Genomic DNA, 57,671 nt, shown 5'->3' on the forward strand with positions numbered 1-57,671 from the left:
CTGCCACACCTGGAAGATAAACCCGATGCCCATCATAAATCCGCCGATGGTGGATACCATATTGAGCGGTCCCCAGCCCATGTCGAAATCATAGACGTACACCCGGCGCGTCATCCCCATCAGACCCAGGAAATACTGCGGCATGAAGCAAACGTAGAAGCCGATGTTCCATGTCCAGAAGGCCCATTTGCCCAGATGCTCGTTGAGCTTGAAGCCGAACATCTTCGGCCACCAGTAGTACAGACCTGCGAAGAAGCCGAATACGACCCCGCCGATCAAGACCTGATGGAAGTGAGCGATCAGGAAGTAGCTGTTATGGAACTGGAAGTCTGCTGGAGCTACGGACAGCAGCACTCCGGTCATCCCGCCTATAACGAAGCACGGAATGAATGCTATCGTCCACATCATCGGGGTGGTAAAGCGTATTCGCCCCCTGAACATCGTGAACAGCCAGTTAAATACTTTAACCCCGGTGGGTATGGCTATCGCCATCGTGGTTATGGCAAAGAAGGCGTTAACGTTGGCCCCCGATCCCATCGTGAAGAAGTGATGCGCCCAAGTGAAGAAGGACAGGACGCTGATGATCAGCATGGCGAAAACCATGGATTTGTAACCGAACAGCTTTTTCTTGGAGAAGGTCGCGACGATCTCCGAGAAAATCCCGAAAGCGGGAAGAACCACGATATAAACCTCCGGGTGTCCCCACATCCAGATCAGGTTGATATACATCATCGGGTTGCCCCCGCCGTCGAGCGTGAAGAAGTGAGCTCCCATAAACCGGTCCAGGAACAGCAATGCCAGTGTAACCGTCAGGATCGGGAATGCGAAGATGATGATGATACAGCTGGAGAATACCGACCAGGTGAACATCGGCATTTTCATCAGGTTCATGCCAGGCGCACGCATCTTCAGGATCGTGACGATAAAGTTAATCCCGGTCGCCAAGCTCCCGATCCCTGACACCTGAATGCCCCAGATATAGAAGTTCTGACCGACGCCCGGACTGTGTGAAACCTCGGATAACGGCGGGTAGGCCAGCCAGCCTGCATCAGGCGATCCTCCGATGACGAAGGATACGTTGAACAGCATTGCCCCGAAGAAAAACATCCAGAAGCTGAGCGAGTTCAGGAACGGATACGCGACGTCGCGCGCCCCGATCTGCAGCGGCACCACGATGTTGAACAATCCGAACATCAGCGGCATCGCCATAAACAAAATCATAATGACGCCATGCGTCGTGAATATCTGATTATAATGCTCCGCCTGCAAAAACTCGGTGTTCGGCATAGCGAGCTGCAGTCGCATTAGCAGCGCATCCACACCGCCGCGGAACAGCATCAGGATGGAACAGATGATATACATAATACCGATTTTCTTGTGATCGACGCTTGTCAGCCATTCGCGCCAAAGCCAGCTCCACTTCTTGAAGTAGGTGAGCACGAAGACGATGGCCACCATGGCGATGCCGATACTGACCTGAGCCCCTAGAATCAGGGGATCGCCCGTCACGAAGAATTCGGACGAGAACTCTTTGATCTTATCCCACATGTGCGGACTTCCTTTCTATCGTTTAGTGTCCGAAGCGTTCGTCGTTGCCGGAGCTGGCTCAGCCTGCTTAGTGCCGCCACCATGCCCGCTATGTCCGCCGCCGACCGCATATTTGTTCACGATCTGGTTAAACAAGCCTTCCGGGAAACCGGAGAAATACTGCGGATTCGCCTTACCTGGCGTCGCCAGATTCTCGTACCCGGCCTTGGTCAGCACCGGCGTCGACCGTTTGACCTCGGTGACCCATTTCTGGAACTGATCCTTGGTTACCGCATCGACTTCGAAATTCATATCGGCAAAATGCGCGCCGCTAAAGTTAGCTCCCGAACCGTAATACTTTCCGGTATGATCGGCCTGCAGGAACAGCGTCATCGCCATCCCGGACATCGTGTACATTTGTCCGCCGAGCTGTGGAATCCAGAACGAGTTCATCGGAGCATCCGACGTCAGCTCGAACTTCACAGGCACCCCTTCGGGGATCTGCAGATAATTCACTGTAGCGATTCCCTGCTCCGGATACATGAACAGCCATTTCCAGTCCAGCGAGGTGACCTGTACCGTAATCGCTTTGGTCTCGGACTGAATCGGCTTGGATGGCTCCAGCGCATGGGTATACTTCACCGTCACTACACCAAGTATAATAATGATGACAATCGGGATCCCCCACCAGACAGTCTCCATAAGGGTGCTGTGAGACCAATTCGGCTTGTAGGCAGCTTTATTGCCCGGCTTGTCCCGATACTTCCACACGATGTAGGCGGTAAGCAGCAGCACAGGCACCAGAATAATCCCGCAAAGCACCGAGGAGATGATAATCAAATCTTTCTGACTTTGCCCGATAGGCCCTTTCGGGTCCATGACAATGACCTGCTCTCCACAGCCCGCCAGCAGCAAGAGCATCGCCACGATCAACAGCGGGAATACGGTCCGAAGCGCCTTTTTCGGATTTGGCATGATGAACCTCCTGTTCGTTGTTCGACAACCTTCTTAATGAGAAGCATGAACGTCCATGGTTATGTGATTTTGTTCACTTTCTCTTATATAGATAACATACCAAAATTCAGCCGTTTGTGAATCAGGGTTAACAAATACGTCATCCATTCGCCATCTTCCTGTAAAACAAATGTCACCGGTTCGACATTGACCAAATTGAAAAGATATGAAAATGACAAAAAAGCTTCCTGCCGACCGCGGCCGACTGGAAGCTTATACCCGTGTATGGACAGTTTATTCGGTTACTGCTTCGGCACGCGAATGAACCAGGTGAATGGCTGTACGGATTACATAAATAAACACGCTGCCTACCATGCAGCCGATCCCGACCATAAGCGAAGGGTTCTTGTCGCTAAAATGATGCAGGTTCAGCATGCTGAGTATCAAGCCAGCTCCGAGGAATACCCATGCCGCGACCGTCATCATGGTGACCAGACGACCCACATCGCGTCCGATCCCGTTCAATTCGTTAGCAGATGTCTTCTTTGTCGTCATGCTAATCACTCCAATCCTTGATGAAAGTGCTTTCTTATACTTAGTATATCACACTTTGACAACTTTTGTTCAAACTTTTTTCACATTATAGCCATGAATCGGACAAATTTATTTTCTTTTTCTTATGTTTACCCGTTTTCAACGCAAAAAAACCTGGCAGCTGTAGGATAGCGCTCAGGTCAATCATCCGAAGGGCGACATGCTCTACTCCTTTTCCACGCCTTGCTCGATACCCTGATTAAATCGATTTGTAACATATTTTAATTAAATGTAACTTATTGACACAAAAGGACAATAAATGATACGATTAAATAACCAAGTAAATAACTTGGTTTAATTAAAAATATGAACCGGACCGCCGTACATATATAAACCAGCCCAAAAAAGAGGAAGGTGTCAGTTTCATGAAAAAGATGTTTTTGTTGCTTGCTTCATTCACCATTCTGCTAACCGCTTGCGGTCAAGCTCCAGCCCCTGCTGGATCAACGGCCACAACCGCTCCCGCGGCACAGAAGGCTGGGGATGCCAAGCCTGCGGAGCCTGCCAAGTCAGAGACTCCGAAGCCCGCAGACAGTCAGCCCAAGGCGCTGGAGAAGGTTAAAATCGGCACACTCGGCGTATTCGGAGATTCCGCGATTTATCTCGCGGCGGAACGCGGATACTTCAAAGAACAGGGCATCGAAGCGGATATCCAGAAATTCGGCGCCGCAACCGAGCTGATCGCCGCTCTCGGCACCGGTCAGATCGATGCGGGCAACGGACCTGCCAATGCAGCCCTTTATAACATGCTGGGGACGAAAATCAATATCAAGATCGTCGCCCCGAACGTCACATCGGAGAAAGGCCGTGACGGAGGCGCACTGGTGGTCGCGAAGAAGCTGGCCGATCAGGTCAAAAAGCCCGCTGACCTCAAGGGCCGCAAAATCGGCGTAGCCGCGGTCAAGGGCAGCGCCTCTCAAATCTATATTGAGAAGCTGCTGGCACCGGACGGATTAACGCTGAAGGACGTCGAGTTCGTCGGGCTTACCTTTGCCGATATGCTGCCGGCAATATCCAACGGAGCTATCGACGCCGCAATTCTGCCTGAGCCCCATCTGAGCAACGGGATCTCGCAGGGCATTTTCTTTCAGTTCCGCGGCAATGGCGAGATGTTCCCGGGTCAGGAAGCGAATCTGTTCATGCTCTCTCCCGACTTTGCCAAGAAGACGGATCTGGCGAACCGGTTGACGGCAGCGCGATTGAAGGGCGTACGCGACTATAATGATGCTTTCTTCAAGAACAAAGGACGCGATGAGATTGTAAGCATCCTCACCAAATATACCGCCGTCAAAGACGCAGCAGCGTATAAAAATATTAACTTCGCCGCCATGCACCCTGACGGCAAGATCAATCCCGCCTCGCTCCTGGAAGAGGTGGAATGGTACACCAAGAACGGGATCGTCACCAATCCCGTCGATATCAAGGCCGCTGTTGACACCAGCTACAGCGAGAACGCGGTCAAGACACTTGGGCCGTATGCCCAGTAGCCAGCCGATCAGGAATCGGAGAGGGAGGGCACGATGACATCGGATAGCTGGAAAATTCGGATCAGCGGGCTGACCAAGCGCTTTGAGTCAAGAGGCATGCAAGTGAAAGCATTGGAGGACATTTCACTGGAGGTGCCTGACGGACGGTTTTATTCGCTCGTCGGGCCTTCGGGCTGCGGTAAAACGACTCTGCTGCGTATCGTCGGGGCGCTCGAGCGTCACACGGAGGGGCAGGTTCTGATCAGACAATCAGGAACAGAGACTGCTGGGGCGAAGGATTCATCCCCTTCCGGCAGCCTGTCTCCGCTCACGTCCATGGTGTTCCAGGATCAATCCGTGTTTCCCTGGATGACGGTGCGGGATAACATTGCTTTCGGACTTAAGGCCAGGGGCATCCCGCGCAAGGTGCGCCATGCGAAGGCGGACGAGTTTATCCGCAAAATCGGATTGTCCGGCTTCGAGCAGGCGCTGCCTCATCAGCTGTCGGGAGGCATGAAGCAGCGTGTGTCTGTCGCCCGGGCATTCGCCAACGATCCCGAGATCTTGCTGATGGATGAACCGTTCGGTGCCCTGGACGAGCAGAATCGTCTCGTGCTGCAGGAAGAGCTGCTCCGCATCTGGGAAGAGACGCGCAAGACCGTGCTCTTCGTCACACACAGCATCGACGAAGCGATTCTGCTGTCGGATCGCATCGTCGTGATGAGCGCCCGACCGGGGCGTATCCTTGAGATCATCGACGTCGATCTGCCGCGGCCCCGCCAGGTCGAAGCCGTACGGGCCCATTCTCAGTTCGGCGAGCTGTTCAGCCGGATATGGCATCTGCTGCGACAGCAGGAAGAAGCCTCTCACCTGCCTGCAGCTGCAGAAGGAGGTGCCGGATGATCGAGCTCGCTTCCGAAGCGGCCATTCGCCGCGAACCGTCTGCCGCGACTGCAGATCAAGTCATCGAGCTGGCCTCCGAGCGGCGCAGTGTGCCCTGGTCCCGGCGGAAGTCGACCACCCGGATCGTCTCCATCCTGTCTCCGCTGCTGCTGCTGGCCCTCTGGGAGGCCTTCTCGCGTCTGGGCGCCATCGATGCCCGGTTCTTTCCCGCCCCGACGACGATCTTCAGTAACCTCCTGCGTCTTTTTGAGACGGGGGAAATGTGGCTACATCTAGGCGTCAGCCTAGGGCGCATCGCCATCGGCTTCCTATGGGGCGCTATACCGGGAGTCGTGCTGGGGCTGATTATGGGACTGTCGCCAATTGTCCGCGCTGCAGTCATGCCGATTGTCAACGCCACCTTTCCCGTTCCCAAGCTGGCGCTGCTGCCGCTGATCCTGATCGTGTTCGGGATCGGCGAAACATCCAAAATTATCGTAATTGCTATTTCCGTCATTTACCTGACCCTCATCAACACGATGACAGGCGTTATGAACATCCCTTCGATCTATCTCGATGTGGGGCGCAACTTCAGGGCCGGGCGCTGGATGTTCTTCAAGGACGTGGCGCTTCCAGGTGCGTTGCCGCTGATCTTTGCCGGGCTGAAGCTGGGTATGGGCATCGCCCTGCTGGTCATCATGGCCGCCGAATTCGTTGGGGCCAAGTCAGGCGTCGGCTACTTCATCTGGAGCTCGTGGAACGTATTTGCCGTCCAGGATATGTATGCCGGCCTGATCGTCATCGCTGTGCTGGGTGGTGTCACCACCCTGCTGCTGGATGTGCTGGAGCATTGGATTATCCCCTGGAAGCGATAGAAGCAAGAAGTCAAGAAGCAGGATGCAGGATCAAATCAGATGCAACGAGAAACAGCCGCCAACTGATCATCTGACGATGACAGGAGGCGGCCTCTTTCCGTTCTTAAATAAATAAAGCCCGATCGCATCCGTAACGGCATGAGCAATCGGACTATTCAGTCCTCTTAGTTGGCGCTGACAGCAGCGGCAGCTTCGTTGGTATGTATTACCTGTCCGGTAACTTCCTGCGGTCTTGCCAGCAGATTCAGAATCGGGCAAACCCGCTCGACCGCTTCATGCAGCTCTTCAATCTCCTTGGCTCCGGCTGGGGAGTCGATATGAAGCTCATAGCTAATGTGATGCGGCCAGAACGGAATATGCTCGTACCCCGGCTTGCCTGCATACGGATGAAGCTCTCCCTTAATCTCCACGTCCAGAGCATTCAAGGGAACGCCCAGCGTCGCCGCCTGAATGAGCGTAATATGAGTCAGGCAGCTTCCCAGCACCCCGAGCTGAATTTCAGCAGAATTCGGCCCCAGGTCAAATCCCGCAAAGTCGGGATCGCTATCGCTGATAATCTGGAACCCGCGTACTCGAATTTCTCGCACGCCGGTCCTTCCTTTGGCGCTTACACGGGCCGTCAGTACGTTGGATTCCAAGAGATCGGTACGCTGGACCCGCTCTTCGTCCCTGCGCAAGATCGCGTCCCGTTTGGCTTGTAAGTATCCGTTCAAATCGCTCATGTTCCTTCGCTCCTTCGTTTTCGATTAACTGCTGCTTGCTTGCCGCGCCGGCAGTTCCATCCTTACATGCGCTGCAGCGCGATCACCCTTCTGGCATAGACGGTGCCTATAAAGCCCGCGGCCAGCAGAGCCGCCAGCCATGATTCGCCTTCACCGCTCGGGGCAGGACCAACAGCCCGCCGCTCCGCCAAAGAAAATCCGTCATCCGTCCGGGTGACGGACAGGCCTTCCGTCGCCGCCAGCAGACTCGTTAGCCCGGCCGCATACAGCGTCTCCTGTGCCAGTGCTTTTCCTGCATCGGGGCCGGCCGCTCCAGCTTCTCCAGCCGCAGCCAGCTCCCCGCCAGCCAGCGTGAGCACTAAGACAAGTGCAGCCGCGACCAGCGCCCTCTTGATCCTCCCGCCTCGGTACCTGTCCATCTGCATAGCTCCTTCCCTTCTCCTGCATCAGCCGGTTGCCGGAGAGAGCCTCTTCTCCGCGGCTACGCGCTCAAGTTCTGCAGGCTGCGAACCTTGCCGATCTCAGCCCTCATCCTCCCGGCCATAAAAAAAACTAAACATTCTCCCCGCTCAGACAGGGAAAACGTTTAGTTTCCAGATTTCCGGTCAACTAAAACCGACTAATCAGATAGGTTATAATTAATTTAACTCTTGATCCTTATTTTAGGCGTATTTAGTAGAGATGTCAACGCATTTATTTACTTTTTTTGGGTACTTTCGCACCCGAGGGACAGCGGCATACGCCCCACTCTCTCTGCCGTCTTGTCCCGTCATACGTCAGCCTGTCCTACCCGAGCCCATACAGATCCGTGCCATAATGAAACAACAGCGGCAGCCCTCCGGTATGGAGAAAGACGACCGCCTCATACGCTTGCAGTTCCCCCGCTCTGCCGAGTGACAGCAGTCCAGCCATCGCTTTGCCCGTGTAGACCGGATCGAGCAGGATACCCTCCTGCTGGGCAGTCAGGCGAATCGCCTCGCTGCCCTCCTCCGTCATGCTGGCGTAGCCGTCGCCGACGAAGCGGTCATCCAGACGGACATCCTCTGCGGTAATCGTGTGAGACGAGCCGCTCCATTGCAGTGCTTCGTTCACCAGCCGTGCCGTCTTGGCGCGCTTGAGCTGCGTGAAGCCACTGATGCTGACGCCCAGCACATCGATCTGCACCTTGTGCTCCGTCAGGTGCGTTCCGGTAAGCAGCCCAGCAAGCGTACCGCAAGTCCCTGCGGCGACGGCCACCAGGACATGGCGCAGGCCCAGCTCCTCCAATTGGCCGGCCAGCTCATCGAGCGCCACTGCGTAGCCGAGTGTCCCCAGCAGATCCGTGCCCCCCTCCGGGATTAGCAGCGCACGGCCGCCCTCGGCTTCGATCCGCTGCCCCACCGCGCCCATCTGTTCCTTAATCCGGACGGAGTCATTCACTCCGGAGGACGGAACGAAGGTGAACTCGGCGCCTACAAGCCGGTCCAGCAGTACATTGCCCCGCGACCGATCGGCCGGCTGCTCGCCGCTCAGCACCAAATGCGCCTTCAGCCCCGCTATACCGGACGCCGCAGCCGTCAGGAACGCATGATTGGACTGAATGGCTCCAGTCGTAACCAGATGTGTAGCACCCTCCTGCAGCGCATGACCGAGATGAAACTCCAGCTTGCGCGCCTTGTTCCCGCCTGCACCAAGTCCGGTCATATCCTCCCGCTTGATCAGCAGTCTGGCTCCCAGCAGCTCAGACAAGCGGCTAGCCTCCTGCAACGGCGTAGGCCATAGCCCGAGTGGAAACCGGGGCAACTCACGTACCTTGCTCAAACTCACATTCTCATCTCCTATCCGTCTGCATCCTGCCTGATGGCAGATTGTCAGCAGGCTCCTGATGCTTCGTTCTGTTCCTTTGCCATTCCCTGCTTCCTATCAGCATAGCATAATCCCGACGGGTGAACTAGGATAATCATTTTTAACTATACTTATCGGAATTATGTGGATATTATAGACATATACATCCTATGAATATGGAAGGAGTACCACAACCTTACATGAATATCGAAAATATCGAGGCCTTCATCTACGTGGTTCATTTCGGAGGGTTCAAGAAAGCGGCCAGCGCCTTGTTCTTATCCCAGCCTGCCGTCACCGCCCGTATTCAATCACTCGAGCGCGAGCTGGATCTTCAATTATTCGAACGCAACGGCAAGCTCATCTCGCTGAGCGAGGATGCCAAGCAATTCCTGCCCTATGCCGAGCAAATTCTCGGCACTTACCGGAAAAGCATGAAGCATCTGCGCAAGAGCGCGTCTCCCGATGTACTGCGGATCGGCTGCACCTCCCTTTTCTCTCATTATGTCATCCCGGACTTGCTCCCGCTGTTCCGGCAGCAATACCCTGAGATCCGGATCAAGCTGGTCACGGACAGCAACGAGCAGATTCTGGAGAAGGTGCTGAATAAGGAGCTGGATTACGGACTGGTGAGAAACCTGACCCATCCCAGCATCGAGGCGACACGCCTGTTCGAGAATAAAATCGTGCTGGCCGTGCAGCCCGATCATCCTTTCGCCGCCAAGGGGGAAGTGACGCTGGAGGAGCTGGCCCGTCAGCCGATCATTTTCTATGAATGCGGCTCGCTCGATTGGGCAGCGATTCACCGGATGTTCGACTCCCTCGGCAAAGTCCCGCGCATCGAAGCCCAGCTCGACAACCTCGAGGCTGCCAAGACACTGGTCAGCAGCGGCAGCGGCGTGAGCTTCCTGCCGGAGCTATCGATCCGCAAGGAACTAACAGACGGCCGGCTGAAGCGAATAACCATCGCTCCGCTGGCGCATCTGTCCCACCCCACGAATCTGATTACGCTGAAGCAAACCGTTCCCCTCTACCGGAAAGCCCTAATTGAAATCCTTGAATCTCATATCGAATTTCCTTATAGGGTTAACGGTTGACGGTGCTGAGGGATGGATGATACATTATACACCAATAACCTTTTATACCGATCGATTAAATAGGTTTATAGTAGAGCAAGCTTATTCCCATTTCAGCAACGATGGCGGTGTGACAGATGCAGTTCGATATGACTTACGTTTGGAAGATTATTCCTGACTTGTTGCGCTACGTGCCCATCACGCTGCTGATGGCCGTGCTGGCGATGGTCCTAGCCGTGGTGCTGGGCCTGGTACTTGCGCTCGTGATTAAGAGCAAAATCCCAGTTCTCGTGCAGCTCTCCGGGGTTTATATCTCTTTCTTCCGCGGAACGCCTGTACTGGTGCAGTTATTCATTATTTATTTTGGCTTGCCCCAGCTCTATGACGGCTTCAATGCGATCAGCGCCTTCAACGCCGTTATTCTCGGACTGAGTCTGAATACCTCCGCTTATCTGGCCGAAGTATTCCGTGCAGCCCTCGATTCCGTGGACCGCGGACAGCTCGAGGCGGGATACTCCGTGGGGATGTCTTACCCCGCAGCGCTTAGACGCATCATTCTGCCTCAGGCTGTCGTGAACGCTTTACCCGCTACGGGCAATATTTTTATCGGGATGATTAAAAACACATCGCTGGCTTTCACCCTGGGCGTCACCGAGCTGCTCGCCGAAGGCAAGATGCTATCATCCTCATCCCTCAAATTTTTCGAGGTTTACTTTGTCGTCGGCCTCATCTACTGGGCGCTCACGATCGTGTACAGCCGCCTCCAAGCGTGGCTGGAGCATAAATTAAGCAAGCCCTATCAACGCTAACCCAAGCTTGGCACCACTATCCTACACAATCTACTCACCAATGAAGGAGTCTTAACGATGAATATTCGTCTTTTTCCTCTAGTCCTGATCCCCGCCCTGCTGCTGATGTCGGCCTGCGGAGCGAAGCAGTCCGAACCGGCCAAGCCGGCAGCCGCTTCCCCAACCCCCGCTGCAGCCGCCAAAACGATCAAGGTCGGCGGCCAGCCGGATTCGTATCCGTATACGTTCAAGGAAGGCAATGAGATCAAGGGCTTCAACGTCGACATCGTCAACGCGATCACCAGCCAAGCCGGCTACAAGGTCGAATGGTCACTCGCTGACTGGAACGGAATTGTCGGGCAGTTGGAGGTCGGCAAGATCGATACGGTACGGAATTTCGCCATTACGGACGAACGGAAGCAGAAATTCAATTTTACGAAGCCTTATTCGTTCTCAGGCGCCCAACTGCTCGTCAAGAAGGATAACAATACCATCCAGTCGCTCAAGGATATGAAGGGCAAAAAGGTTGGCGCGGCGCTCGGACAAAACTATGCCAACGTACTGAAGGAAAATGACCCCGCAGGCGAGATTCAATTGATCACCTATGAAACGCAGGAGGTCGCGTACAAGGATCTGGAGGCCGGGCGTATCGACGCGTATGTGGCCGGACGGGAATCGCTGCTCGTGCAGATTAAGGAAAAATCACTGCCCTTCAAGCTCGCAGGCGAGCCGTTCGGGGAGAAAGCTGTCGCCTTCCCTTTCCACAAGACGAAGGAGAACGACGCTATCATCGCGGATTTCGACAAAGCGATCGACGATCTGCGCAGCAAAGGCAAGCTGAAGGAAATTGCCGAGAAATGGTTCGGCGGAGATATCACGGAAAGCGGCAGCAGTAAGAAATAACCGCTCCAGCCTAATATCTACATGCAGGGAGATGCCCATACGATGACCAACCGAGCACCCATCAAGCTATCCGCCTACCTCGTAGGCACCGGCATGCATATCGCTTCCTGGAGACATCCGCATGCCCAGGCCAACGCCAGCCACGATATTGACTATTACAAGCGGCTCGCCCAGACCGCCGAGCAGGGCAAGTTCGACTTTGTGTTCATCGCCGACAGTCTTGCAATTAACGAGGAGTCCCACTCCAACATACTGAACCGCTTCGAGCCGATTACGCTGATCACGGCGATGGCCGGAGCCACGTCGAAGATTGGAGTGGTAGCCACCGCCTCCACCTCCTATATCGAGCCGTTCAATCTCGCACGCCTGTTCATGTCGGTCGATCATATCAGCAAGGGCCGCGCCGGCTGGAACATCGTGACCACGCGGGACCTCTCGGGCAATACGGCTCGCAACTTCGGACGGGAGGAGCATTTCGAGCATAGCCTGCGCTACCAGCGTGCCAAGGAGTTTGTCGAGGTCACCCTGGGTCTCTGGGACACCTGGGAGCAGGACGCGTTCTTGTACGACAAGGAGAACGGGCAGTTCTACGACCGCTCCAAGCTGCACCGCCTGAACTATAAAGGCGAGTTTTTCAGTGTAGAGGGCCCGCTCAATATTGGGCGCTCTCCCCAAGGACGGCCGGTGCTCGTGCAGGCAGGCTCCTCCGAATCGGGACAGAACTTCGCCGCCAGCCACGCCGAGGTCATCTTCTCGCATAAAAATAATATCGAGGATGCCAAAAACTTATATGCCTCGTTCAAAAGCAAGGCTGCCGCGGAGGGACGTTCGCCCGACGACGTGTTTATCTTCCAGGGCATTTCGCCGATTATCGGCGAAACAGATGAGATCGCACGCAAAAAATTCGAATACCTGGAATCGCTCATTACCCAGGAGCATGCCTTCAGCTTCCTGACCGAATACTTCCACGGGCGTGTCGATTTCAGTCCGTATACCCTGCAAACGGGAGCAGCAGATATCGGCTTGCATCTGCTGGATGGCGTGCGCTTCGAGTTCCAGCAGCGCCAGGAACTGATCGGACGGACGAATCCGACGCTGAGAGAGCTGTACTCCCTGCTGACCGGCTCGTTCGGGGTTGAGGAATTCATCGGCTCGCCGCAGAAGGTCGCAGACCGTGTCGAGCACTGGTACCGTGAGCATGCGGCGGACGGATTTATGCTGATGTGCCCGCTTCTGCCGGATGGCCTGGATGATTTCATCCGCCTAGTCGTACCGATCCTGCAGGAGCGCGGACTGTTCCGCACCGACTATGAGGGAGACACTCTGCGGGAGCATCTGGGTCTGTCGCAGCCGTCGAGCCGGTACGAGCAGCAGGCCGTACCGCAACAACCGTGACAAAGCCAAAGGAGTCAAGCCGCGCGCAGAGCGAATGGCTTGACTCCTTTAAGTTTATTGTCGGGCGTAAGGGTCCGGCCAACAGGTGCTAACGCAAAATGTATCCGCCATCCGGGAAAAGCGTGCTGCCCGTCGTATAACTGTTCGTCATCAGATAAACAACCGTGTGGGCGACTTCCTCCGACCGTCCGACCCGTCCGAGCAGGCACATGTCGTTATAAGCGTGATAGGATTCTTCCCGCTTCTCCTGCGTAGCGCCTTCCCAGTTGAACGCTGTCCGGATCGTACCGGGAGACACGACGTTCACCCGGATCGGGGCAAGCTCCACAGCCAAAGCCTTGCCCAGACTTTCGATCGCGCCATTGCAGGCTGCGTAGGAAGCGCCGTCGGTGAGCGGACGTTGTCCGAAGGCGCCGGACATCAGCACGATCGAACCGCTTTTCGACAAGAACGGCGCTGCATACTTCACCGCATTGTATTGAGGCCAGAATTTGGCGTTGAAGCAGCTATGGGCCACCTCAGCCGGAGACTCAATCCCTCCCCGTACATAGGACGCACCCGGTGTGAACAAATGATCGAAGGCACCGATCTTCTCAAACATCGTCTTGAGTTCTTCTTCAACTTGATTATTGACGGCATAGGTTTGGACCGCTTCGCTAGCGAGCAGCCTCTTGGCTTCATCAAGCTTGTCCTGCGAGCGTCCTGCGATGATGACCTCGGCTCCTTGCCGGACTGCTTCCTGTGCCGTAGCAAGCCCGATCCCCGAGCTGCCTCCTATGATGACGATGCGTTTGCCTGCCAGATTCATCGTTTGTCGTCTCCTTTGTTTGTCTGTCTCTCGTGCATGTATGCCAGGTCTTCCAGAGTCCCCGCGCCGCTTGCTTGCCAATGCCGGACCGCCAGCTCCAATCTGAACCGAACCTCCGGCTCATTCAAATCCGCCTGCAGCAGCTCGGCAATTCTCTCCAACCGATACAACACCGAATTACGGTGGATGTATAGCTCCTCCGCAACCCGCTTGGTGCTCCCCGTCCGCAGATAGATCGCCAGCGTCGACAGCAGCTCTGTACGATACTCCTGATCATATCTAACAATCGGCTCGATCAGCTCTCTCTGAAATCGGACTAAGGCAGGGTGCTCGCCAATGTCCGTTAGCAGATGTTCAACAGCCACATCATGAATATGCACAATGGAGCGGTTCGGCAGAACCCTCATACCGAGCAGCAGCGCCTGCCGGGCTTCTTTGCAGCTTTCATGCAGCTCGGACAAGCCCTGCCTGGCCGCTCCCATGCCCCATACGAGTGTCATATCCCCGATGAGGCCGCCAAGCTTGCCCGACAGGCTCTCGGCATACTGTCCGGTTATCCTGCGGTTCGCTTCCGCCTCTCCCTGTAGGGATGAGCACAAAATGAACAGCTTGCCGTTCATTTCGACACATCTGCGCGAATGATCTGCAGGATTACCGAACGAAGTCATTTCCTGGGAAATTCTGCTGTAGATCCGGAAAGCTTGGTCGGGTGAAGCTGTCGTCCCGCCTATGGCCTGTAAGGCGATGACATAATAATACGGGCCGACAGGCAGTCCTACCTGTCTAGCTCTATACGCCAGCAGCTCCTCCTGCTGCCCGCCAGCCGACAGCAGCTCCACCAGGAACACCTCCTGCTCACGCGTACGATGAAGCTGCTGGGTTTGCCGAATCGTAAACTCCAGAGCCAGCAGCGTAACCGCATGATCCAGACACATCCGCTCGAATCGTTCGCCCTCGCCGAGTGTCCGCGTGACCGCCAGGTAACCCAGCAGATGAGAGCCGCTCCCGATACTTAGCCGCTCTGTCTCCCGGCCATTGGGAAATCCAGGTGTTCGGCACTCGATATCCCCGTCCAGATTCATCACGGCGACCTCGCAGTCCAACTGTTTGCCCAGCAGCACGACCAGCTCCGCTACCTTGCGGTTCAGCACCAGTTGAGTGAACTGCTGGTTAACCTCCTGCACCTCCCGGAGCAGATAGGTTTGGCGCTGCAGAATCCGGTCCATGATGGCATGCGTCATATCCATAAAGGTGATATCCAGCGGAATGTCGAATAGCGGGATTCCGTACGCATTGCTCTTGGCGATAGCCTCCAGTGGAATATCCTGTAGAAAGCGCTTCGTCTTAATGCCTACGGCAGAGCCCCCGACCCGGTGCATCTCGTCCAAGAGCCTCCCCAGCATGGACGGTTCTGACTGAAAGGAGTATCCCGTCGTCAGAATCAGCTCCTTGGGCCTCAGCCAGCCGGTCAGATCCGGCATTTCCATATGGTCGACATATTCAATTTCATTGGATAGGCCCGTTTCGCCCCCAATCATCTTAGCGCCATGGAATAACGGTATATCCAATAAGCCTTTCACGGTAAAAGGTACGCTGCCCATCCGATCCGCCTCCGTGCTGTTCGTCAGCCTGATGGTACTGATGGTACCATAACCTGGCGTTCCGGTCATCCTGACAACCTCCCCCGCTATTTACTATAGCAAACGCCGGGTACCGTTCCTATGGAGCCGGGAACAAAAAGAGCCGCCCTTACTTGGGCGGCGGCACAACTCATTTATGGAAGCATTTACTTGTAGCCAGCTGCTGCAGCATCCGTCAAAACAAACTCCAGCTCATCCAGTCCCTTCAATCCTACGCCGTCCGGCAGCAATCCCTCGATGCTCGCCCGCAGCTCAGCCGAAGCATGCAGCTCCTCACTGAAGATCGCCACGATGCCGCGGTCCTGCTGCGAGCGGACCAATCGTCCCATTCCCTGCTTCAGCCGAAGCAGCATATACGGCAGATCGACTTCCTCATAGGGACGGGCAGATGCCTGACGTCTGGCTTCGAATACCGGGTCCTGCGGAGGGAAGGGCAGCGCCCAGACGATCACATTCGACAGGGACGGGCCGGGCACATCCAGCCCCTCCCATAGGCTGGACGCACACAAGATGCTGCGCTCATCCTGCTGGAAGGCGGAGATCAGATCGCTGATCTCACGATCCCCCTCGAAGAGAAAGCGCATGTCTGCACACTCGGGGTAGTGAATCCATTCGGCTTTGAACCGCTGCAGTTCCTGCTTTCCAGGGAAGAGAAGCAGCGCCCTGCCTCCCGTCCGGACCAGCAGGGAAACGGCTGTCTTCATCTTCTCCGAGAATGCGGCCCGATGTTCCCATACGGGTGCGACAACCTCCATCTGGCCTTCATAATCATAAGGCGAGGCGACGGAGAATGACAGATAGTCATCGGTCCCGAGGCTGTCTGCGATATAATCGAAGGAACCCTCCACTGACAGCGTCGCCGAGGAGAAGACGATCGGCATCGATTGTCCGAAGACATGCTCGCGCAGCACTTCCTTGACCAGACGCGGCATCAGAACGAGCGTCAGCCCGTTCACGCTGTCCGTCGCCCAGCAGATCAGGCCTTCAGGGCGATTGAACAAACTGAGTGCCTTCTGCATCATCTCCAGATGCTCTTCGACGATGCGCAGCTGATAATCATTGAGCGTGAACAGCTCGCTTTCGAACACCAGCTCATCCTCGATATTCGACAGAATTTCCTGGAAACGTCTCACTTCGTCCAGCAGGCGCTCATTCACCGCGATTCCCTTCCGCTCGGAACCCGGGATCGGACTGGACTGACTCTCCAGCACCTCGAACATCGTTTCGCTCTGGGCAATCGCATCCTCGATTAGCATCGCGAACGATTCACGGACCTCTCCCTTCAGCAGCCGGGTAATCAGGTCCTCGAACACGACATGCTTCAGCTTGTAGGTCAACGCCTTCTGTGCAGCGGATTCCAGCAGATGCCCCTCGTCGAAGACGACGGCGCTATGCTCCGGCAGCAGCGGCAATTGTCCCTCCCGCTTGCGCCCCTCGTACGTCCACACATGCTCCATGTAGAAATCATGCGAGCAGACGATCAGGTCGGCTGAGCGGCGATAATGATCGCGGGAAAGCGTCTGTCCACAGCGATGTCTCTGATCGCACACGAAGCAATCCTGGAAGGCATCCCAGCTGATACGGTTCCACTGCCCGTCGTTCAGATGGGGGTAATCTTTGCGGTCTCCGTATGCATGGAAGGACTGCAGGGCTTCCCTCACATGGACGAACTCAGGCAAGCTTTCATACAGGTCACGGTACAAGGAAGCCTCCTCATGGCCGAACCTGGCCTCGTCAAGCTTGTTCAAACAGGTATATTGGTCCGGCGACTTCGCCAGTCTCGCATCGATATCAAGCTTGAGATACCGGGACAGCTTGGCGATATCCCCCTCCGGCTTGACCAACTGCTCGATCAGCGATTCATCCGCACAGGCAATCACCACAGGCTGGCGCCGGTAGCGGGCATAGCAGATCGCATACAACAAATAAACGAGCGTCTTGCCCGTGCCGACTCCCGCTTCCGCGAAAATCGTCTTCTTCTCGGCAAATGCACGCTCCACCTGAAAAGCCATATAAATCTGCTCGTCGCGCACCTCGAAGCCGGACTCAGGCAGCGTCTCGTAGAACACATCGGCAATCCATTCCCCGGCCTGCTGCATGAACGGCCTGGAATGGTCATAGTCAAAAGGATATCGACTCACGGCTGGGTGCCTCCATCAAACGGATTTGGTTTGCATACAATCACACGAATATATCTCAAGGATAGAATCCTTAATTATCGCATACACCTGCAGTAAAAGCAAGGAGAAGAAAAAGCCCTATCCCCTCTTGGAACAGGGACAGGGCTTATAACGATCATGTGGATGGAACAGATTGCTGCCGGTCTGATGAACGGTCAGTACTCAGGCCGGCTGACTGGAACTCCCTTAGCCTTCGAGGAGCAGAGTTTCCGGATCCTCGAGCAGCTCCTTCACCTTCACCAGGAAGCTGACGGCCTCGCTGCCGTCTACGATCCGGTGATCGTAGGAGAGCGCGATGTACATCATCGGGCGGTTTTCCATTCTCTCTGCATCGATGGCCACTGGGCGAAGCTGGATCTTGTGCATGCCCAGAATACCGACTTGCGGTGCATTCAGGATCGGTGTCGACAACAGCGAGCCGAATACGCCGCCATTGGTGATCGTGAAGGTGCCGCCCTGCAGCTCGGAAATATCGAGCGTATTCGTGCGCGCCTTGCCGGCGAGCTCGACAATCGTCTTCTCGATTTCGGCAAAGCCGAGATGGTTGGCGTTGCGCACAACAGGCACGACCAGACCTTCCTTAGCCGATACGGCGATACCGATGTCGTAGTACTGCTTCACGATAATATCGTCGCCGTCGATCTCGGCATTGAGCAGCGGGAATTTCTTGAGCGCGCCAACGACCGCTTTGGTGAAGAAAGACATGAAACCAAGTCCCACATCATTCTTCTCTTGGAACGATTGCTTGCGGCGCTTGCGAATGTCGAGAATGGCAGTCATGTCCACCTCGTTGAAGGTGGTCAGCATCGCTGCCGTACGCTGCGCTTCGACCAGGCGCTTGGCGATCGTCAGGCGTCTGCGCGACATCCGCTTGCGCTCAGCAGGCTTGCCTGGCTGCGCTGCAGGAGCAGCTGGTGCTCCCTGGCGGGCTGCAACAGGTTGTCCGGCGCTTGCGGCTGCCGGAGCGGCCGGCGCTGCAGGAGCAGGTGCCGGGCTGCCCGTGGAGGCGCTGCGCACATCCGGCTCATACACACGGCCGATCGGGTCGCTCGCAGCGACCCGTCCGACGTCAAGACCCTTCTCGCGGGCGAGCCTGCGGGCCGCTGGCGAGACGGACAGATGACCCGCTTCGCCGCTGTCCTCTGCGGGAGCGGACGGTGCGACAGCCGCCGTGGACGGCTGTGCGGCTGCCGGAGCAGCCGGTTGGGCCGGTGCAGGGGCTGCCGCAGACGGAGCCGCATCTGCCGATACGACGCCCCCTCCTGTGGAGATGGTGCCGACGACTTCGCCGATTTGCACCGTCTCACCTTCAGGCTTCAAGATTTTATCGATAACGCCATCCTGCTCGGCGCTAATTTCCATATTGACCTTATCGGTTTCCAGCTCCAGCAGCAGATCTCCCTGCCTTACAGCCTGGCCTTCCTTTACGATCCATCTGGAGATCGTTCCCTCCGTGATGGACTCACCCATTTCCGGTACTTTAATTTCACTCACTTGCGTTTACCTCCCAGTGGTTGTGATAACTTGCGAGCTCGGACTGAGTGCCAGGGAAAGAATACGCTGCTGCTCATAGCTGTGCACATTCTGATAGCCGCTGGCTGTACTTGCGCGCTCCGGACGGCCTACATAACGGATCGTCTTGACTCCCTCAGGCGCAATGGCCCGGATGCGAGGCTCCATATAGCTCCAAGCGCCCATGTTGCGCGGCTCTTCCTGAACCCACAGCAGCTCTTGCACATTCGGATAACGGGCCAGGATCTGACGGATTTCCTCCTGCGGGAACGGATACAGCTGTTCCGTACGGATGATGTGCAGCCATTCCCAATTCTTGTCTGCTTCCTTGTCCAGTGCCTCCTCGAGATCGATGGCGATCTTCCCTGTGCAGAGAATAATCCGCTCGACCCGCTCCGGACGGTCGCCGAGATTGCGCTGCTCCAGCACCGGACGGAATTCGCCCTCGCTGAGCTCCAGACTATCCGAAGCCACCCGCGGATTGCGGATCAGGCTCTTCGGTGCCATTAGCACAAGCGGACGTGCGCGCTCGGTTTCCGTCAGCGACGCCTGGCGGCGAAGCAGGTGGAAATATTGCGCGGAACTGGTCAAGTTCGCGACCATCCAGTTGTCCTCACCAGACAGCTGCAGGAAGCGCTCCAGACGAGCGCTGGAATGCTCAGGCCCCTGGCCTTCGTAGCCATGCGGCAGCATCATGATCAGGCTGGACTTCTGCGACCACTTGGACCGGCCGGCTGTGATGAACTGATCGATCGTAACCTGTGCAGCATTCGTAAAGTCACCGTACTGCGCTTCCCAGATCACGAGCGTTTCCGGGGCATATACGTTATAGCCGTATTCGAAGCCCAGTACAGACGCTTCAGACAACGGGCTGTTGTAGATAGCGAACGAAGCCTTGGCCTGCGGCAGCTGATGCAGCGGGCTGTATACCCCGCCGTTCTTCACATCGTGGAGTACGAGGTTACGGTGGGCGAACGTAGCACGCTCCACATCCTGTCCGCTGATGCGGATCGGCTTACCATCCGCTAGGATCGAAGCAAAGGCCAGCGTCTCGGCATGTCCCCAGTCGACCTTCTCGCCGTCATTCAGCGAAGTCGCCCGGCGCTCCAGAATCTTCTTCAGCTTCGGATAGACGTTGAACGATTCCGGCCAGCTCAGCAGGCCGGTGTTGATCTCCCGCAGCTTCTCCAGGGACACTCCCGTACGAGGAAGCGGCGCTTCCGTTTGCTCGACCAGCTCCGGCCTCTGGGTAACGGATTCCTGACCGTCACGCTGCTTGACCTCATCGTAAGCTTCCTTCAGGCGGCTCAGAATATCCTGCTTGATCTTCTCCGCCTGCTCGCCGGTCAACAGTCCCTGCCGGACCAGCTTATCCGCATACAGCGTGCTGACCGTAGGGTGATTTCTAACCTTGGCATAGATCAGCGGCTGAGTCGTCTCCGGATCATCCGATTCATTATGCCCGTAACGGCGATACCCGATCAGATCGATCAGAAAATCCTTCTTGAACAAGTGGCGGTATTCAATAGCGAGCCGCGCGGCTGCCACGCAAGCCTCCGGATCGTCTGCATTCACGTGGACAATCGGAATCTCGTAGCCCTTGGCCAAGTCGCTGGCATAATGCGTCGAGCGGGAATCCTTGCTCTCCGTCGTAAATCCAAGCCGATTATTGACGATGATATGAATCGTCCCGCCGTTGCGGTAACCGGCAAGCTGATTGAAGTTCAGGGTTTCGGCTACGATGCCCTCACCCGGGAAGGCCGCATCGCCATGCATCAGCACCGCGGCGGCTTTGGCTACATCCTGCACGGGATAGCCTGGCACACCCCGGTCGTCCTGAGCTGCACGAGTGAAGCCCTCGACCACCGGATTGACGAACTCCAGGTGACTCGGGTTGTTCGCCAGCGTCAGCCGTGTCTCGACCGTCTCGCCCCACTTGACCGAGCGGTTCGCGCCGAGATGGTATTTCACATCACCTGTCCATCCGTAGTTGATGCCCATCGAGCCTTCCGAAGGAATCAGGTTGCGATTGATCGAATGGTGAAACTCGGAGAAAATTTTGCTATACGGCTTGCCCAGCACGTGAGCTAGCACATTCAGCCGGCCGCGGTGGGCCATCCCCATCAAAATATCGGTAGCGCCGTCATAAGCAAGCTCGCGGACAATTTCATCGACGAGCGGCACGAGCGCATCGGTGCCTTCTACCGAGAACCGCTTCTGCCCGACAAATGTGCGGTGCAGGAAATCCTCGAACTGTTCGGCTTCAAGCAGCCGCGTCAACAGCGCCTGACGCTCCTGAGCATCAAGCGTAGACTGTGGCAACTTGAACTCGACCTGTTCATTCAGCCATTGTCTTTCCTTCTCATCGTGCACATGGCTGAACTCGAACGCGATCGTACCTGTGTAAGCCTTGCGGAGCGATTGGACTGCGGCCCAGCCGTCACTCACCTCAGGATGCGGTCCATCCCATACGAGCTCCGTAGGCAGAGACGCCAGATCCGCCGGTGTAAGCCCGTAATATTCAGGCTCCAGCAGCCGCACATCGGCCGCCGCGCTGATGCCTAGCGGATCGATGTCAGCCGCCAGATGGCCGTACGTGCGGATATTCCAGACGAGCTTGCCCGCAGCCACAGCCTTATGCAGAAGTTGACTGCTGATCGCAGGGCTAGAGCCGCCAGCGGCAGCAATTCCCGCCGATACAGGCGCTCCCGTTGTCCCGGGCTGAGCAGCCGGAGGTTCCCCCCAACGCTCGAACAGATCCCGGTAATCCGCACCCACGGACCCAGGATCTGTCAGGAACCTTTCATATTGCTCTTGAATATAACCTAGATTGGGTCCATAGTATGCTGCCCATGGGTCCCAAGCTTGCTGGTTGGTTGGTGCCATGATTGCTTTCCCTCCGTCTTGGTTTGTGGTTTTGATGGTTGGACGGATCTTCCACTTTGCAAATTGATTGTAAATCCTATTCTTATTATAAGCTTCCCCCTCCACATAACTTAAATAACCATTTTATATGAGTTCGATCTAAAAAAGAGATCATTTCACAGGTAAATCATTTGGCAGAAGAAATAATTGGATGTTCTAAGCCTCTTGCAGGAAATGCCCGGCGCTCCTACCGGAATAAAAAGGAAAACCATGAAAGATGTCGAATTGATGGAGTATGATGCGGATCAAACAAAAAATAAACCTGACGCAAGTTGCCTTCCTGATTCTTGCTCTATCCATTCTCTTCGTGCTGCGCCTGCTCTGGTACGGAGAATTTGTCACATCGCCGCAGCCGCTCGCCGTCCAAGGCGTGCTGGATCTACGCGGATGGAACCTGGAGGGGTCCCGATCGATTACACTGGACGGAGAATGGGAGCTATACCCGGAAACCTTCATTTCCCATGAAGATATGAGATCTCCGAATCCGGCTGTCCCGCACTTCGTTCAAGTGCCCGGAGATTGGGGCCGAGCACTGAACGAGGATACAGGCTCGTCATTCGGCTATGGAACCTACAGACTCCGTATACAGGTCGATCACCCGCTAGAGCAGCCTTACGGCTTCTGGATCCAGGAGATTCAAGCCTCTTCTGTCGTTGAAATCAACGGGCAGCGTGACAATCCCTTCGGAAAACCCGCAGCACAGCCCGAGAACTATCTGCCCAAGGCCATCTCCTACACGGCCTCGTATGCGGCAGGCGATCAGACCATGATCGAGCTCCTGGTGAGATCCGCCAACTTCGATCAGCCGCTGATGGGCGGGATCACCCGCTCTATCCGCTTCGGTTCGCAGGCGGTCATCGACACAGAGCGGATGTATTCCATCGGTCTTCAACTTGTTACTTTCGTCATTCTCATGCTTCACGCCTTATATGCAGGGCTCTTATTCACTTTCAATCCGCGGCAAAAGACGTTTCTCACCTTCTTTATGCTGCTGCTGTCCGTCAGCTTCTCGGTGATAGCCGACCATGATTCACTCCTTGGCCTGTGGGTTCCGTTGTCCTATGCCGGACTCTTGAAAATCAAGCTTCTTTCCTATATGGGCATATCCTTCTTTATGCTGCTGTTGTCCAGAAACTTCTCCGGGGATACCGGGCGTAGCTGGATATTCACTGCATACGCCGCTTCGCTGGGCCTTTACTCGGCCTTCATCCTGGCCTCTCCGAGCGCATATGTCTATTACAGCACCGACAGCGGGTTATTTACGTTTTTTTATTTATTTCCGATTGCGTGGACGTTCTCTCTGATTATCAAAATGGTGCTCAGCCGGCAGAAAGACGCCGTTTTCCTGCTGTTCGCCGCCGCAAGCATCTTATCGAGCATTCTATGGGGCTTTGTCAGCCACCTCGTGACCGCAGCCAGCATGTATTATCCAGTGGATGTGTTTGCCGCTCTCATAGGCTTCTCCGGGTATTGGTTTAAACGGTACTTCCGCAATTCCGAAGAAAACACTAGACTTACCGAACAATTGAGGAAGGCCGACAAGCTGAAGGACCAGTTTCTGGCCAATACGTCTCATGAGCTGCGGACACCGCTGCATGGCATTATGAACATCGCCCAGACGGTGATCTCCAATGAAAAACATGCGCTGGGCGATAAAAGCTTTCGGGACATGGAGCTGCTCGTTACGATCAGCCGCCGGATGTCGCACCTGCTGGGCGACCTTCTCGATATTGTACGGCTCCAGGATAAGCGGGTCATCCTGAAGCCTGAACCCGTGTCCGTCCAATCCACCGCGGCGGGTGTGGTCGACATGCTGCGTTACATGACCGACGGTATCCCTGTCAGCTTGAGGCTGGACATTCCGGCGGACTTGCCGGTCGTCTTCGCCGATGAGAAAAGATTGATCCAGATTCTCTTCAATCTGGTGCACAACGCCATCAAATACACCGACGAAGGAACGATAACCGTCTCGGCGGAAACCAAGGGGACCCAGGTCGTGATTCACGTGTCCGATACGGGGCATGGTATGGACGAACAGACGCAATCCCGCATCTTCCTGCCCTATGAGCAGGGACCGCAGGGCGTAAGCGAAGGCGGCGGCATCGGGCTGGGGCTCAGCATCTCCCGGCAGCTCGTCGAGCTACACGGGAGTCTGCTCACGGTCCGTTCCCGTCCTGGTCACGGTTCAGTGTTTAGCTTTACGCTTCCCAACATGGCATCGGATTCGCTTCAGGTCTCCTTGGCGGAGCCGCATCGGGCCGGCACAGAACGGCTGGCGATGGACATCACGCCTTCTATTGTCGATAACGAAGCGACAACTGCAGCAGCAGCCGAGACCGGCAGTATCCGCCCAGCCCTGCATCGCTCAGAAGACAAGGGCAGATTGAATATTCTTGCCGTGGACGATGATCCGGTTAATCTGAAGGTATTGTCAAGCATTCTCTCGGCCGAGACCTACCGCATCCGAACGGCTATGTCCGCCCAGGAAGCACTGGAGCTTCTCGGTGCCGAATCGTGGGATCTGCTGATCGCCGACGTTATGATGCCTCACATGTCAGGCTATGAGCTCACGAGGCTGGTCAGGCAGCGCTTCACCTTGTCCGAGCTGCCTGTCCTATTGCTGACGGCACGCAGCCAGCCAGAGGATATCTATGCCGGCTTTCGTTCCGGTGCCAATGATTATATCACCAAGCCGGTGGACGCCATGGAGCTGCAGTACCGGGTCTGGTCGCTGGCGACGCTCAAGCAATCGATTCATGATACACTGCGGATGGAGGCTGCCTATCTGCAGGCGCAAATTCATCCCCATTTCCTGTTCAATACGCTGAATTCCATTATGGCACTGAGCGAGATCGATCCGGAGAAGATGCGCAGACTGGGGGATGCCTTTACCTCTTACTTACGGATTAGCATCGACTTCCTGAACGCCGAGCAGTTGGTCGCGCTCTCCCATGAACTGGAGCTGGTCCGGGCTTACCTGTACATCGAGAAGGAACGGTTTGAGGAGCGGCTATCTATTGAGTGGGAGATCGATCCGGGCCTGGACCTGCTTCTGCCGCCGCTCACGCTGCAGCCGCTCGTCGAGAATGCCGTCAAGCATGGCTTACTCAGCAAAATTACAGGCGGCACTCTTCATATCCGGATTGCCCGGCAAGACAAGTCTACCCTGTTCGAGGTGAGGGATAACGGGATGGGCATGACCAGGGAGCTGGCAGACCAACTGCTGGATCCCTCCAGAAAGCTGCGTGGGGGGATCGGGCTGCTGAACACGAACCGTAGGCTGACTCAGACGTACGGACAGGGGTTGTCGATTCGCAGCAAGCCCGGCCATGGGACCACCGTTTCGTTTGTCATCCCGGACAGGAACGAGCCGTAGTTAATGAATCCGGAAGAGCCTTGCGGACGTATGCACGCAAAAAAGCACCCCAACGGGTGCTTTTTCTCTAATCTGCAGATGCCTTCTTCATTTTTTACAAGCTTACTTCTTCAGCAGCTTCTCCGCGTTATCCAGGGCCAGCTTGTGTCCCAGCGACGAATAATCGAGCCAAGGGTTGCCTTCCACCACATAGACATGCTTGTTCTTGACGGCTTTCAGCCCGGCCCAGAGCGGGTTCGCTTCGAGCTGCTTGAACACCTTCTCCGCCTCGCCATCCTTGTTGACGATGACGAAAATCGCATCCGCATCGAAGTCGGGCAGCACTTCCTGGGAGATCACCTCATAGGCCTTATTGATCTTCTCGACGCCCTTGGCCGGCTTGAGCTTCAGGTCCTCGAACATGAACGGCCCGACTGGACGCGCCATTCCCATGACCCGCAGCTCCTTGGCTGTGACGCGGATCGCCATCGCCTTGGCATCGGGTCCGAGCTGATCAGCCATCAGCTTCCTGACGCGCTCCGCATGAGTCTCATAATCCTTAATAAAGGCTTCGGCCTGCGCATCCTTGGACAGCAGCTTCGCCACTTTCTTCAGCGTATCGCGCCAGGTGCCGTCATCCAAATTGAAGGTTTCCGTCTTGGCGATCTTCTCGTACTTGGCCTTGTCTGCTGCGGAATACTTCTCATCTATGTAGATCGTATCGGGCTTCAAGGCCAGCACGGCTTCCATATCCGGATCCGTTACGACACCGAGCTTCTGCACGCCGTCCAAGCGGTCCTTGACATGCGGCAGGAAGTCCTTCACATCGCCGCCGATCACGGAGCCGGCAGGCTTCACGCCCAGTGCAAGCAGATGGTTGGTCAGGTGAATGGACATCGAAGCAATCCTAGGGTCCTTGGCTGCAGGCTTGTCCGTCGATGCGGCAGCAGGCGTCTGAGCCGGAGCGGAAGGCGCTGCAGGCTGCGAGCCGCAGCCGACAGCGGTTAAAGTCAGCGATGCCAGGGCGAATAAGGTAATCCAGCGTTTTCTCATGAAAGTCATTAGCTCCTCTAGGGTTGAATGTTTAGGATTTGGTCTTGACCAGTAAGTATAGGAAGTACGGTGCGCCCACAGCTGCCACGATGACACCTGCAGGAATCGCATTAGGTTGAAAGAAAGCGCGGCCGACCGTGTCGGACACGACGAGGATCACGACGCCGATCAAAGCGGAAATCGGCATAAAGTGCCGATGCATCGGCCCGACCAGGCGACGGGCCAGATGCGGCGCCACCAGACCGATGAAGCCGATCCCCCCGGCCATGGAGACGCTCGCGCTCGATAGCGCGACCGCGATCGCCAGCAGCCGGAGCCGTTCGCTGCGTACCGAAGCGCCGATTCCCGCAGCCGTCTCGTCGCCGAGCGTGAAGGCGTCCAGACTCCGCGTGCGGGTCAGCGCATACGGGACCAGCAGCGCGATCCAGGGGAGCAGCGCCCAGACATTCTCCCAGTTGCGGCCCCAGACATTGCCCACGAGCCAACGGGCCGTGAACGCATAGGTCTGGTCATCCAGCTTCAGCGACAGGTACAGGGTAGCTGCGCTGAACCCGGCTGCAACGGCAATCCCGACCAGGATGAGCCGGATCGGCTGAAGGCCCCGGTGCCGGTCATAGGCGAGCGCTACGATCAAACACGCGGTTAGAATGCCTCCGGCAAAGGCAAACAGCGGGATGATCAGGGACAAGGGCCCTTTCATCGTCTGGAAAAACGATACGAATACGATCAGGCCGAACGAAGCGCCTGCATGCAAGCCCATAATGCCGGGATCGGCCAGCGCATTCCGCGACAAGCCCTGCAGGATGGCCCCTGACAATCCGAGGCCGATACCGGCCAGTACCGTCACGCAGATACGCGGCAGCCGGTAATCGAACAGCACCGTGTGATCGTCCGGGGTTCCGTGACCGAGCAGTGTCTGCAGAACGGACCAGGGGGCAATCCGGATCGTCCCCGTGTTCAAGCTGTAGAGGATGACGGCAGCCGATAGCGCCGCCAGCACAAGACCGACCGCAACCGCTCTTGGCGCTCTCAGGGTAGGTTCCGGCTTCAAGACAGATGCCTCCCTTCCTTGCGTGCCAGATAGAGAAAGAACGGAACGCCGACCATCGCGACCATGACTCCGATCGCCAGCTCCCGGGGAGGATTGACGGTTCTCGCTCCGAGGTCAGCCAATACCAACAGTACCGCACCGAGCAGGGCCGATAGCGGGATGATATGGCGGTAATCCACACCGATCAGCTTGCGGGCGATATGAGGAATCACCAGCCCGACAAACCCGATGCCTCCGACCGCCGAGACGGATGCGCCTGCGAGGAGCACCGATACGATCATGCCTGCCGCACGGACGCGGCGTGTGCGGATTCCCAGGTTAACAGCCGTTTCATCCCCGAGCGCAATCAGCGTGATAGGTCTGCCTAGCGTAAGCGCTCCGAGAATCGCCACACCGATGACAGGCGCCAGCAGCTCCAGATGGGTCCACTTCACGCCTGCTACGCCTCCCGCATACCAGAAAGCCAGATCCTGGCTCAAGCCGAAATAAATCGCGATGCCTGTGCTGAAGGCATGCAGCATGGCAGCTACCACCGAGCCGGCCAGCGTCAATCGCAGCGGCGTCAGCCCTCCGGGAGATGCTGAGCCGAGCAGGAAAATAAACAGCGTGCTGAGCACCGCACCGCCGAACGACAAGGCCATCAAGGCCGTATAAGGCAGATTGGGCAGGAAGGCAAAGCTCAGCGCGACGACCAGCGTAGCCCCGGCATTGACGCCCAGGATGCCTGCGTCCGCCAGCGGGTTGCGCGTGACCCCCTGCATCAAGGCTCCGGCCACGGCAAAGGCCGCACCAATCACCGCAGCGCCGATGACGCGGGGCAGGCGCAGCTCATGAATGATCTGATGCGCGGTCAAGGCAGGGTCATAGTGAGCAATCGCCAGCCATACGGTAGCCAGATCCAGATCCTTGGCCCCGTAGGAGATGGCGAAGAACATCGCCGCCAACAGGGCGCACAGCGCAAGCGGCATGATCCAGGTATATGGCATGCCCTTCCTTCGACTGAATGTTTTCCACCAAGCCGTTGTTCTGTCGAGTATGGGCTAACCCCTCCAAGTTAATATTGATAATCATTATCAATTGATATTATAAAAAAACTGCCTCGATCCCGTCCATGACATAATTATTACAATTTTGTATGGATTATTTTTAGTAGGGCGATCGAGGCCGTTATAGTTCGGAGAGCAACGCCACCGCTTTCTCCAGTTGCATGTCGATGGACAATGGGGCATAGGTCATCCAGCTGTTCCACTCTCGGGAGACCTGGTATCTTCCCTTGCGAATAGACGGACACGTCCGCCAGCCTGGCGACTTCAGATAAAGCTGCACCCGCTCCAAATCCTGGTCGGAATGAGTCACGAACAACCAAGCGTCACAGCCATACTGCGGCAGCGACTCCGGCGCAAACGGCACCCAGGTTACCTGTGTACCCGGTTCATGCTTCTCCATCTCCAGCTTCACAGGCTCCGGAGGGACAAGCTCCAATGAACGGTAAAAGACATGACCGATATTACGCGCTGCGTAGAGACGAAACTCACCGCCTCGAACCATGCACAATCCGAGGGTCATCCCTGAGGTGTGCGAACGGACAGTCTTCCGGGCAAGCTCAACCTTCTGTTCGTGCGCTGACTTCCAGACTTCCGCCTCCCGCTCCCGTCCAACCACTGCCGCAATATAGGTCAGATGCCCGAATACATCCAGGCTTTTCCACGAAAGCGCCAGAATCGGAGCCACGTCGCCTATGCTGGCTTGCGCCTTGGTCCGCACATTGTCCTTGCAGATGATCAGATCCGGGGCAATGTCCAGGAAGGTCTGACGGCCGATCTCCCAAGGGTCCGATGCGTGCAGCGGCAAGGGGAGCATACGGGTCTCCAGCCGCAGATGCGGACGGCTCTGGGCCGCCTCGGGGACGATGCCTAGTGCGAGCAGATGATCCGTGCACGGATAGGACAGCGAGATCACCTTCGGCTCCTGCAAGCGCTTGGTGTAGACCGTAGGGGCACAGCCGGCCTGCGCCTTGAACCGGCGGCTGAAGTAAAACTCATCCCGGTAGCCGACGCTTCGCGCAATCTCCCGGATATTAGGCTTATCCGCCGTAAGCAGTTGTTCCTTCGCCCGGTTGATCCTCAGGTCGGTCAGGAACTCGGTCGGAGATTTGCTCATCTTCTGCTTGAATCGCTGCGAGAAGTAAGAGGTCTGCATACCGGCCGCCTCGGCCAGCCGATCGATCTTCATATCGAATGGGTAATGCTCCAGCATCTGCGACAACGTGCTTTCCAGCCAGTACTCCGGCCGGTCAGGCGGCGATGGCGAAGCTCCCTCCAGGACGGTCTCCAGCAATTTCAGCAGGAGCTGCTCACGGCGCAGCCGGTCGCTGGCTTTGCCTTTCCAATTGTCGGAGACGAGCAGCAGAATCAGCCGCTGTATCGTGCGGAGACCATGATCGAGCATGCCTTGTACAGGGAAGGATAGCTCACGCTCATAGGTTCGCCGCTCCTTGTAGCTCCCAGACTCGAGAGGCGCAGCCCGGAACAGCTCGAACTGGATGCGGCAGCCTTCCAGCGGTTTTTCGTTGCCCGATGACAGCTCAAGCTTGGTGCCAGGAGGCAGCAGAAGCTGGGTTCCCTGGGCAATACGCGCCGGTACTCCGTTCACCAGCAGTTCTCCCCTCCCCTTAACGAACAAAAGCAGGGTGTGATGCTTCAGCACATGGGGCTGCCGAGACCTGTAAGGGAAGCCGGCTATCGGTTCCGCCTCTACCAGCTCCAGCAGGACATGCTGCCAATATTCGTCGTATCCCTGATCTGCTGCCACGTTCTTCAACGTTCTTCCTCCCTTCCTTCCGTCATGCAAGTTACTATGTATGTAAAAGAGTAAGGCCGTTAGGCCAAATAGATAGCACCTAATTATGGTAATATGGAGTTAAGCCTTCTTAACCCTTATTTAGTATAAAGGAGATTCTTATGGAAGACCAATGGAGAATATCGCCGCATGATCCGGCATGGAAAAGTCTGTTTCAGGCTGTCGCCTCCAGCTTAAGAGCTTCGCTCGGCGAAGCGGCCCTGCGCATCGACCATATCGGCTCGACCTCTATCGCCGGTTTAGATGCTAAGCCCATCATCGACATCCAAATCTCAGTTCCGGATGCTGAGAACCTGGCAGCCTACAAGAGCCGGATCGAACAGGCCGGATTCGTCTTACGGGAAGAAAATCCGGACAAAACGAAGAAGTATTTCCGGGAAATACCCGGCACACGAAGAACACATATTCACGTCAGGCAAGCCGGCAGTTTTTCCGAACAAGTCGCCTTGCTATTTAGAGATTATTTACGGACGCATCCTGTAGATTGTGTGAGGTATGCCCAGGAGTAGCACCGGCTTATGGAGCTCTTCCGGCATGACCGCCCCCGGTATGTGGAGGGAAAAGGGCCGATCATCTGGGACATTATTCAGAAAGCCCAGGCTTGGTCGCAGGAGACAGGCTGGAAGCCGGGTCCCTCAGACAAGTAAAAGTTGCACGAAAAAATCCACTATCCGGTCCGTCCGGTAGTGGATCCCCATCTACTATTTCTATTATTCTATTTCTATTTTTTCTGCTCCCCCGCGCCTGTTCCCATCTGCTCCTGTAGCCGCTCGCCTGCTACCTTGGCCAGCAATCTCGGCTTATCGGTAATGATGCTGCTAACGCCGAGCTCCAGCATCCGCTTCATCACCTCGGGATCGTTGACTGTCCATGCGAAGATATCCTTGCCGTATTGCCCGGCCAGCTTCAGCAGCTCCGGCTTCACTAGAGGATGCGCGATGCTGAGCGCGTCGTAATCCGGATTGCGGAGCAGCTTCTCCAGCGCTCCTGCTCCTTCGAGTTTATCGACAATCAGTCCAGTACGCAGCTCCGGATCGGCCTGCTTCACACGATGGAGAAGCTTTCCATCGAACGAGGTGAAGATGCAGTCTTTCCCGAATGATTTCCGCTTGACAATATCTGCCGACTTCTCAGCAAGCCGGACGCCATGTCCATTATTTTTCAACTCGATATTGAGTTTGATTCTCCCTTGAGCCGTGTCGATGACCTGCTCGAGCGTCGGCACCTTCTCCGCGGCATAACGTTCGCCGAACCAGCTTCCTGCGCTGGCGCTTGCAAGCTCGGCCGATGTCACCTGCCACATCGGTTTATCGATGCCTGTTGTCCGGCGTACATTATCATCATGCATCACCATGACAACGCCGTCCGAGGTCTCCTGGACGTCCAGCTCGGCATACCCCGCTCCTGCCCGGATCGCTTGACGGAAGGCGCTTAGCGTATTCTCAGGCGCCGACTCGGAGCTCCCTCGATGCGCCGTAATCCGCTCGCGGTAGGTCATGCCGCTGGCCTCGGAACCGGAGGTGACAGGCAGGGCGGGAATCATCGCTGTCTGCACAACCAGCAAGCACAGCAAGGCCCGTAGAACATTTGACATCGGCCGCTTCCTCCTAGTGATCTGACTTATGCTTAACGTACCATAAGTTCATTAGAAATCTATCAGCAGCAGGGTGCCAATTTCATCCACTTGCCAAACATTTTCCTAACAATCACAGGAGGTATGCCGGGGCCGGGATTTTCCTGATAAACGCGAACAGGCCAGAGCAGCTGCGCTCCGGCCTGTTGCATGCGTGCAAGGCACGCATTCAACCCTTAATAATAAGGTGAGATCAATACATACACGAGAACCCCGGTCGCGCTGACGTACAGCCAGATCGGCATCGTCCAACGGGCGATTTTGCGGTGGCGGGCGATCTTGCGGCCCAATCCGCTTGCCATCGTGAACAGAGCCAGCGGCACGTTCACGATCGCCAGCAGCACGTGGGTGATGAGCACGAAGAAGTACGTGTACTTCAGCCAATCCGGTCCGCCGAATTTCGTAGGCTCCGTCAGAAAGTGATAGGTGACGTAGGAGATGAGAAACAAAGCCGTCGATCCGAACGCTGCAAAGATCCAATTGCGGTGAACGTTAATATTCTTCTTCTTGATGGCAATCAGCGACAGCACCAGAAACACAAACGTAAAGCAATTAAAAATGGCGTTCAGCAGCGGAAAGATCGTCACATCGAACCCAACGTTCCCTTGATACGCCGGCAAAAAGAACAGACAGGCGATAATAGCAATCAGGATCAAAGAGAACACCGTGATCGCACCGTTAAAATTACGCGGTTTATTCATGAAAAGCCCCCATCCCGAAAAGATAGTCATTCTTGTCCCTTCTAGGATATGGGGTTTTGCCATCAAATACAATGCGTGATGCTCTAGTATTGTTACGGTTTCATGAAAATACCCGCGTGCCGTCTAACATCGCCTCAGGATGGCTTGATGCGGTTGTTGTCGACGTCCTCTCGCGGTTTGTCCAGCTTGATCTCCAGACGGTTCAGCGCTTGCCGAATTGCCTTGGCATGACTCAAGAGCTGGAACACCGCGTAGATGATGAAAATCCAAAATCCGAAAAAGAGCAAGGTCATGATAAGTCCTAGCGGATGTATGACACTAGCACCCATTAGCGTTCTCTCCCTTCATAATTGAAATGGCCGGACCGTATCGCACTTACCTCCCGGCAAACTTGATCTGCCCCTGGCTGTCGATCCCTCGAAACACAAAGCCCCCCTCTTCAGCTGCGGGCAGTTCGGTGTATAGCACGGCATACCTGTCCTCTACCTTCAGCTCCAAGCTTAGAGACGACCTTTGCCTAATCTCATCGAGCGTGTCGGCGGCCTCATCGTCCATAGGATCATTGCTGATCAGGACCGTAGTCATCTCAGGATCGAGCGTCTCGATGGCAAAGAGCGTCTCGTACTGTTTACTTTCATTGAGATGAGCCGACCAGGTTCGAAGAAGAGCATCATCTGGAAGTCTGGGGGCCAGCTGAGCGGCCGTGATGACCCGGTGCAGGATCCCCCATCGTGTCTCTAGCAATTGAGCATAGGTCATGACCGGAGTCTTCCATATCACAACCTTATGTGAACCAAAGGCTTTCTCGTACACTTTGCTTCCGCCAGGCGCAGGCACAGCTTGTTCCAGCGCCCGCTTCTCACTCCATGTATAGCCGGACGGAACAAGCCAGAACCATCCAAGCACAAGCACGAATAATAGCAAAACCATCATCGTTCGGGTCACCGCTCTTCCTCCTGACTGCACAGCTTGAACTTTGGTCAAAGTACCCCCGTGCTTCCTCCTCCATCACGGCCTTCATAAGCCTGACGCTAGCAAGTCCTCCAGCTCCGACAGCTGCTGCATATGGCCCGTCACCTCGACACCCCTTGCCTTCATCACCACTGGGTCAGTCTTGTAACTGACGAAGGCGATGCCCGCACCCGCCGAGGCTGCGCCGTCAATCCAGGAATCTCCCACAGAGAGCCAGTTGCTGGCAGGAAGCTGGGGGAACTGCTCCAGCACATAACTGAACCCCGAGCTGGAGGGCTTCAATGCCGTCATCTGCTCCCGTCCCGCGATCAGATCGAAGTATGCGGCGACTCCAGTAATCTCCAGCGCCTTCAGCGCAGCAGGCCGGGAATTATTGGTCACCACAACCAGCGTATATCGTCCATGCAGAGCTTCCAGTACCTGCAGGGCTCCCCGCTCCAGACCGGCCCCCTCCATTCCGCGCAGCTCATGCTCCGTGGCTATATCCATGGCTGCTGCGTACATCTCTGCCGTTAGGCCGCTAGACTTAGCCTGCTCCAGCATCGTAGAGGAAGTATGCTCGGACAACGGAAAATCCCCAGGCAGCAGCTGCAGGCCGAACAGGTATTCATAAATGTGCCGCTTCATCGCGGCAAAATCAATTCGTGACTGAAGCAGCGTATTGTCCATATCAAAAATGATTCCTTGAATCGGCATTCCGCCTCTCGCCTCTTTCTATGGTTTGGTTAGCGGGGAGCTCAGGCCCGCCTGATGCTGGGGCTCATTCGCTTTCCGGTATTGAGACGGCGTCATCCCGGTTTTCTTCTTGAAAAGCCGGTTAAAAAACTTCATATCCTGATAGCCGGTCCTCTGGGCGATGACAGAGATGTTGTCACGTGTCAATAGCAGCAGATCACAGCAAGCCTCTATCCGGCATTTGTGTATATAGTCCGTAAGCATCATCCCGGACCGGGCGATGAACCGGCGGCGGAACTGCCGCTCTCCCAGGCTAGCTTCAGCCGCCAGCTCCTTCACGTATACCGCTTCCTGCGGTTGGCTTCGTATCCTCTCTGCGATCCGGTCCAAAATACGGTCCGTCTCCTTCTCCCGTTCAGTCTCCGATGCCAATCCGGGCAACCTCCCATCTCCATGGAGTGGGCTTGCGCCCGCCGCATCCTGCGGAAGGAGCCTACGCTGAACCTGCACCAGAAGCCGGACGATCTCAGCCTGCACCATCGCCATAAAGCCCGGTTTCTTCTGCCGGAATTCCTCGTACATCCGATTGAAGGCGTGCTGGAAAGCATCCTCCCGGTCACGGAGGTACAACCAGGGCTGCTCCGGGTAACCTGTCTTCAGCAAGGCTTCCAGACTCTGATCGAGCCCAATTGCAGCGGACAGTCTCTCGACAAACCACTCGTTAAACAGACAGTTGTACACGATCAGATGGCCGCTGTCTTTCGCTGACGTTTTCGGACGGAATACATGGGAGGCCCCCCGTGGAAGCACGAACAGATCGCCCTTGGCAACCGGGATCGTCTGTCCCTCTATATGCTGATAGCCGCTGCCCTCACTGACGTAGCTAATCTCCAGAAATTCATGCCTGTGCTCCTCCAGATGGAATGATTCCGACACCCGGTTGATATGGAACGGCAGCTCCGGCGTCAAATACAGACTCCGGCTCGTGGTAATAATTCTCCGTTTGGCTTTCAAGCAGCTCACCCTCCCCCTGACCGTATCGACCCTATCTTTTGTCCGAATCAACCCATAAATCATTCTTCTTCTCAATCTATACTAAATATAATCTCATGTGAAGAAGGAGTCTGATTCAGATGAAGCTAGAGACAGAAACCGTGGAAGCAGCCTGGCAGGGACAATGGATATGGGGAGAAGGAGAACCGAGTCCGCGCAACGTCTGGCGCTGCTTCCGCAAGCGCTTCTCCCTGACGGAAGGGAACGGAGGCGATGCGACGCTCCGCATCACAGCGGACTCCCGTTACGTCCTCTTCGTCAACGGCACACAGGTTGGCCGGGGCCCTGTCCGCTCCTGGCCGTTCGAACTAGCCTACGACGAGTATGAAGTCGGCCATCTGCTCAAGACCGATCAGGTGAACGTAATCTCCGTGCTGGTGACCCATTACGGAGTATCGACCTTTCAATACCTGCTGGGGCGGGGAGGCTTGCTGGCCGAGCTGCGGCAATCCGGCCAGGCCGAGCCGTTGCTCGTGACAGATGCTACCTGGCAGACGGCCGTTCACGCTGGCTATGACCGTCACTCGTCACGTATATCCTGCCAGCTCGGATTCACCGAGATTATCGATTCCCGGGTGTGGGAAGACTCCTGGCTGGACCCCCGCTCTGAGCTGGACTGGGCAGCCGCCCAAGTGATCGGTCCGGCTGGTGTGGAGCCGTGGACCCGGCTGGTCAAGCGGCCGATTCCGTACCTGGCCGAGGAGCCGTTGTATCCTTCGCGCATCGAGACGGTCCGGGCCGTGAAGCCGGCGGCGTGGAGCGCGGTCATCGATCTGCGCAATCATCTGGTACCCGAGAGCGTGCACCATGCCAACAATATCTGGTTCGTCGGTTATCTTGCCACAGTGATCCGCCTGGAGCAGCCGGGCAAGGTTACTCTCGGCAGCGCCGATGACGGGCGGGTCACACATACCATAAGTATGAACGGGATCTGGTATGGGCCGGAAGCCTATACGGGCGATGACGGAGAGCGTTATCTGACTGTAGAGCTGCCAGCCGGCGATCACTTTGTGCTGCTTCATCTGAACAGCTGCAATCACGGCCATGGCTTCCACTTTGGCGTGGATAGCGACCAATCGTTCCAAGTGCTGTCTCCGCTGCCAGACGTAGAGGGGGACTCCCCGTTCGTCACGCTCGGCCCCTTCGATGTGGTGGAGATCATCGATCATCAGCCAGGACGCGAGCTTCGCCTGGACCATCCCGATCTGGAGAAGGCCCGGACCTTGTCAGCCCCCGGGGAACTGCAGGCATGGACGGAGTGGGTTCGTCCCATCCCGGCCGCTCTGGTCAATCTTCAAGATGTATTCACATCATCAGTCTGGACCTCTGTCGCCCGTCAACAGCCTGTGCCGCAGCAGCTTCATGCGATGGCTACCTCCGGGGCGACGCCAGGGATCGTACCGGTATTCGCCGGACTCGATACGGAGATCGTCATCGACTTCGGACGTGAGCTTTCCGGCTTCCTGGCCTTCGAGATCGATGCAGCAGCGGGAACCGTTATCGACCTGTACGGTTTCGAATATATGAACGGGGACGGCTGGAGGCAACAGACCTACCAGTTGGACAACTCGCTTCGCTATGTGTGCCGAGATGGCAGACAATCCTATGTATCCCCGGTTCGGCGCGGCCTGCGCTATGTCGCAGTCACGGTTCGCGGCGCTGAACGCGAGGTCCGCTGGCATAACTTGCGGATGATCCAGAGTCACTATCCGGTTGCGGAGACTGGTTCCTTCCAGAGCTCCGATCTGCTGCTCAATGAAATCTGGAGCCTGTGCCGTCACACGACGCGCTTGTGTATGGAGGATACGTTCGTCGACTGCCCAGCCTACGAGCAAACCTATTGGGTCGGGGACGCCCGCAACGAAGCTCTAATCAACTACTACGTCTTCGGAGCCAAAGAGATCGTCGAGCATTCGCTGCGGCTCGTACCCGGATCTGCCTTTCAAACCCCGCTGTATGCCGACCAGGTGCCCAGCGGATGGAATAGTGCCATTCCGAACTGGACGTTCTTCTGGGTATCCGCCTGCCTGGAATATTACCGATTCAGCGGAGATGCCCGGTTCGCTTCGGAGATATGGCCCTCGGTCCGTGCTACCCTGGACTGCTACAGGGATAACCTGGATTCTCAGGGGCTGCTGCGCATGAAGGGATGGAACTTCCTCGACTGGGCGCCGTTCGAGCAGCCGAAGGACGGCGTGGTGACGCCTCAGAATATGTTTATGGTCAAGGCCCTGCGGGATGCGGCCTCGCTGGCCGAAGCGGTAGGCGAGCCGATAGAGACAGCCCGGTTCATGGCGGAGGCCGAGCAACTGCGCAGAGCGATCAATGAGCATCTGTGGGACGAGAAGCTGGACGTATACGTGGACTGCCTGCATCCGGATGGTCGGCCCTCCGCAACGACGAGTATGCAAACCCAGGTCGCAGCCAGCCTGTGCGGAATTGCAGATGGAGACCGTGCCCGGCGGATGGGCGCTTATCTCGTAGATCCCCCGGCTGACTTCGTGCAGATCGGCAGCCCCTTCATGTCCTTCTTCTACCATGAAGCGCTGGCGAAGCAGGGTAGGCTGGATGTACTGCTAGCGGACATCCGCAAGCAGTACGGCACGATGATCGATTACGGAGCCACGACTTGCTGGGAAACCTACGCGAAGCCTGACAATCTGGCGCCAACACGCAGCCATTGTCATGCCTGGTCGGCAGGTCCCGCCTATTTCCTGGGTGCTTATGTGCTCGGCGTGACGGGCCTGACTCCCGGCTGGGACCGGGTACTCATCGCCCCCCACCCGGATTCGCTGGACTGGGCGCGCGGCTCCGTTCCGCTTCCCGACGGGGGCCGGATCGATATCTCCTGGCGGGTCGACCGGACCATCGGCCGCATGAAGCTCCGGGTCAGCGCCCCCGGAAGCGTGCGGCTCGAATATCAGGCACCTGAAGGCTTCGAACTGGACATAGAGAGCTGCCCCGTCGGATAGTGGCAACATCCGGGGCTGCCTTCTTATGAGCCTTCTACTGGCTGTACTGCACCCGCTTACCGCCGCGAATGGATGGGGTAAGCGGTGGCAGTGCCTCTGTCAGGAGCAGCCTCATGCCTGAGAGCCGGGGTCCTCATAGGCGGTTCAGCCGCTTGCCCTGATCTGTCTGTCGAACCGGTTAAGCCGTGTTCCCTGGTAAGTTAAATACCCGGTATCGCCTTCGACCAACAACCCGAATTGCTCAGACCGCACATGAAATTCCTGCCGCCTCCCGTCCTGGAACTCGAAAGTGACATAATAAGACGTATGTGCCGAGGAATTCCCGCTTCCTCCGGAAACTTCCGTTCTCTTCGCCACAACCTGGCAGGGAACCGTTATCTGCTCCGCAGCGTTATTGGAGCTCCACACAGTAATTCCCTTGACGATGATAAAAATAAACGTACCTATGATGATGGCAGCTATCAAAACAAAAATGACCGTGAATCCGAACGGTGGTCCGAACGAATGATCAAATGAACCGGGCACGTCAGCCTTCTCCTCCATTCTGGGTGCCGCAGCCGCTATATGCGAGCTGCGGCTCTTATACTTTTCTTTCTTTCCAGGAGCCAAGGAATCTATTATCTTGTGATTGCAGACCGCGCCTTTGGTGATCTACAAACTCTCCTTCTCCAGCTCCCTCACGCTTCCGTCCCGATACCCGACGACTACGCTCCCAGCCATCCCGATAAATAGTCCGTTGTCCACCACACCGGGGATCTGGTTGATCTGCTCGTGCAGAATCTGCGGATTGGTGATCCGGCCAAACGCACAGTCTGCAATATAGTTGCCATTGTCCGTTATATAAGGGCCATCGCCAGAAGAGAAAGTGCGCAGTGTGGCCTGACAGCCCAGGGAGGCCAGCCGCTTCAGCGTCCATTCATGCCCGAATTTGACGATCTCGACCGGCAGTGGAAATCTTCCTAATTGAGGCGCCAGCTTGCTCTCATCGACAATAATAACCAGCCGCTTGCTTGCAGAAGCTACGATCTTCTCCCGCAGCAGGGCTCCGCCTCCGCCCTTGGTTACATTCCATGCCAGGTCCACTTCATCGGCGCCGTCAATCGTCAGATCGATACCGTCGATCTCCGAGAAGGACACGATCGGGATACCGAGCTCCCGGGCCAGGCTCTCCGAATGACTGGAGGTGGCAATCGCGCGGATATGGAGACCTTCCTGCACTCTTTTGCCGATTTGCTGAATCGCCCAGTAGGCTGTGGTGCCCGTTCCTAACCCGACGACCATGCCATCATGGATATAGGCCACAGCTTTCTCGGCTGCTGCTCTTTTCGGTTCCATAGACTCACCTGCTTTTCTACGTATTTACTTCCAGTTTACAGGAAACCCATGGCAAAAAGCCATCCCTGTGTCGCCGGTACGGCGATCGGGAATGGCTCTTCTCTTCGGGATTCCTGCTATAACAAGCAGTTATCGCCTTATTTCAACCGCATAGCGTAAGACCTTTTGCAGCGCAGGAGATGCTTACTTCATCTCGAAATACTTCTGAAACTCGTCCAGCACCAGATTCGCCGCCTTGTAGCCGCCCGCCGAGTTCCAGATTGCCTCGTCCACCTTGAACACCTTGTTCGTCTTAGACACGTTCAGGTTTTTGAATAGCGGGTCGTTCATCCATTCCTCGACGACCTTGGTTGTGTCCGTCTTTCCTGGGGAATCCGAGGCGAAGTAGAACATGATGTCCCCGTCCATGCTTGGAATCTTCTCTTTCGTCAGCATTTCGATGAAGCCATCCCTATCCTGCGGAGCGGGACGAGCCATGCCGAGCTGGCCCAGCAGCTGCCCGGAGAAGCTCGTCCTCAGATAGATTCTCACCTGGGTAGGCGAGAAACGGACAATCGACACCTTCGTCGAGAGCTTGCTGCCCAGCTTTGCCTTGATCTCGTCCATACGCTTGTCGAATGCAGCCATCGCCTTCTCGCCCTCAGCCGTCTTATTCAAGGCTTCCGCATACAGCTTGAAATTATCCTTCCAGGCGGCTGCCAGATCGGCGGAGAACACTGTCGGGGCAATCTGCTTCAGCTGCTCATAAACCTTCTCCTGCCTTACCTTGGTACCTATGATCAGATCTGGCTTGAGTCCTGCGATCACCTCGATGTTCGGCTGCCCTTCGTCGCCGACGATCACGACATCCTTCATCTCTTCCTTGATGTGAGGATACCAAGGCTCGCCGAACCAGGACTTCACCGCCCCCACCGGCTTGACGCCAAGGGTTAACAGCGCCTCGGTCCCTTCGTTCGTCAGGATAACCACCCGCTTCGGCGTGCCGGTCAGCGTGGTTTCGCCCATCGCGTGCTTAATCACACGGGGAGCCTCGTTCTTTGACACTTCCGTCGAAGCAGGCGCTTGCGGCTGGCCTGCGCTTCCGCAGCCTGCAGCAACGAGCAGGAGCGTGGACATGAGCACGAGCGACCATGCCCGGCTGGTTCGTATATTTTGTAGTAAAGCTTTCATCTGGTTTTCCCCCTATACCTAAATAAAATCAATTGAGAATGATTATCAATATGAAATGTAATGCAAAAAAGCGTGGAAAGTCAACCATTTTGTTGAGAATGAGAATTATATTCATTGACAAAGCGAGGCGTAATCTCATAGAATTTCTAGGTGATCCTGTTTGTCCAACTTCAGATTTGAAAAGAGTGAAGAAGCCTTGGTCTTATTCAAAAATAGTCCAGCCCTCAGGCTCATCGGCCTGCTTGCCGGCGTGGTTCTGCTCATTTTGGTTCTGCTCGCCAGCGTCCTGCTCGGCCATCAGAATTTCAGCGTGCAGCAGCTCTGGCAGGCCTACAGCCAATTCAACGGCTCCAACGAGCACCTGATTCTACTTAACACCCGCGTCCCCCGGGCAATTATCGCAGCCATGGTCGGAGCAAGTCTGGCGCTGGCGGGCGCTATCATGCAGGTCATTACGAAAAATCCCATCGCCTCCCCCTCCGTATTCGGCATTAACTCGGGGGCGGTTCTGTTTATCGTGATCGGACTGGCCGCTTACGGCAGTTCGCTGACGATGGGCAGCATGGTCTGGATCGCCTTCGTCGGGGCAGGCGTGACCGCGCTGTTCGTCTATGTGCTGTCCATGCAGGGAGGCGCGCGCTATGAGCCGGTCAAGCTTACGCTAGCAGGCGCCTCTGTCGCCGCGTTCGCTTCCTCCATTACCTCGGGCATTATCCTGATCAAGAAGGATTCGCTGGAGACTGCGTTGTTCTGGATGATCGGCTCCGTCTCCGGACGACAGCTGGAGCATCTGGTCATCGTGTTGCCTTACATGGTGATCGGCTGGATCATCGCGCTGCTGCTCTCCGCCTCCTTGAACGTCGTCGCCCTTGGCGATGAGATCGCTCAGGGGCTTGGGCAGCGCATCATGCTCATCCGCGGTATAGCCGCTGCCGTGATCGTACTGCTAGCGGGCAGCTCCGTCGCCGTAGCGGGGCCGATCGCCTTTGTCGGCCTGATCGTTCCCCATCTATGCCGGTATATCGTAGGCACGGATCACCGCTGGCTGCTTCCGTACTGCGCGCTGGCGGGTGCTCTGCTGCTAGTCGGCGCCGATCTGGCTTCACGGTTTATTATCATTTCCAAAGAGGTTCCGGTAGGAGTCGCAACGGCGCTGATTGGGGTTCCGTTCCTGATTCATGTAGCGAGAAGGAGTAAACATGCTTAAACGTCAACGAAGCAAACCGTTAACCATTCTGGTACTGTTGAGCCTCCTGCTGGTGGGCTTGTCCTTGCTCAGTCTGTCGCTGGGCAGCGTCCGGATTCCGATCGGCGAGGTACTGTTATCCTTGACAGGGCAAAATCCAGGCAGCAACGATCTGATCATCACGCAGTTCCGGCTGCCGAGAATCGTCGGGGCGGTGCTCGTCGGAGGAGCTCTGGCGGTATCCGGCGCGCTGCTCCAAGGCGTCATCCGCAACCCGCTGGCATCTCCCGATATCATCGGCGTCACCGGTGGTGCCTCCGTGATGGTCGTCGCCTTCATGACGATCTTCGCCGGGAAGTACAGCATTAACTGGGTACCGTTGATCGCGATCGTAGGCGCATTCCTCGCGGCCGGCCTCAACTACCTGCTGGCCTGGAAGCGTGGTGTGTCGCCGTTCCGGCTCATCCTGATCGGAATCGGCATCTCAACGGCGATGAGCGCGTTGACGACATACCTGCTGCTCAGCGGTCCGTCCTATCTCGCTGCCCAGGTGCTGAACTGGACGACCGGCAGCATCTACGGGACGAACTGGAAGCATATCGCGGCGCTGTGGCCTTGGGTCGCTCTCTTCATCCCGCTGTCCATGTTCTACGCCAAGGAATTGAATGTGCAGTCCCTGGGGGAACCTGCCGCAGTTGGACTGGGCAGCCGTCTGCAGGTGAGCCGTATGATCGTGCTGTGCTATACGGTCGCACTAGCCGGCGCGGCGGTAGGCATCGCGGGTACGCTTTCCTTTATCGGACTGCTGGCCCCTCATATGTCGCGCAAGCTAGCCGGTAATTCGTACCAGCTGCTGATCCCGGTGTCCGGCCTCGTCGGCGGAATCATCCTGGTGCTCGCCGATCTGGCGGGGAGAATGCTGTTTCAGCCGCTCGATATTCCGGCCGGGGTCTTTACCGCAGGGATCGGGGCTCCGTTCTTCATGTATCTGCTGTTCAAACGCAAACCCGTTTAAAACATAGGCAAGACAATCCGGCAGGCAGCGGGGTACTCCCCTCCCCTGCCTTTTCTTTTGCCTTTAGACCCCCTATCCGTTCTATAGTCCTCCAGGGCTTACGACTCCTTTACTCCACTGGAAAAGGCAAGTATACTGCGCTTAGAAAATGTGAGTGATTACTCACTTTCATATCCTGAGGAGGAGGATGAGAATGACGCCCAGTCAAGCCAGTTGCCTGATTCTTCAGCAAGTGAGCCGTTCCTTCGGCAGCAAGGAGGTGCTTCATCACATCAACCTGCAGGTGTCCCGAAGTGAAATTTTCGGCCTGCTCGGCCCTTCCGGATCCGGCAAAACCACGCTGGTCAAAATGATCGCAGGCATCGATGCAGCTACCAGCGGGCGTATTGAACTATTGGATACCCCCGTACCCAAGCTGGATCTGATGAAGCGGATCGGATATATGGCTCAATCCGATGCCCTCTACCATGAACTGAGCGCCAAAGAGAACCTGGAGTTTTTCGGTTCCCTGCTTGGCCTGCGTGGGGAAAGGCTGAAGTCAAGAATAGGCAAAGTGATGGAGCTGGTGAACCTGACCGAGCATCTCAAGCGGCCAGTGGGAGCTTACTCGGGCGGGATGAAGCGAAGACTGTCTCTTGCGATTGCGCTCATACACGAGCCAGAGGTGCTGATTCTCGATGAACCGACCGTCGGCATCGATCCTCTGCTGCGCCAATCGATATGGAAGGAGCTGGGGAACTTGAGTCAGGCGGGCACGACTTGTCCCTCCCTCTCTGCCTGCTCCGCGTATCGAGTATCGGCATGGCTCAGCCGACATGTCTTCCTTCGACTATCTAGGTCCCGTGCTCATCGGAGTTTTTTCCTTCTTCTTCGTGTTTCTCATCGCCGGCGTATCTTTCCTGAAGGAACGCACGAGCGGCACCTTGGAGCGGCTTCTCGCTCCCCCGCTGTGACGCTGGGAGATCGTAGCCGGGTGCATCATCGGCTTCGGCATCTTCACCAGTCTCCAGGCCGTTCTCATCGCCTGGTACACCATTCATGTGCTTGGTATTATGATGGCAGGCTCCACCTTGTATGTACTCCTGATTACTCTGCTCTTATCCGTCATGGCACTTAGCTTCGGAACCTTCCTGTCCGCCTTCGCCAATACGGAGTTTCAGATGATTCAGTTCATCCCCCTGGTTATCGTGCCGCAAGTTTTCTTCTCCGGCTTGTTCGATCTAGAGAGCATGTCACCCTGTCTTCGCTGGCTCTCCCATCTCATGCCGCTCAAGTATGGCGCCGACGCGCTCCGAAGCGTGATGATCCGTGGAGAAGGCTGGAGCGCTATCGCGCCCGATCTGTATGTCCTGCTGGCACTCGCGCTCGTCTTCATGCTAGCGAACGTGCAGGCGTTGCGTAAGCATCGGCATATATAGTAGGCTTAACAGAAAGCGTATGTACAGGAAAGGGGGACCCTCCTATGTCTGAAACGAAGGAGCCATGGCTGGGAGAACTGCTGCGGCTGGCCGAAGCAGAGGATCCCGTGAAAACCGTCAAACAGGGAAAGATCTTGGAGGCGGCGATCGAAATTTTCTCCGAAAAGGGCTATGCCGCTACTTCCACCAGCGAGATCGCTCAGCGTGCCGGCGTCGCCGAAGGCACCATATTCCGGCACTATAAGACCAAGAAGGACCTGCTGCTGTCCATAGCCGGACCAATTGCCGCCAAGATGGTCGCACCGTTTCTAATGCGCGAATTTGCCAAAATTATCGACTTCCCCTATAACTGGGTTGAAGATTTTTTCAGATCGATCGCCAAGGACCGGCTGATCTTTGCCCGCCAGAACGCCAAGCTGATCAAGATATTGCTGCATGAGGTTCCATTTCACCCTGAGCTGCTCGAGCAGCTCAAGGGCATGCTGACTCATATCGTCTTCCACCGGATCGAGAAGGTCGTCCTGCATTTCCAGGCGCAGGGCCAGGTGATCGAGGCTCCCCCGTGGAGAATCATGCGCTCCGCAGCCAGCCTGTTCATCGGCATGATCGTCACTCACGTCTTTCTCGTGCCTGAGCATCCTTTCGATGAAGACGAAGAAGTCGAGCGCACGCTGGACATCCTGATGCACGGCATCTCTCCCGCAGGGCGCAACGCCTGACTCATACTCCCGTAAAATGAGAAAAGGCCTGACGGAATTTCCGTCAGGCCTCGCTACATTCTGCAAGGCGAGATCCGAACAAGCGACTATTTCGCCTTCCTTCCCACGCCTGATTACAGCCTATCGGTCATGCACAACCTGCGTTCCCGCGATCAAGTCGTGCAGCGAACGCTTATCCTCACGGACAACAACCATCACAAGGCTGACGATCGCCGCAATCCCGAACGTGATGCCATACACCAATCCGCCGACTACATTGCGCAGCAGCATCGTTCCAAGCCCCGGCGGGAAGCCGTCCAGCTTGCTGATCCGAATCCCGCAGATCCGCTTGCCGATGGTGAAGCCTCTCCAGAATATAGGCAGCAATAAGGAATATAAAAACGACAATGCCTTCGTTACCGGCTCATTATTCTCCAGTCCGCCACTTATGATCGCCCCCAGAATCGCTAGTGGAAGCGCAATAATCAAAGCATCCAGCAAAACCGCTCCAAGTCTGATCCAAAAGCCTGCTGCATTCACGGCCATTCCTCCTCAGATACAGGATGTAAATCCTCTGTCATACTGAGCATCTACTTTCCAGGATGTTAACTCAGCTTAAGCATTTTACCATTAATATCCTATCTTTGGAAGACTTAATATTCTCCGGCAGCAGGCGGATCACGACATCCATTTTAGGCCCATGACCGATATAAGAATCAATCCTATGAAGAAGACACGCTTCCATTCCTTCGGCTCGCCGAACATATACATCCCCAGCAGCGTGCTTCCCGCAGCTCCTATACCCGTCCAGATCGCATAAGCCGTACCCATCGATATGTGCATCATAGCGACCGTCAGCAAGGAGAAGCTGGCCCCAAGCGATACAACCAAAAACAAATATGAAGACGCATTACGGTACTTGGTCACCCGCTTCAAAGCAATGACACCGATCACTTCACATAGCCCTGCAGCAACAAGAGCAGCCCATTCCATCAGACTTCACCTGCTTTTTTTGCCGGAGCTTCCGGGTCTTTGGTTACCAGCTTGAGCCCTAGCACACCGGCCGCCATGATTGCAATAAACAGCAGCTTCAACGGCTTGGCGGGCTCTCCGAATACGAGAATTTCTACGATAACCGTACCGGCCGTTCCAAGTCCCGTGAACATCACGTACACCGTGCCGATCGGAAGCTTGGAGGCAGATTCAATAAATACTTTAAAGCTGAATACAATCGATGCAATCGTAATCAGCCATTCCCACCATGTCGTGGAATGCTTCAGTCCGGATACCCAGACCACTTCCAAGGCTCCTGCCAGCAATAAGAGCCACCATTCTTTTCTCATTCCAGTATTCTCTCCTTCTATATCTATGCGATAGAGCCAGTCATATACCGCTTACTCCTATTGTAGCAAAGATTGGCCTATCGTATAATGATTAATAACGATAAGTCCATCATTATTTTTGATACCTAGAGGAGGGCAGACCGTGGAACTGACCGATCTCAAAGTTTTTATAACCATCGCAGAGGAAGGCAGCGTCTCGCGTGCGGCGGAACGGCTGGGTTACGTACAGTCTAATGTGACCGCTAGAGTTCGGAAGCTGGAGGATGAGCTTGGGGTTTCGCTATTTCACAGGCATCCCAAGGGCATGTCGCTGACCGAGAAAGGGAGCTCTTTTCAGGAGTATGCCTCTGCTATCCTGCATATGTCCGAAGAAGCCGTCAAGTCGGTACGAGAAACACCGTATCCGAGCGGACCGTTATCGATCGGTGTCGTCGAGACCGTCCATTGCGGTAATTTTCTGAACGCTCTATCCGACTACCAAGCGAAATATCCCGAGGTCTCGCTGTCTTTGGGGACCGGAAGCTCATCGGAGCTGCAGTCCAAAGTTCTGAACTATGAATTGGACGGAGCCTTCGTCACCGGCGAGATCATATCTCCCAAGCTGGTTTCCGCTTATAGCGAGCAGGACGAGCTTCGATTATTAACCAAGCAGCCTGATACCGATTACCCGGATATCCGGCAGATGAAATGGGCGGTCTCCCCGAAGGGTTGCCCGTTCCGAAAGGTTCTGGAGACGTGGCTTCAAAGCGAAGGCATTCCTCTTATGAATATGATCGAGATCGGCTCCTTGGAGACGCTCCTCGGTTGCGTGCGGACAGGACTCGCTTCCACTTTGCTGCCTACATCTGTCTTGTACGGCACTTACGAGCAGTTAGGCATCTTCCCTATTCCGGAAAAATTCCGTTTTACTCAAACAAGCCTGATCCGCCGGGATGGCAGGTTTTCAAGCAAAGCTTTTACGGCTTTCGTCGAAATGGTCAAAGCCAACGGGATGTAAATGAATTAAATAAAGACGAAAACCGCAGGAGTCATCGCCCCCTGCGGTTTTATTCATGCTTAAGTTATTTTACGACATTCACGGTCGTCGTCTCACTAAACGTGCTGCCCGAAGCGTTGACCAGCTCTGCCCGGTATTCGTACTTGCCGAGCGCACGGCCGGTAATAGCCGTAACCGCCTTCTGTGCCGCTGGCGATGCCACCTTCAGTGGCTTGGTATCGATCAGTTGACCATTCTCGTAAAGACGGTATTCGGAGCCGTTCGTGCCCCACCACATATCCATCGTAACCTGGTAGTTGCCATCGCCATCCCAGTTATCCTGGGACAGAACCGGCTTGGCCGGGGAAGCCTCCGTCACTGTCACCGTATGCGGCTGACAAGGCGTCGAACCGCTGTCATTGATCAGTTCACAAGTGTACGTATACGTCCCATTCGTCCGCCCTGTTACGGGTGTCTTCACGAGTTGGGCAGCCGGAGTCGCTCCCTTTAATTCGCTCGTGCCGATCAGTGTGCCGTTCTCATACAAACGCAATGTGGAACCATTATTTCCCCACCACATATTCATCGTGATGATATAGCTGCCATCGCGCAGACCGTCTTGACCATTATCGTCAGAAAGCACCGGTTGACCGGGTACACCCACGGAGGAAGGCTGCGTTACCTGGAAGGAAAAGCTCTTCTCCGACACGTTGCCTGCCGCATCCGTCACACGGTACTGGACGGTATGCGCACCGAGGCCGATATCCTTGGCCGGGCGGGAAGTTCCGCTGACGATCTCCTGTCCATCGAGCAGCAGCTTTTGCTCGGCTACGCCGGACAGGTCATCCTTGCTGACGAGATCGAATTGGACCGTCTCTGTGCTTTTCACATCCCCTACCGGCTTGCCCGATTGAGTCAGCGTAACCGTAGGAGCCGTCTTATCCAACTTGACTGTCACCGTCTTCGCAGCTTCCTGGTTGCCTGCACGGTCGGTGGAATAGTACTGGACGGTATTCGTGCCCTCAACTTCGATGGAGAACGGTGCCGTGTAGACGGCACCCGCTCCCCCATTAATCGCATAATGTGTGGTGACCGGCACAGACTCGGCTTCCTGAGCGGTCAGTGTTACCGTAACATTCCGGTTGAACCATCCGCTCGCCGGGACAGCTTCGGACAAGGAAGCGGTCGTAACCGGAGGCGTCGTGTCCGCTTGCGCGAAGAAGTCGCCGAGTCCTCTAGGCTTTACCTGATAAGCACCCTTGAAAATAGCTGCGATGCCTTTGATGCTTACAACCTGGCCGTCTTGGTAAGGAAAGTTTGCTTGGCTTAAGCCTGTCCGTACGTCTACACGCACATGATTGCTGACTGTTCCCTGTACAGCATCGAATTCGAAAGATCCGGCCGGTGTTGCGCTGACGATATTGCGGATCGTGACATCCTGCAATTCAATCAATTGACCTTGATTAGCGTTATTGACCGCTGTGGCCGGCACAGCAGCAGGCAGTGGAGCTGTGCCCGTCTTTTCGATCGCAACCGGCTCTACCAATTCAAGCTCCGTATTGTACACAGCCAGTGAGGCCGTGATCTTCACGACATCTCCCTGGTGAAAGCCGCTTTGGCTCTGGAACACATAGATACCGCCTGTCGCATCCTGCAGATAGAAGGCTTGTCCGCCGAAAGCTCCGGGCTCCGTCGTGACGACGCCCTCTACGGTAACTACCTTGCCTTCAGCTTTACTGCGAGCTTCCGCTACCGTAATCTTAGCCGGAATGGGTCCCTCTTCTACTGGAAGTGGCTCAGCCGGCACATTGGCAATCGTTACGGCTTTAGTCACCAGGTTGTTCCCGTTCTGGCGCAGACGAAGGTTAGCCGCCCCATTCGTACCCGGCTTGATTTTCACATTCAGATCCTTATAAGCACGGCCCTGGCTGTTGGCAGTTACGCTGAACGGAGCGCTATAGTTATACGAAGTCGGCCATGTGCCGTCCGCATTCTGAACCATAGCCACTTGCGTACCGCCAGCAAGATAGACGCCTGCACTGAAGCCGGATACGGTCGTATTGGCCGGCAGGTTCTCAACAACGACGCGGATCTGGAACTCCTGCGCATTAGGCAGCTGTGCCTGATGCACCAGGCTGTAAGCAGGGTTAATAGGAGCAGAAGTCCCGCCGTAGGAACCCGGCTTGAAGGTCGTGGGATCATACCACTTGTAGCCTGCAGCAGGGGCAGCCCAAGGCTCCGGTTGCGGCTCTGTGGAAGCAGCCGGATCTTCGATAGGAAGCAGCGCAGTTGCCTGATCGAGCTGCAGTCCCGGTACCTGTGTCAAGCTGGTATAGCTCTCCTTCTTAGCCAGCCAGTTCACCGTATTGACGAGCAATACGGCATCGTCCTGCTCCTTGAAGCCGTCATACGTCGTTTTCTTGGCCCCGGTTTCCTCACGCAAGTATTTCGGCGTCGCATCCTCGACCGGCGAGGAATCGCCGATGAAAGCCGCCTTGCCTGCGCCTACTTTACTAACGGCCACATAAGGGCCCTCGGCGACGCCTCCGCCGTTGTACACACCCTGATCGACCGCATTAGGCCATGCCTGATTCGTCTGCGGCAGATAGACGATCCCCTTCGCCTTGGTCGGATCGGTAATCGCCAGCGTCGAGCCAGCGTGCATCGCAACGCCGGAAACCCCGGCAGTGATACCGAACGCCTGAGCGGGGGACACGATGTTATTGGCTGTTATATCGCCGAGCGCATTATAGCGGAAGCGCACGCCAAACTTGGTTCCCAGCCAGTCCGAGCTCACCACGCCCTGCATCGCTGCGGAATTGCGTTCTTCCGTGCTCATGCCCTTGGCCGGATCGGTCCAGGCTCCACGCCGGTAGCCGTTGATAGCCTCGGAGCCGTCCCAACGGTTCTTGTTGCGATCGGCATTATAGTGGTCCCCGATGAAGAAGATCGCGCCGCCGCCCTGTACATATTGCTCCATGGCAGCCTGCTCGGTTTGCTTGAACGGAATATTAGGTTCTGCAATGACGAAGACGTCATAGTCCTTCAGATCGTTATAAGTAAACGGCGTTGCCTTGCGAAGCTCTTTCACATAATAGCCGTTCGCCGCCAGCGCTTGCCCAAAATCCGAGAACCCGCCGTCGATGACCCAATCGGCTGCTCCGGCCGTCTGTGCATGCGTATTGTCGAAAAGTACTTTCTTGCCGGCGTTTTCATTGACAATCTTCGCTTCAATGTAGGGTGCCGGATCAGATGGTCCTTCCGCTAATGCGGAGGGCGCTCCTCCCAGCAAGCCAATCTGCAGGGGTAGTGCCAAGGACAGCGCCAGCAAGGACTTCATCCATGCGGACTTAAATCTAACTATCTTTCCCATCATATTCCTCCCGAGTAAAATAATTGATGAATACTCTTCTATTCTACCACAGGTTAAAGAGAGAGAATGATAGTTTTTTGTAAATTATTAGGAACTAAAACCGAATTGTACCTGAAATGCACCCAGTACCTGCTGGTTAACCGTACGATCGTAAACGGCAAATACGATTAGGTCGAATAACCTTCCATATTTCTCCTCCGTCAGCACCTGTCCGAATTGACGCGCTACATCGGCCGGCACATGGCGGAACACCCCGCAGCCAAAAGCACCCAGCACCAGCGTCCGGTGTCCATGGCTTGCAGCCAGCGACAGGATATAGCGGATTCGCTCCAGCATCACGGGCTCGATGAGGCTGGAATCTTCAAACCCGCGTTCCCGTACGACCCCGGCATTCACAGCCGGAGCGGTGATCATGGAGACCAGGTGAGGCCTCTCCAGTAAGGTGCCGTCATCTTCCCGCAGTACAGGGACATCAGGTGAGTAGATCATATGATGGGAGTACAAGCATGACTTTCTCTCCCGGTTATAGGCATACATCTCTGTCATCTGGGCGATGCAGGGATAGAGAGCGGACGAGCGGGCCAGACTCTCCTCCTGAGCTTGACTGCCTCCGAGAAAGCCGCCGCCAGGATTTTTGGCCGATGCAAAATTCAAGCAAAGCGTATCTGCCCGCCCTTCCTGCTCTACCAGCCGGCGAACAGCCTGCAGAGTCGTTTCACCCGTAACCTCGATACGAGGCCCTCCGGTTTCACCGCTTTCTTGCGTATTCACATCCAGACGGGCTAACGCCTTCTCTTGGATACGGGGCAGTTCATCCGGCGTATACAGCTTCGAGCCTTCGACAGCTCTTCGAACCGCCTCACCGAGATCGACTCGCGATCCTGAGGGGGTCGTGTAGAAGCCCCGCTCCAGAATATTCAGCGTTTCCCGGGCCATATGGCTTCTTGCCACCCGGTTGTCACTGCGTTCATGTATGTTCATCGTTTATTTCACCTCAAGTTCATGTTTCTCTTGCTGCAGCAAATCCTCCCGGAGCTTCGTCAAGATCTCACCGAGCCAATTCTTGCCCCGCCATTTGCTGCGATTGTGAAGATCCGGATGTTCCTCAGGCAGACCTACACCCCAGATCCGGTCAGTCGGACTAGCCTCCACTAACGTCGTTCCCCGGGTGTCCAGCAGTATATCGAGCAGATCTTTATTTTGAGTAAACTTGGCATAATTCGCCTCATAAACGAAGGCTTTCGCATGCTGCTCCCATACCTCACGGTCGAAATTCCGCACTTGACGGCCAAGCTCCTTTTGTACCCTTGGGGAGGAAGTATTCAGCATCTTCCTGGCGGCTTGCTCGTCTCCGAACAATAGAGCCTTCTGCACCATCATATATTGCTCCGCACAGTTGTAGGTGACCTCCTTCACGTTGAAGGAGGCCGGATACCACTGAGAGAACGGGGATTCCGTCCGGTAAAACGGTGTAAACTTTTACATGCTGAGTTCCTCTCTTTCCTGACTAGGTTCACTACCAAGTCCTCTCCCATCTCGGCTTGTAACGGTATAGCTTAGAGGGGCGGTGTCCGGCATCCTTGGTCGATTCATTGGTTTCTGCGACAACATCGGCGATCTTCCGGCGGAAGGCTGCCGCCAGCAGCTCCTTGCCCAGAATAACTTCATACACCTGCTGCAGCTCCGACAAGGTAAACAGTGGCGGCATCAAATGAAACGCGATATCCGTATACTCAATCTTGTTGCGCAGCCGCTCGATGGCATATTCGATCATCTTGGCATGGTCGAAGGCTATTCCGTCAGCCTCGATGATCTCCCGGCGGACCTGAGTGACGCTGCCGTTCATAGACTCCGTCACCCGCACGGTCGCCGACAAAACCTCTTCACCATGCCTCAGCTCCATAGTCACCAGTCTCTCCAGGTCGCAGCCCTGCTCCGTCATCGTCCTCTTCTCCTGAATGATGCTGTAGGCTACCTCCCACCAGGCGGCATCGGCCGCATCATCCCCGGCTCTCACATCCATAGAAGTGCGGTCTGCTAAGGCCATGTAGGAGCAGCTGATAACCCGCGTACGGGGGTCACGGTTCGACTCCCCCCAGGCGAATAATTGCTCCATGTACACGTTGTCGATGTTCGTTTCACTATGAAGCTCCCGCCTTGCGGCCTCATCCAGACTCTCCCGCATCGATACGAAGCCGCCGGGCAGCGCCCATTGCCCGAGATACGGATGCTCGCCTCGCTTGATCAGCAGGAGCTGCAGCGCCTTCTCGGGGAGTTTCCTATAATTATTCTGTTCCTTGTTGGTCACGGTAAAGATCAGCATATCTACCGTTACCGACGGACGCTCATACTGGCTGGCATCATAGATTTGCAAAAATTCAGGCTCAGTCAAGCCGTTCTGGTCACGAAGAGGATTTTCAGTCATTGAAGAGGCTCCTTGGGCAGATTTTCATATTATTAAGTTGATAATAATATATAGTTAATATCTAATTAGAAATATATACCATGAACGTGTTTGAAGTCAATCCACAATCGACAGTTGAATCCGTTGAACGAAAAAAGAGCTCCGGCCGCCAATCGGCGCCAAAGCTCTTTCCCTTATTATTTCGGACTATCACTATGTTCCAGCTGCCCCACCCTCAGCTCCCAGATCTTCTGTGCCGCCGCATCCAATCTGCTGCGGATGAGTATGGCGTCCGTATATGTCTGAGGAATACCCGTAAACCCATAATACACCCCGGCTAGCCCGCCGGCGATGGCGCCGATCGTATCGCTGTCACCGCCCAGGTTGGCGGCCTTCTGGACAACCTCAGCGAAGGATGAGCTTTGCAGCAGCAGGTACAGCACCCAGCGGAACGTATCGACGACGAACCCGCTTGGCTCGCAGTCCGGCTCCTCCGTCTGTGTGAGAATGTCCGCATACGGCGTACCGCTTATCTCTGCCGCTATGGCAGCCCGCAGCTCTTCTCCACGCATCAGCCGCCAGGCGATCCGGTTGTAGATCAGGCAGGCTTCGTCACAGCGTTCATCGTAATGGGTCATTCTGGATTGCATGCGCGACATCTTCTCCAGCTGAGCGAGCTCCACATAAGCCAAGCCTACGGGCAGGCAGCGCATCAGCGAGCCGTTGCCCGCGCTCCGGCCAAGATCAAGGTCAGCGATTAGCGCCGCTTCAAACCAGCTTCCCTCATACCTCCGAAAAACCTGACGGATAATATTGCCGATATCCTTCGGATCAGACCGGTACCATTCCAGAAAAAGTTCCCCGATCTCTCTTAACGGATCAAGAGGGTTCTGAATGATACCTTCCGCTACGCAAAGCGTCATCATCGTGTCATCGGTCACTTCTCCGGGTTCTAGGCTCCAGACGCCGCCCCCGACGATCTCCGTCAAGTATCCATGCCTGTTGGCAATTTCTTTACGACTCATAAATTCCGTCGTCCCGCCCAGCGCATCGCCTACTGCCACGCCGTACAGGCCTCCCTTGATACGATTCATAATGTCCATCGATTCGTCTCCTTTCAGCCTATTCAGTGACGCTAGCAACTCTCACAGTAGGTAGCTATTATTCAACGGATGCCGCTTCCCACAGCTTTCTATGGACCTTTATGACGATTTTCTTAATCGGCTCTCCGGCATCCTCTACCGAGCACCCGGGTTTATGTACATCCCATGGATAGAAGACAGCAAATTGCCCGGGGCTAAGCACCAGCTCTGAGGCTCTTTCCACCGGCTCATATAACACGTAGTCTTGATCCTCCAGATAGTTCTCCGCGACCTTCAGCTCAGACAAGTGCCGGAGAACACCGATTCTTTCACGCCCGCGAACCAAATATTGAATGTCCACATGCTGCTCGTGTGACTCGAATTTCTGCTCCGGCGCCGGCTTCGTGACCGGCTCCTGAACGAGAGCGAATAAACCTTCCTCAATCTCATACTTGCCCACTTCCTGCTCATCAAGCCTCAGATTGCGGATGCTTTCCAGTCCACGGCGGATAAAGGACGGATACGTTTGACGTTCCGCTTCATAATGACGCATATCTCCGAAAATCATAGTCTCTCCCCCTCTGATTAAAAGACGCGAATACCGTCCGCTGATTCTGTTGCCCAGGCCCCTGCACCAGTTCTCACAAGATCATGTCTCAGCTTCCCGTCCATAACGTTCCTGCAGTCGATTATACGCCGGATAAGGAAGAGCTGTACATCCCGATATGAACCGTCTGCTGAAGCCGTGCCTTCATGAATGGTTCCTGCGCGACTGGCGAAGCCATCCTGCAAGCTCACGGGTAGTGAAGGCTAGATCTGTATAGACTGACAGACTGTTGTCAGGGATACCGGTGTATACTGGGAGTATCAAACAAGCGCACCCGGAAGGAGCAGCCCCTATGAATCAGCCGGAAATCAACGTGCAGGCCGGATCATCCATAAACTCGCAATACGTCACGCCACCTGGTGTACTCGGGCCGCGTGCCCTGAACCGGGCGCTGCTGGCCAGGCAGCATCTGCTCCAGCGGTCTACGATGCCGCCCTTGGACATGCTGGAGCATCTGGCTGGGATGCAGGCCCAAGCCCAAAATCCGCCCTACTTCGGGCTATGGACCCGGCTGGAGAGCTTTCGCCATGAAGCCTTGTCCTCGCTCATCCTAGACCGGCAGGCCGTACGGATCGTGCTGATGCGGGGCACCATTCATCTCGTGAGCGCCAGAGACAGCTTGAAGCTGCGGCCTCACACCCAGCCGATGCTGGACCGGTGGCTGAAGGGGCTGATGAACAAGCCGTTGCTGGGTCTGGATACCGCAGCAGTCGCCCTAGCTGCCCGTTCGCTCGTCGAGGAGCGGAGCCGGTCGTATCAGGAGCTCGGTCTGCTGCTTCAGCAGAAATGGCCGGACTACGCCGCAGAGGATCTGGCTAGAGCCGCACGTGCGCTGGTTCCGCTTGTCCAGGTGCCGCCCCGAGGCATCTGGGGCGCAGGCGGACAGGCACTGCACACGTCGCTCGAAGCCTGGCTGGGCTCCGCCTTGGACGACGATGCACCGCTCGACGAGACCATCCTGCGTTATCTGGGTGCATTCGGCCCGGCAACCGTTAAGGACGCCCAAGTTTGGTCAGGCTTGACCAAGCTGCGCGACGTCTTCGAGCGGCTCCGGCCTCGGCTGGCTGTATTTCGGGACGAGGCCGGCAATGAGCTGTTCGATCTGCCGGACGCCCCCCGCCCCGACCCGGATTCGCCGGCGCCTGTGCGCTTCTTATCCGAATTCGATAACATGCTGCTCTCCTATGCGGACCGCAGCCGGATTCTGGCAGAGCCGTACCGGCGCTTACTATTTACAGTCAACGGCATCATCCGAGCTGCCGTTCTGGTAGACGGCTTTGTCCGGGGCATGTGGACGATCGAGCGCAGACAGAGCGAGGCTACGTTAACAGTTCAATTATTCGAGCCGGTATTAGACCGGGACCGCAGTGCCTTGGAAGAAGAAGGTGCCCGCCTGCTGGCCTTCGCCGATGCAGATGCCGATCACCACTCTATCCGCATAGAGGCTGGGAAGTAACAGCATATCAGATTCAAACACACAGCAGCTCGCCCGCCTATCGCTACCTCATCCTAATCCTTGTACGGATCGAACTCATCCGCACCGGCCATACAGACTCCGATAGGCTTCAGCACGTGCAGCACCTCAATCGTCTCGGCATGGGCATCCAGCACCGATTGCAGCTGTCTGTACACGAACGGGCTCTCGTCCGTACCCGCACCCCTCAGCTCTACGCCGAAGCTGCTCACCGCCTCCCGCATCCGCTCCTCGCTGATCAGTCCGCCCGAGCGGGTGCGGGTTTTCCAGTTCATCTTGCCAGCTGCCTGAGTGCGGCTCATGGTCCGTCCGGCTCCATGCACCGTGCTGTAGAAGGCATCGCGGTTCTCGGCCGTATCCTTGCCTCTGACAATGACCGAGATGTCGCCCATGCTGCCGCCGATAAAGCCTAGCTGCCCCGGAGCCGATGGCGTAGCGCCCTTGCGCACGACCATCGTATCCCGGCCGTTATGCCTCTCCTGCCATGCATAGTTGTGGTGATTATGCACCTCTAGCTCCGCCTCGGCGCCCAGGATCGACAGCATTTGCCCGATCACATAATCCCTCCCTGCATAAGCGTAGCGTCCGGCCAGTCTCATCGCACGGACGTACATATCGCCCAGCTCACTGTTCAGATCGAGCAGCACGGGCGGCTGTTCCATGCTTTCTCCCGGTGCGCGTCCGAGAAACTCCCGCCCAGCGGCCAGATTCATGAATCCGCTCGCCGTCTTATGACCGAAGCCCCGGCTGCCGAAGTGATTGCCTATCCACAGTTGTCCCGTTACCGGCTCCTCGAACAAATCGACAAAGTGATTGCCGCTGCCCACCGTACCGAGCTGCGACTGGGCCAAAGCCTTCAATTTGTCATGCTCCTGCCTCCCGATCGCTTGATATACCTTCCAATCCGGATCATCGAATAGCTCATGGTCCACCTGCTCCTTATTCACCCGGCCCATGCCGAATGAGATCTGCCGGGCAATCCGATCCATGATCCCGGATAGCTGAGCCTTAATATCGGCGGCTAGAAGATTAGTACGCACCGCCTTATTGCCGCATGCAATATCGTAGCCGACGCCGGACGGCGAGATCTGCCCTTCATAGACCACCACCCCGCCGATCGGCTGGCTGTAGCCCTTATGATGATCCGCCATCAGCAGCGTCTGCACGACTTGACCGTGCTTCGAGCAGGTTTTCG

The 57,671-nt window shown here is 56.0% G+C and carries 49 protein-coding genes and 3 pseudogenes (2 of these 52 only partly in view); 18 read left to right on the forward strand and 34 right to left on the reverse strand.

Translation table 11 applies throughout. The features are described 5' to 3' along the window. The 3 genes from WMW72_RS07665 to WMW72_RS07675 all read right to left on the reverse strand — a co-directional run. On the reverse strand, positions 1-1,548 hold the 5' portion of the coding sequence (locus tag WMW72_RS07665; RefSeq protein ID WP_341414843.1) for a cbb3-type cytochrome c oxidase subunit I. It extends 447 nt beyond the left edge of the window; 1,548 of the gene's 1,995 nt are visible here — the first part of the coding sequence; its start codon is at positions 1,546-1,548; the stop codon falls past the left edge of the window. A 15-nt stretch (positions 1,549-1,563) separates the two neighbouring features. Further along, a complete protein-coding gene (gene cyoA / locus WMW72_RS07670) occupies positions 1,564-2,502 on the reverse strand; it encodes a ubiquinol oxidase subunit II (protein ID WP_341414844.1) in 939 nt (312 codons plus the stop codon). 273 nt (positions 2,503-2,775) lie between these two features. After that, positions 2,776-3,036 (reverse strand): hypothetical protein, encoded by a 261-nt coding sequence (locus tag WMW72_RS07675; RefSeq protein WP_341414845.1) that lies wholly within the window; start codon positions 3,034-3,036, stop codon positions 2,776-2,778. Between the two features lie 404 nt (positions 3,037-3,440). Between WMW72_RS07675 and WMW72_RS07680 the strand changes: the two genes are divergently transcribed. The 3 genes from WMW72_RS07680 to WMW72_RS07690 are packed head-to-tail and all read left to right on the forward strand — an operon-like array spanning position 3,441 to position 6,298. After that, positions 3,441-4,562: an ABC transporter substrate-binding protein gene (locus WMW72_RS07680; protein WP_341414846.1), complete on the forward strand. Its 1,122-nt coding sequence runs from the start codon at positions 3,441-3,443 to the stop codon at positions 4,560-4,562. 33 nt (positions 4,563-4,595) lie between these two features. After that, the gene (locus WMW72_RS07685) at positions 4,596-5,444 is read left to right on the forward strand and encodes an ABC transporter ATP-binding protein (RefSeq protein ID WP_341414847.1); all 849 of its coding nucleotides are present in this window, start codon (positions 4,596-4,598) and stop codon (positions 5,442-5,444) included. Then, a complete protein-coding gene (locus WMW72_RS07690) occupies positions 5,441-6,298 on the forward strand; it encodes an ABC transporter permease (RefSeq protein WP_341414848.1) in 858 nt (285 codons plus the stop codon). The genes WMW72_RS07685 and WMW72_RS07690 overlap by 4 nt, the downstream gene beginning before the upstream one ends. A gap of 164 nt (positions 6,299-6,462) precedes the next feature. Here the strand turns inward: WMW72_RS07690 and WMW72_RS07695 are convergent, their stop codons facing one another. The 3 genes from WMW72_RS07695 to WMW72_RS07705 all read right to left on the reverse strand — a co-directional run bounded on the left by WMW72_RS07695 (position 6,463) and on the right by WMW72_RS07705 (position 8,826). Next, a complete protein-coding gene (locus tag WMW72_RS07695; protein ID WP_341414849.1) occupies positions 6,463-7,020 on the reverse strand; it encodes an OsmC family protein in 558 nt (185 codons plus the stop codon). Positions 7,021-7,082: 62 nt separating this feature from the next. Next, positions 7,083-7,439, reverse strand: coding sequence for a hypothetical protein (locus WMW72_RS07700; RefSeq protein WP_341414850.1), 357 nt, complete (start codon positions 7,437-7,439; stop codon positions 7,083-7,085). 367 nt (positions 7,440-7,806) lie between these two features. Further along, positions 7,807-8,826, reverse strand: coding sequence for a 1-aminocyclopropane-1-carboxylate deaminase/D-cysteine desulfhydrase (locus WMW72_RS07705; RefSeq protein ID WP_341414851.1), 1,020 nt, complete (start codon positions 8,824-8,826; stop codon positions 7,807-7,809). 218 nt (positions 8,827-9,044) lie between these two features. On the opposite strand from WMW72_RS07705, the gene WMW72_RS07710 reads away from it, so the two are divergent. From WMW72_RS07710 to WMW72_RS07725, 4 genes are all read left to right on the forward strand, one after another. Next, the gene (locus WMW72_RS07710; RefSeq protein WP_341414852.1) at positions 9,045-9,941 is read left to right on the forward strand and encodes a LysR substrate-binding domain-containing protein; all 897 of its coding nucleotides are present in this window, start codon (positions 9,045-9,047) and stop codon (positions 9,939-9,941) included. Between the two features lie 116 nt (positions 9,942-10,057). Next, positions 10,058-10,729, forward strand: a complete 672-nt coding sequence (locus tag WMW72_RS07715) for an amino acid ABC transporter permease (RefSeq protein WP_341414853.1) — start codon at positions 10,058-10,060, stop codon at positions 10,727-10,729. A 57-nt stretch (positions 10,730-10,786) separates the two neighbouring features. Beyond that, the gene (locus WMW72_RS07720) at positions 10,787-11,611 is read left to right on the forward strand and encodes an amino acid ABC transporter substrate-binding protein (RefSeq protein WP_341414854.1); all 825 of its coding nucleotides are present in this window, start codon (positions 10,787-10,789) and stop codon (positions 11,609-11,611) included. Between the two features lie 42 nt (positions 11,612-11,653). Next, entirely contained in the window at positions 11,654-13,006 is a 1,353-nt protein-coding gene (locus WMW72_RS07725) for an LLM class flavin-dependent oxidoreductase (protein WP_341414855.1), read from the forward strand. Between the two features lie 88 nt (positions 13,007-13,094). Here the strand turns inward: WMW72_RS07725 and WMW72_RS07730 are convergent, their stop codons facing one another. From WMW72_RS07730 to WMW72_RS07750, 5 genes are all read right to left on the reverse strand, one after another. Beyond that, positions 13,095-13,814 carry an SDR family oxidoreductase gene (locus WMW72_RS07730; RefSeq protein WP_341414856.1) on the reverse strand — a complete coding sequence of 240 codons (720 nt, stop codon included), beginning with the start codon at positions 13,812-13,814 and terminating at the stop codon, positions 13,095-13,097. Continuing rightward, positions 13,811-15,484, reverse strand: coding sequence for a PucR family transcriptional regulator (locus tag WMW72_RS07735; RefSeq protein WP_341414857.1), 1,674 nt, complete (start codon positions 15,482-15,484; stop codon positions 13,811-13,813). The genes WMW72_RS07730 and WMW72_RS07735 overlap by 4 nt, the downstream gene beginning before the upstream one ends. A gap of 116 nt (positions 15,485-15,600) precedes the next feature. Then, complete coding sequence (locus WMW72_RS07740) at positions 15,601-17,595, reverse strand: ATP-dependent DNA helicase (RefSeq protein WP_341414858.1); 1,995 nt, start codon at positions 17,593-17,595, stop codon at positions 15,601-15,603. A gap of 225 nt (positions 17,596-17,820) precedes the next feature. Next, entirely contained in the window at positions 17,821-19,128 is a 1,308-nt protein-coding gene (odhB, locus tag WMW72_RS07745; protein WP_341414859.1) for a 2-oxoglutarate dehydrogenase complex dihydrolipoyllysine-residue succinyltransferase, read from the reverse strand. 6 nt (positions 19,129-19,134) lie between these two features. Continuing rightward, entirely contained in the window at positions 19,135-22,032 is a 2,898-nt protein-coding gene (locus tag WMW72_RS07750; protein ID WP_341414860.1) for a 2-oxoglutarate dehydrogenase E1 component, read from the reverse strand. 274 nt (positions 22,033-22,306) lie between these two features. Between WMW72_RS07750 and WMW72_RS07755 the strand changes: the two genes are divergently transcribed. Then, positions 22,307-25,447, forward strand: coding sequence for a hybrid sensor histidine kinase/response regulator (locus WMW72_RS07755; RefSeq protein WP_341414861.1), 3,141 nt, complete (start codon positions 22,307-22,309; stop codon positions 25,445-25,447). Positions 25,448-25,549: 102 nt separating this feature from the next. Here the strand turns inward: WMW72_RS07755 and WMW72_RS07760 are convergent, their stop codons facing one another. The 4 genes from WMW72_RS07760 to WMW72_RS07775 all read right to left on the reverse strand — a co-directional run bounded on the left by WMW72_RS07760 (position 25,550) and on the right by WMW72_RS07775 (position 30,341). Next, the gene (locus WMW72_RS07760) at positions 25,550-26,479 is read right to left on the reverse strand and encodes an ABC transporter substrate-binding protein (protein WP_341414862.1); all 930 of its coding nucleotides are present in this window, start codon (positions 26,477-26,479) and stop codon (positions 25,550-25,552) included. A 31-nt stretch (positions 26,480-26,510) separates the two neighbouring features. Next, positions 26,511-27,530 carry a FecCD family ABC transporter permease gene (locus WMW72_RS07765; RefSeq protein WP_423227522.1) on the reverse strand — a complete coding sequence of 340 codons (1,020 nt, stop codon included), beginning with the start codon at positions 27,528-27,530 and terminating at the stop codon, positions 26,511-26,513. Then, positions 27,527-28,516 carry a FecCD family ABC transporter permease gene (locus tag WMW72_RS07770; protein WP_341414863.1) on the reverse strand — a complete coding sequence of 330 codons (990 nt, stop codon included), beginning with the start codon at positions 28,514-28,516 and terminating at the stop codon, positions 27,527-27,529. The genes WMW72_RS07765 and WMW72_RS07770 overlap by 4 nt, the downstream gene beginning before the upstream one ends. Before the next feature lie 181 nt (positions 28,517-28,697). Then, complete coding sequence (locus WMW72_RS07775; protein WP_341414912.1) at positions 28,698-30,341, reverse strand: helix-turn-helix domain-containing protein; 1,644 nt, start codon at positions 30,339-30,341, stop codon at positions 28,698-28,700. A gap of 149 nt (positions 30,342-30,490) precedes the next feature. Here WMW72_RS07775 and WMW72_RS07780 point away from each other — a divergent pair, with 149 nt between their 5' ends. Next, positions 30,491-30,898 carry a GrpB family protein gene (locus WMW72_RS07780; RefSeq protein WP_341414864.1) on the forward strand — a complete coding sequence of 136 codons (408 nt, stop codon included), beginning with the start codon at positions 30,491-30,493 and terminating at the stop codon, positions 30,896-30,898. A gap of 9 nt (positions 30,899-30,907) precedes the next feature. Then, a complete protein-coding gene (locus WMW72_RS07785) occupies positions 30,908-31,036 on the forward strand; it encodes a hypothetical protein (protein WP_341414865.1) in 129 nt (42 codons plus the stop codon). Positions 31,037-31,110: 74 nt separating this feature from the next. On the opposite strand, the gene WMW72_RS07790 is transcribed toward WMW72_RS07785, so the two are convergent. The 6 genes from WMW72_RS07790 to WMW72_RS07815 form a co-directional block, all read right to left on the reverse strand. After that, positions 31,111-31,983 carry a glycerophosphodiester phosphodiesterase gene (locus WMW72_RS07790; RefSeq protein ID WP_341414866.1) on the reverse strand — a complete coding sequence of 291 codons (873 nt, stop codon included), beginning with the start codon at positions 31,981-31,983 and terminating at the stop codon, positions 31,111-31,113. A gap of 215 nt (positions 31,984-32,198) precedes the next feature. Beyond that, complete coding sequence (locus WMW72_RS07795) at positions 32,199-32,723, reverse strand: DUF420 domain-containing protein (protein WP_341414867.1); 525 nt, start codon at positions 32,721-32,723, stop codon at positions 32,199-32,201. A gap of 134 nt (positions 32,724-32,857) precedes the next feature. Next, positions 32,858-33,052 carry a hypothetical protein gene (locus tag WMW72_RS07800; protein ID WP_341414868.1) on the reverse strand — a complete coding sequence of 65 codons (195 nt, stop codon included), beginning with the start codon at positions 33,050-33,052 and terminating at the stop codon, positions 32,858-32,860. Positions 33,053-33,098: 46 nt separating this feature from the next. Continuing rightward, positions 33,099-33,668 carry a hypothetical protein gene (locus tag WMW72_RS07805; RefSeq protein ID WP_341414869.1) on the reverse strand — a complete coding sequence of 190 codons (570 nt, stop codon included), beginning with the start codon at positions 33,666-33,668 and terminating at the stop codon, positions 33,099-33,101. Positions 33,669-33,740: 72 nt separating this feature from the next. Continuing rightward, positions 33,741-34,391: an HAD family hydrolase gene (locus WMW72_RS07810; protein WP_341414870.1), complete on the reverse strand. Its 651-nt coding sequence runs from the start codon at positions 34,389-34,391 to the stop codon at positions 33,741-33,743. 18 nt (positions 34,392-34,409) lie between these two features. Continuing rightward, positions 34,410-35,384 carry a helix-turn-helix domain-containing protein gene (locus tag WMW72_RS07815; protein WP_341414871.1) on the reverse strand — a complete coding sequence of 325 codons (975 nt, stop codon included), beginning with the start codon at positions 35,382-35,384 and terminating at the stop codon, positions 34,410-34,412. Between the two features lie 119 nt (positions 35,385-35,503). Between WMW72_RS07815 and WMW72_RS07820 the strand changes: the two genes are divergently transcribed. Beyond that, entirely contained in the window at positions 35,504-38,395 is a 2,892-nt protein-coding gene (locus tag WMW72_RS07820) for a family 78 glycoside hydrolase catalytic domain (RefSeq protein ID WP_341414872.1), read from the forward strand. A 144-nt stretch (positions 38,396-38,539) separates the two neighbouring features. On the opposite strand, the gene WMW72_RS07825 is transcribed toward WMW72_RS07820, so the two are convergent. The 3 genes from WMW72_RS07825 to WMW72_RS07835 form a co-directional block, all read right to left on the reverse strand. After that, positions 38,540-38,920 carry a DUF2500 domain-containing protein gene (locus WMW72_RS07825; RefSeq protein ID WP_341414873.1) on the reverse strand — a complete coding sequence of 127 codons (381 nt, stop codon included), beginning with the start codon at positions 38,918-38,920 and terminating at the stop codon, positions 38,540-38,542. Between the two features lie 126 nt (positions 38,921-39,046). Next, positions 39,047-39,730, reverse strand: coding sequence for a ribose-5-phosphate isomerase RpiA (gene rpiA / locus WMW72_RS07830; protein ID WP_341414874.1), 684 nt, complete (start codon positions 39,728-39,730; stop codon positions 39,047-39,049). Positions 39,731-39,913: 183 nt separating this feature from the next. After that, positions 39,914-40,900 carry an ABC transporter substrate-binding protein gene (locus WMW72_RS07835; RefSeq protein WP_341414875.1) on the reverse strand — a complete coding sequence of 329 codons (987 nt, stop codon included), beginning with the start codon at positions 40,898-40,900 and terminating at the stop codon, positions 39,914-39,916. Positions 40,901-41,096: 196 nt separating this feature from the next. Here WMW72_RS07835 and WMW72_RS07840 point away from each other — a divergent pair, with 196 nt between their 5' ends. From WMW72_RS07840 to WMW72_RS07860, 5 genes and pseudogenes are all read left to right on the forward strand, one after another. Next, a complete protein-coding gene (locus tag WMW72_RS07840) occupies positions 41,097-42,107 on the forward strand; it encodes a FecCD family ABC transporter permease (RefSeq protein ID WP_341414913.1) in 1,011 nt (336 codons plus the stop codon). Beyond that, positions 42,100-43,101 (forward strand): FecCD family ABC transporter permease, encoded by a 1,002-nt coding sequence (locus tag WMW72_RS07845; protein WP_341414876.1) that lies wholly within the window; start codon positions 42,100-42,102, stop codon positions 43,099-43,101. The genes WMW72_RS07840 and WMW72_RS07845 overlap by 8 nt, the downstream gene beginning before the upstream one ends. A 193-nt stretch (positions 43,102-43,294) precedes the next feature. After that, positions 43,295-43,861, forward strand: a pseudogene (locus tag WMW72_RS07850) (ABC transporter ATP-binding protein); the annotation flags it as partial. A gap of 22 nt (positions 43,862-43,883) precedes the next feature. After that, positions 43,884-44,519 (forward strand): annotated as a pseudogene (locus WMW72_RS07855) (ABC transporter permease); the annotation flags it as partial. 44 nt (positions 44,520-44,563) lie between these two features. Beyond that, positions 44,564-45,238, forward strand: a complete 675-nt coding sequence (locus tag WMW72_RS07860; RefSeq protein WP_341414877.1) for a TetR/AcrR family transcriptional regulator — start codon at positions 44,564-44,566, stop codon at positions 45,236-45,238. A 120-nt stretch (positions 45,239-45,358) separates the two neighbouring features. Here the strand turns inward: WMW72_RS07860 and WMW72_RS07865 are convergent, their stop codons facing one another. The 3 genes from WMW72_RS07865 to WMW72_RS07875 form a co-directional block, all read right to left on the reverse strand. Then, positions 45,359-45,763 carry an RDD family protein gene (locus tag WMW72_RS07865; protein ID WP_341414878.1) on the reverse strand — a complete coding sequence of 135 codons (405 nt, stop codon included), beginning with the start codon at positions 45,761-45,763 and terminating at the stop codon, positions 45,359-45,361. A gap of 132 nt (positions 45,764-45,895) precedes the next feature. Beyond that, positions 45,896-46,210, reverse strand: coding sequence for a DMT family transporter (locus WMW72_RS07870; protein ID WP_341414879.1), 315 nt, complete (start codon positions 46,208-46,210; stop codon positions 45,896-45,898). Continuing rightward, positions 46,210-46,560, reverse strand: coding sequence for a DMT family transporter (locus WMW72_RS07875; protein ID WP_341414880.1), 351 nt, complete (start codon positions 46,558-46,560; stop codon positions 46,210-46,212). Before WMW72_RS07875 ends, WMW72_RS07870 begins: the two co-directional genes overlap by 1 nt. A 142-nt stretch (positions 46,561-46,702) precedes the next feature. Here WMW72_RS07875 and WMW72_RS07880 point away from each other — a divergent pair, with 142 nt between their 5' ends. Beyond that, positions 46,703-47,557, forward strand: coding sequence for a LysR family transcriptional regulator (locus WMW72_RS07880; protein WP_341414881.1), 855 nt, complete (start codon positions 46,703-46,705; stop codon positions 47,555-47,557). A gap of 64 nt (positions 47,558-47,621) precedes the next feature. Here the strand turns inward: WMW72_RS07880 and WMW72_RS07885 are convergent, their stop codons facing one another. From WMW72_RS07885 to WMW72_RS07910, 6 genes and pseudogenes are all read right to left on the reverse strand, one after another. Continuing rightward, positions 47,622-50,909 (reverse strand): OmpL47-type beta-barrel domain-containing protein, encoded by a 3,288-nt coding sequence (locus tag WMW72_RS07885; RefSeq protein WP_423227523.1) that lies wholly within the window; start codon positions 50,907-50,909, stop codon positions 47,622-47,624. Between the two features lie 87 nt (positions 50,910-50,996). Continuing rightward, a complete protein-coding gene (locus WMW72_RS07890) occupies positions 50,997-51,890 on the reverse strand; it encodes a TIGR02452 family protein (protein WP_341414883.1) in 894 nt (297 codons plus the stop codon). A 3-nt stretch (positions 51,891-51,893) separates the two neighbouring features. Further along, a pseudogene (locus WMW72_RS07895) lies at positions 51,894-52,388 on the reverse strand (NADAR family protein); the annotation flags it as partial. Positions 52,389-52,425: 37 nt separating this feature from the next. Then, positions 52,426-53,334 (reverse strand): NUDIX hydrolase, encoded by a 909-nt coding sequence (locus WMW72_RS07900; protein WP_341414884.1) that lies wholly within the window; start codon positions 53,332-53,334, stop codon positions 52,426-52,428. Positions 53,335-53,510: 176 nt separating this feature from the next. Beyond that, positions 53,511-54,416 (reverse strand): ADP-ribosylglycohydrolase family protein, encoded by a 906-nt coding sequence (locus tag WMW72_RS07905; protein WP_341414885.1) that lies wholly within the window; start codon positions 54,414-54,416, stop codon positions 53,511-53,513. A gap of 58 nt (positions 54,417-54,474) precedes the next feature. Further along, positions 54,475-54,963, reverse strand: coding sequence for a NanQ anomerase/TabA/YiaL family protein (locus tag WMW72_RS07910; RefSeq protein ID WP_341414886.1), 489 nt, complete (start codon positions 54,961-54,963; stop codon positions 54,475-54,477). A gap of 331 nt (positions 54,964-55,294) precedes the next feature. Between WMW72_RS07910 and WMW72_RS07915 the strand changes: the two genes are divergently transcribed. Further along, positions 55,295-56,458, forward strand: coding sequence for a winged helix DNA-binding domain-containing protein (locus WMW72_RS07915; RefSeq protein WP_341414887.1), 1,164 nt, complete (start codon positions 55,295-55,297; stop codon positions 56,456-56,458). A 53-nt stretch (positions 56,459-56,511) separates the two neighbouring features. On the opposite strand, the gene WMW72_RS07920 is transcribed toward WMW72_RS07915, so the two are convergent. Then, a protein-coding gene (locus WMW72_RS07920; RefSeq protein ID WP_341414888.1) for an RtcB family protein crosses the window boundary here: on the reverse strand, positions 56,512-57,671 show its 3' portion. The gene runs 67 nt beyond the window's last position; 1,160 of the gene's 1,227 nt are visible here — the last part of the coding sequence; its start codon lies beyond the right edge, outside the window; the stop codon is at positions 56,512-56,514.

The organism is Paenibacillus filicis (assembly GCF_038070315.1).
Taxonomy (GTDB): Bacteria; Bacillota; Bacilli; order Paenibacillales; family NBRC-103111; genus Paenibacillus_G; species Paenibacillus_G filicis.

Coding starts and splice junctions, on each gene's coding strand:
- cyoA (WP_341414844.1), bottom strand. CDS start 2,502: ATGCCAAATCCGAAAAAGGCGCTTCGGACCGTATTCCCGCTGTTGATC.
- WMW72_RS07675 (WP_341414845.1), bottom strand. CDS start 3,036: ATGACGACAAAGAAGACATCTGCTAACGAATTGAACGGGATCGGACGC.
- WMW72_RS07680 (WP_341414846.1), top strand. CDS start 3,441: ATGAAAAAGATGTTTTTGTTGCTTGCTTCATTCACCATTCTGCTAACC.
- WMW72_RS07685 (WP_341414847.1), top strand. CDS start 4,596: ATGACATCGGATAGCTGGAAAATTCGGATCAGCGGGCTGACCAAGCGC.
- WMW72_RS07690 (WP_341414848.1), top strand. CDS start 5,441: ATGATCGAGCTCGCTTCCGAAGCGGCCATTCGCCGCGAACCGTCTGCC.
- WMW72_RS07695 (WP_341414849.1), bottom strand. CDS start 7,020: ATGAGCGATTTGAACGGATACTTACAAGCCAAACGGGACGCGATCTTG.
- WMW72_RS07700 (WP_341414850.1), bottom strand. CDS start 7,439: ATGGACAGGTACCGAGGCGGGAGGATCAAGAGGGCGCTGGTCGCGGCT.
- WMW72_RS07710 (WP_341414852.1), top strand. CDS start 9,045: ATGAATATCGAAAATATCGAGGCCTTCATCTACGTGGTTCATTTCGGA.
- WMW72_RS07715 (WP_341414853.1), top strand. CDS start 10,058: ATGCAGTTCGATATGACTTACGTTTGGAAGATTATTCCTGACTTGTTG.
- WMW72_RS07720 (WP_341414854.1), top strand. CDS start 10,787: ATGAATATTCGTCTTTTTCCTCTAGTCCTGATCCCCGCCCTGCTGCTG.
- WMW72_RS07725 (WP_341414855.1), top strand. CDS start 11,654: ATGACCAACCGAGCACCCATCAAGCTATCCGCCTACCTCGTAGGCACC.
- WMW72_RS07730 (WP_341414856.1), bottom strand. CDS start 13,814: ATGAATCTGGCAGGCAAACGCATCGTCATCATAGGAGGCAGCTCGGGG.
- WMW72_RS07735 (WP_341414857.1), bottom strand. CDS start 15,484: ATGACCGGAACGCCAGGTTATGGTACCATCAGTACCATCAGGCTGACG.
- WMW72_RS07750 (WP_341414860.1), bottom strand. CDS start 22,032: ATGGCACCAACCAACCAGCAAGCTTGGGACCCATGGGCAGCATACTAT.
- WMW72_RS07755 (WP_341414861.1), top strand. CDS start 22,307: ATGATGCGGATCAAACAAAAAATAAACCTGACGCAAGTTGCCTTCCTG.
- WMW72_RS07760 (WP_341414862.1), bottom strand. CDS start 26,479: ATGAGAAAACGCTGGATTACCTTATTCGCCCTGGCATCGCTGACTTTA.
- WMW72_RS07770 (WP_341414863.1), bottom strand. CDS start 28,516: ATGCCATATACCTGGATCATGCCGCTTGCGCTGTGCGCCCTGTTGGCG.
- WMW72_RS07780 (WP_341414864.1), top strand. CDS start 30,491: ATGGAAGACCAATGGAGAATATCGCCGCATGATCCGGCATGGAAAAGT.
- WMW72_RS07785 (WP_341414865.1), top strand. CDS start 30,908: ATGGAGCTCTTCCGGCATGACCGCCCCCGGTATGTGGAGGGAAAAGGG.
- WMW72_RS07790 (WP_341414866.1), bottom strand. CDS start 31,983: ATGTCAAATGTTCTACGGGCCTTGCTGTGCTTGCTGGTTGTGCAGACA.
- WMW72_RS07795 (WP_341414867.1), bottom strand. CDS start 32,723: ATGAATAAACCGCGTAATTTTAACGGTGCGATCACGGTGTTCTCTTTG.
- WMW72_RS07800 (WP_341414868.1), bottom strand. CDS start 33,052: ATGGGTGCTAGTGTCATACATCCGCTAGGACTTATCATGACCTTGCTC.
- WMW72_RS07810 (WP_341414870.1), bottom strand. CDS start 34,391: ATGCCGATTCAAGGAATCATTTTTGATATGGACAATACGCTGCTTCAG.
- WMW72_RS07820 (WP_341414872.1), top strand. CDS start 35,504: ATGAAGCTAGAGACAGAAACCGTGGAAGCAGCCTGGCAGGGACAATGG.
- rpiA (WP_341414874.1), bottom strand. CDS start 39,730: ATGGAACCGAAAAGAGCAGCAGCCGAGAAAGCTGTGGCCTATATCCAT.
- WMW72_RS07835 (WP_341414875.1), bottom strand. CDS start 40,900: ATGAAAGCTTTACTACAAAATATACGAACCAGCCGGGCATGGTCGCTC.
- WMW72_RS07845 (WP_341414876.1), top strand. CDS start 42,100: ATGCTTAAACGTCAACGAAGCAAACCGTTAACCATTCTGGTACTGTTG.
- WMW72_RS07860 (WP_341414877.1), top strand. CDS start 44,564: ATGTCTGAAACGAAGGAGCCATGGCTGGGAGAACTGCTGCGGCTGGCC.
- WMW72_RS07865 (WP_341414878.1), bottom strand. CDS start 45,763: ATGGCCGTGAATGCAGCAGGCTTTTGGATCAGACTTGGAGCGGTTTTG.
- WMW72_RS07870 (WP_341414879.1), bottom strand. CDS start 46,210: ATGGAATGGGCTGCTCTTGTTGCTGCAGGGCTATGTGAAGTGATCGGT.
- WMW72_RS07875 (WP_341414880.1), bottom strand. CDS start 46,560: ATGAGAAAAGAATGGTGGCTCTTATTGCTGGCAGGAGCCTTGGAAGTG.
- WMW72_RS07885 (WP_423227523.1), bottom strand. CDS start 50,909: ATGGGAAAGATAGTTAGATTTAAGTCCGCATGGATGAAGTCCTTGCTG.
- WMW72_RS07890 (WP_341414883.1), bottom strand. CDS start 51,890: ATGAACATACATGAACGCAGTGACAACCGGGTGGCAAGAAGCCATATG.
- WMW72_RS07900 (WP_341414884.1), bottom strand. CDS start 53,334: ATGACTGAAAATCCTCTTCGTGACCAGAACGGCTTGACTGAGCCTGAA.
- WMW72_RS07905 (WP_341414885.1), bottom strand. CDS start 54,416: ATGGACATTATGAATCGTATCAAGGGAGGCCTGTACGGCGTGGCAGTA.
- WMW72_RS07910 (WP_341414886.1), bottom strand. CDS start 54,963: ATGATTTTCGGAGATATGCGTCATTATGAAGCGGAACGTCAAACGTAT.
- WMW72_RS07915 (WP_341414887.1), top strand. CDS start 55,295: ATGAATCAGCCGGAAATCAACGTGCAGGCCGGATCATCCATAAACTCG.